At 62.8% G+C, this 53,483-nt stretch carries 46 protein-coding genes and 1 tRNA gene (1 of these 47 only partly in view); 22 read left to right on the top strand and 25 right to left on the bottom strand.

Going from position 1 to position 53,483, the window contains the following annotated elements:
• Positions 1 to 40: 40 nt before the first annotated feature.
• Positions 41 to 1,477, bottom strand: coding sequence for a glutamine synthetase family protein (locus FJ948_RS25530; protein WP_181173820.1), 1,437 nt, complete (start codon positions 1,475 to 1,477; stop codon positions 41 to 43).
• A 420-nt stretch (positions 1,478 to 1,897) separates the two neighbouring features.
• Here FJ948_RS25530 and FJ948_RS25520 point away from each other — a divergent pair, with 420 nt between their 5' ends.
• Positions 1,898 to 2,614, top strand: coding sequence for an HAD family hydrolase (locus FJ948_RS25520; protein ID WP_140709347.1), 717 nt, complete (start codon positions 1,898 to 1,900; stop codon positions 2,612 to 2,614).
• A 73-nt stretch (positions 2,615 to 2,687) separates the two neighbouring features.
• Here the strand turns inward: FJ948_RS25520 and FJ948_RS25515 are convergent, their stop codons facing one another.
• The 3 genes from FJ948_RS25515 to aceA form a co-directional block, all read right to left on the bottom strand.
• Entirely contained in the window at positions 2,688 to 3,101 is a 414-nt protein-coding gene (locus FJ948_RS25515) for a response regulator (protein WP_246677621.1), read from the bottom strand.
• A gap of 271 nt (positions 3,102 to 3,372) precedes the next feature.
• Complete coding sequence (locus FJ948_RS25510; protein ID WP_006202762.1) at positions 3,373 to 3,615, bottom strand: hypothetical protein; 243 nt, start codon at positions 3,613 to 3,615, stop codon at positions 3,373 to 3,375.
• A gap of 63 nt (positions 3,616 to 3,678) precedes the next feature.
• Positions 3,679 to 4,968, bottom strand: a complete 1,290-nt coding sequence (aceA, locus tag FJ948_RS25505) for an isocitrate lyase (protein ID WP_140709345.1) — start codon at positions 4,966 to 4,968, stop codon at positions 3,679 to 3,681.
• A 235-nt stretch (positions 4,969 to 5,203) separates the two neighbouring features.
• Here aceA and FJ948_RS25500 point away from each other — a divergent pair, with 235 nt between their 5' ends.
• The 6 genes from FJ948_RS25500 to FJ948_RS25475 all read left to right on the top strand — a co-directional run bounded on the left by FJ948_RS25500 (position 5,204) and on the right by FJ948_RS25475 (position 12,186).
• A complete protein-coding gene (locus FJ948_RS25500; protein ID WP_140709344.1) occupies positions 5,204 to 6,649 on the top strand; it encodes a short-chain fatty acyl-CoA regulator family protein in 1,446 nt (481 codons plus the stop codon).
• A gap of 152 nt (positions 6,650 to 6,801) precedes the next feature.
• Positions 6,802 to 7,755 (top strand): DMT family transporter, encoded by a 954-nt coding sequence (locus FJ948_RS25495; protein ID WP_140709342.1) that lies wholly within the window; start codon positions 6,802 to 6,804, stop codon positions 7,753 to 7,755.
• Positions 7,756 to 8,083: 328 nt separating this feature from the next.
• Entirely contained in the window at positions 8,084 to 9,181 is a 1,098-nt protein-coding gene (locus FJ948_RS25490; protein WP_140709340.1) for a polyamine ABC transporter substrate-binding protein, read from the top strand.
• Between the two features lie 75 nt (positions 9,182 to 9,256).
• Entirely contained in the window at positions 9,257 to 10,396 is a 1,140-nt protein-coding gene (locus FJ948_RS25485; protein ID WP_140709338.1) for an ABC transporter ATP-binding protein, read from the top strand.
• A gap of 9 nt (positions 10,397 to 10,405) precedes the next feature.
• Positions 10,406 to 11,374, top strand: a complete 969-nt coding sequence (locus FJ948_RS25480; protein ID WP_140709337.1) for an ABC transporter permease subunit — start codon at positions 10,406 to 10,408, stop codon at positions 11,372 to 11,374.
• Positions 11,371 to 12,186: an ABC transporter permease subunit gene (locus FJ948_RS25475; RefSeq protein WP_140709336.1), complete on the top strand. Its 816-nt coding sequence runs from the start codon at positions 11,371 to 11,373 to the stop codon at positions 12,184 to 12,186. Before FJ948_RS25480 ends, FJ948_RS25475 begins: the two co-directional genes overlap by 4 nt.
• Positions 12,187 to 12,316: 130 nt before the next feature.
• On the opposite strand, the gene FJ948_RS25470 is transcribed toward FJ948_RS25475, so the two are convergent.
• Positions 12,317 to 14,170: an AsmA family protein gene (locus tag FJ948_RS25470; RefSeq protein WP_140709335.1), complete on the bottom strand. Its 1,854-nt coding sequence runs from the start codon at positions 14,168 to 14,170 to the stop codon at positions 12,317 to 12,319.
• A gap of 243 nt (positions 14,171 to 14,413) precedes the next feature.
• On the opposite strand from FJ948_RS25470, the gene FJ948_RS25465 reads away from it, so the two are divergent.
• Positions 14,414 to 16,372 (top strand): acetoacetate--CoA ligase, encoded by a 1,959-nt coding sequence (locus FJ948_RS25465; protein ID WP_140709334.1) that lies wholly within the window; start codon positions 14,414 to 14,416, stop codon positions 16,370 to 16,372.
• 693 nt (positions 16,373 to 17,065) lie between these two features.
• Here the strand turns inward: FJ948_RS25465 and FJ948_RS25455 are convergent.
• From FJ948_RS25455 to FJ948_RS25445, 3 genes are all read right to left on the bottom strand, one after another.
• A complete protein-coding gene (locus FJ948_RS25455) occupies positions 17,066 to 17,668 on the bottom strand; it encodes a general stress protein (protein ID WP_140709333.1) in 603 nt (200 codons plus the stop codon).
• Positions 17,669 to 17,692: 24 nt separating this feature from the next.
• On the bottom strand, positions 17,693 to 18,448 hold the full coding sequence (locus FJ948_RS25450; protein ID WP_140709331.1) for a DUF4142 domain-containing protein: 756 nt from the start codon (positions 18,446 to 18,448) through the stop codon (positions 17,693 to 17,695).
• A gap of 164 nt (positions 18,449 to 18,612) precedes the next feature.
• Complete coding sequence (locus FJ948_RS25445) at positions 18,613 to 22,659, bottom strand: PAS domain S-box protein (RefSeq protein ID WP_140709330.1); 4,047 nt, start codon at positions 22,657 to 22,659, stop codon at positions 18,613 to 18,615.
• Positions 22,660 to 22,906: 247 nt separating this feature from the next.
• Between FJ948_RS25445 and FJ948_RS25440 the strand changes: the two genes are divergently transcribed.
• Together FJ948_RS25440 and FJ948_RS25435 are read left to right on the top strand one after the other, a co-directional pair.
• Positions 22,907 to 23,365 (top strand): phasin, encoded by a 459-nt coding sequence (locus FJ948_RS25440; protein WP_027144815.1) that lies wholly within the window; start codon positions 22,907 to 22,909, stop codon positions 23,363 to 23,365.
• Between the two features lie 350 nt (positions 23,366 to 23,715).
• Positions 23,716 to 23,792, top strand: a tRNA-His gene (locus tag FJ948_RS25435).
• 1,046 nt (positions 23,793 to 24,838) lie between these two features.
• Here FJ948_RS25435 and FJ948_RS25425 read toward each other — a convergent pair.
• The 3 genes from FJ948_RS25425 to FJ948_RS25415 form a co-directional block, all read right to left on the bottom strand.
• Entirely contained in the window at positions 24,839 to 25,321 is a 483-nt protein-coding gene (locus FJ948_RS25425) for a DUF2269 domain-containing protein (RefSeq protein WP_140709328.1), read from the bottom strand.
• Positions 25,321 to 26,607, bottom strand: a complete 1,287-nt coding sequence (locus FJ948_RS25420) for an SDR family oxidoreductase (protein ID WP_140709327.1) — start codon at positions 26,605 to 26,607, stop codon at positions 25,321 to 25,323. The genes FJ948_RS25425 and FJ948_RS25420 overlap by 1 nt, the downstream gene beginning before the upstream one ends.
• Before the next feature lie 174 nt (positions 26,608 to 26,781).
• Positions 26,782 to 27,807, bottom strand: a complete 1,026-nt coding sequence (locus FJ948_RS25415) for an NAD(P)/FAD-dependent oxidoreductase (RefSeq protein ID WP_246677620.1) — start codon at positions 27,805 to 27,807, stop codon at positions 26,782 to 26,784.
• A gap of 67 nt (positions 27,808 to 27,874) precedes the next feature.
• Between FJ948_RS25415 and FJ948_RS25410 the strand changes: the two genes are divergently transcribed.
• From FJ948_RS25410 to FJ948_RS25375, 8 genes are all read left to right on the top strand, one after another.
• On the top strand, positions 27,875 to 28,213 hold the full coding sequence (locus tag FJ948_RS25410; protein ID WP_140709326.1) for a hypothetical protein: 339 nt from the start codon (positions 27,875 to 27,877) through the stop codon (positions 28,211 to 28,213).
• Positions 28,214 to 28,475: 262 nt separating this feature from the next.
• Positions 28,476 to 29,414 (top strand): ABC transporter substrate-binding protein, encoded by a 939-nt coding sequence (locus tag FJ948_RS25405; RefSeq protein WP_246677619.1) that lies wholly within the window; start codon positions 28,476 to 28,478, stop codon positions 29,412 to 29,414.
• A gap of 10 nt (positions 29,415 to 29,424) precedes the next feature.
• Entirely contained in the window at positions 29,425 to 30,192 is a 768-nt protein-coding gene (locus FJ948_RS25400) for an ABC transporter permease subunit (protein ID WP_140709325.1), read from the top strand.
• The gene (locus FJ948_RS25395; protein ID WP_181173819.1) at positions 30,192 to 30,866 is read left to right on the top strand and encodes an ATP-binding cassette domain-containing protein; all 675 of its coding nucleotides are present in this window, start codon (positions 30,192 to 30,194) and stop codon (positions 30,864 to 30,866) included. The genes FJ948_RS25400 and FJ948_RS25395 overlap by 1 nt, the downstream gene beginning before the upstream one ends.
• Complete coding sequence (locus FJ948_RS25390; protein WP_140709322.1) at positions 30,863 to 32,038, top strand: ABC transporter substrate-binding protein; 1,176 nt, start codon at positions 30,863 to 30,865, stop codon at positions 32,036 to 32,038. The genes FJ948_RS25395 and FJ948_RS25390 overlap by 4 nt, the downstream gene beginning before the upstream one ends.
• Complete coding sequence (locus tag FJ948_RS25385; protein ID WP_140709321.1) at positions 32,026 to 32,988, top strand: PQQ-dependent catabolism-associated beta-propeller protein; 963 nt, start codon at positions 32,026 to 32,028, stop codon at positions 32,986 to 32,988. Before FJ948_RS25390 ends, FJ948_RS25385 begins: the two co-directional genes overlap by 13 nt.
• A complete protein-coding gene (locus FJ948_RS25380) occupies positions 32,964 to 33,710 on the top strand; it encodes an ABC transporter ATP-binding protein (RefSeq protein WP_348643032.1) in 747 nt (248 codons plus the stop codon). The genes FJ948_RS25385 and FJ948_RS25380 overlap by 25 nt, the downstream gene beginning before the upstream one ends.
• Positions 33,707 to 34,510, top strand: coding sequence for an ABC transporter permease (locus FJ948_RS25375; RefSeq protein ID WP_140709319.1), 804 nt, complete (start codon positions 33,707 to 33,709; stop codon positions 34,508 to 34,510). Before FJ948_RS25380 ends, FJ948_RS25375 begins: the two co-directional genes overlap by 4 nt.
• On the opposite strand, the gene FJ948_RS25370 is transcribed toward FJ948_RS25375, so the two are convergent.
• The 12 genes from FJ948_RS25370 to FJ948_RS25315 form a co-directional block, all read right to left on the bottom strand.
• The gene (locus FJ948_RS25370; protein WP_140709318.1) at positions 34,511 to 34,927 is read right to left on the bottom strand and encodes a c-type cytochrome; all 417 of its coding nucleotides are present in this window, start codon (positions 34,925 to 34,927) and stop codon (positions 34,511 to 34,513) included.
• Positions 34,908 to 35,786: a cytochrome c oxidase assembly protein gene (locus FJ948_RS25365; protein ID WP_140709316.1), complete on the bottom strand. Its 879-nt coding sequence runs from the start codon at positions 35,784 to 35,786 to the stop codon at positions 34,908 to 34,910. Before FJ948_RS25365 ends, FJ948_RS25370 begins: the two co-directional genes overlap by 20 nt.
• Positions 35,783 to 35,992, bottom strand: a complete 210-nt coding sequence (locus tag FJ948_RS30770) for a hypothetical protein (protein ID WP_246677618.1) — start codon at positions 35,990 to 35,992, stop codon at positions 35,783 to 35,785. Before FJ948_RS30770 ends, FJ948_RS25365 begins: the two co-directional genes overlap by 4 nt.
• A gap of 133 nt (positions 35,993 to 36,125) precedes the next feature.
• A complete protein-coding gene (locus FJ948_RS25355; RefSeq protein ID WP_140709314.1) occupies positions 36,126 to 36,731 on the bottom strand; it encodes a cytochrome c oxidase subunit 3 in 606 nt (201 codons plus the stop codon).
• Entirely contained in the window at positions 36,728 to 38,701 is a 1,974-nt protein-coding gene (gene ctaD, locus FJ948_RS25350) for a cytochrome c oxidase subunit I (protein ID WP_140709313.1), read from the bottom strand. Before ctaD ends, FJ948_RS25355 begins: the two co-directional genes overlap by 4 nt.
• Positions 38,698 to 39,693 (bottom strand): cytochrome c oxidase subunit II, encoded by a 996-nt coding sequence (coxB, locus tag FJ948_RS25345; protein WP_140709355.1) that lies wholly within the window; start codon positions 39,691 to 39,693, stop codon positions 38,698 to 38,700. Before coxB ends, ctaD begins: the two co-directional genes overlap by 4 nt.
• 14 nt (positions 39,694 to 39,707) lie before the next feature.
• Positions 39,708 to 40,241, bottom strand: coding sequence for a c-type cytochrome (locus tag FJ948_RS25340; protein ID WP_140709312.1), 534 nt, complete (start codon positions 40,239 to 40,241; stop codon positions 39,708 to 39,710).
• Positions 40,238 to 41,023, bottom strand: coding sequence for a substrate-binding domain-containing protein (locus FJ948_RS25335; RefSeq protein ID WP_224536677.1), 786 nt, complete (start codon positions 41,021 to 41,023; stop codon positions 40,238 to 40,240). The genes FJ948_RS25340 and FJ948_RS25335 overlap by 4 nt, the downstream gene beginning before the upstream one ends.
• A 61-nt stretch (positions 41,024 to 41,084) precedes the next feature.
• Complete coding sequence (locus FJ948_RS25330; protein ID WP_140709310.1) at positions 41,085 to 42,965, bottom strand: methanol/ethanol family PQQ-dependent dehydrogenase; 1,881 nt, start codon at positions 42,963 to 42,965, stop codon at positions 41,085 to 41,087.
• The gene (locus FJ948_RS25325; protein WP_140709308.1) at positions 42,962 to 43,666 is read right to left on the bottom strand and encodes a heme-binding protein; all 705 of its coding nucleotides are present in this window, start codon (positions 43,664 to 43,666) and stop codon (positions 42,962 to 42,964) included. Before FJ948_RS25325 ends, FJ948_RS25330 begins: the two co-directional genes overlap by 4 nt.
• A gap of 509 nt (positions 43,667 to 44,175) precedes the next feature.
• The gene (locus FJ948_RS30400) at positions 44,176 to 44,451 is read right to left on the bottom strand and encodes a hypothetical protein (protein ID WP_181173814.1); all 276 of its coding nucleotides are present in this window, start codon (positions 44,449 to 44,451) and stop codon (positions 44,176 to 44,178) included.
• A gap of 141 nt (positions 44,452 to 44,592) precedes the next feature.
• Complete coding sequence (locus FJ948_RS25315) at positions 44,593 to 45,561, bottom strand: manganese catalase family protein (RefSeq protein WP_140709307.1); 969 nt, start codon at positions 45,559 to 45,561, stop codon at positions 44,593 to 44,595.
• Between the two features lie 798 nt (positions 45,562 to 46,359).
• Here FJ948_RS25315 and FJ948_RS25310 point away from each other — a divergent pair.
• Complete coding sequence (locus FJ948_RS25310) at positions 46,360 to 46,521, top strand: hypothetical protein (RefSeq protein WP_246677617.1); 162 nt, start codon at positions 46,360 to 46,362, stop codon at positions 46,519 to 46,521.
• A 140-nt stretch (positions 46,522 to 46,661) separates the two neighbouring features.
• Here the strand turns inward: FJ948_RS25310 and FJ948_RS25305 are convergent, their stop codons facing one another.
• A complete protein-coding gene (locus FJ948_RS25305) occupies positions 46,662 to 47,849 on the bottom strand; it encodes an NADH-quinone oxidoreductase subunit D (protein ID WP_140709305.1) in 1,188 nt (395 codons plus the stop codon).
• Between the two features lie 706 nt (positions 47,850 to 48,555).
• Entirely contained in the window at positions 48,556 to 49,878 is a 1,323-nt protein-coding gene (locus FJ948_RS25300; RefSeq protein ID WP_140709304.1) for an MFS transporter, read from the bottom strand.
• 206 nt (positions 49,879 to 50,084) lie between these two features.
• Here FJ948_RS25300 and cyoA point away from each other — a divergent pair, with 206 nt between their 5' ends.
• The 3 genes in view from cyoA to cyoC are tightly spaced (at most 10 nt apart) and all read left to right on the top strand, a layout consistent with a single transcriptional unit that may run on beyond the window.
• The gene (cyoA, locus tag FJ948_RS25295; RefSeq protein ID WP_140709303.1) at positions 50,085 to 51,266 is read left to right on the top strand and encodes a ubiquinol oxidase subunit II; all 1,182 of its coding nucleotides are present in this window, start codon (positions 50,085 to 50,087) and stop codon (positions 51,264 to 51,266) included.
• A gap of 10 nt (positions 51,267 to 51,276) precedes the next feature.
• A complete protein-coding gene (gene cyoB / locus FJ948_RS25290; RefSeq protein WP_140709302.1) occupies positions 51,277 to 53,274 on the top strand; it encodes a cytochrome o ubiquinol oxidase subunit I in 1,998 nt (665 codons plus the stop codon).
• 3 nt (positions 53,275 to 53,277) lie between these two features.
• A protein-coding gene (gene cyoC, locus FJ948_RS25285; protein WP_210242288.1) for a cytochrome o ubiquinol oxidase subunit III crosses the window boundary here: on the top strand, positions 53,278 to 53,483 show its 5' end (the start). 427 nt of this gene lie beyond the right edge of the window; the window shows 206 of its 633 coding nt (coding positions 1-206); the start codon lies at positions 53,278 to 53,280; the stop codon falls past the right edge of the window.

Here is a 53,483-nt window from a genome sequence, read left to right as displayed (position 1 = left end):
CTACTCCCCTACTCCCCTAATCCCCTACTCCCTTACTCCCCTATACATTCAGCAACAAATATTCCCGCTCCCACGGACTGATCACTTCCATGAACGTTTCGAATTCCGCACGTTTGATCGCCGCATAGGTGGCGGCGAAGGACTTGCCCAGCAGCGCGCAGAGTTCCTCGTCGCCTTCGAACAGGTCGACGGCTTCGAGCAGGCCGCGCGGCAGGTCGATCTCGTCGGCGTTGGCGGTCGTCAGCACCGGCGGCTCGGCCTTGACCTTTTTGGTGATGCCGATCAGCCCGCAGGCGAGCGACGCCGCCACGGCCAGATAGGGATTGGCGTCGGAGGACGGGATACGGTTTTCGACGCGCCGCGCCGCGGGGTCGGAACGCGGCACCCGGAACGCCGTGGTGCGGTTGTCATAGCCCCATTTGTTGTTGACGGGGGCAGACGCCGCCTGCGTCAGCCGCCGGTAGGAGTTGACGTAGGGCGCGAACATCACCAGCGCGTTCGGCACGTGCTTTTGCATGCCGCCGATGAAATGGAAGAAATCCTCGGTCTCCGAACCGTCCTCGGCCGAGAAGATGTTCCTGCCCGTCTTCTTGTCGACGATCGACTGGTGGATATGCATGGCCGAACCCGGCTGGCCCTGGATCGGCTTGGCCATGAAGGTGGCGTAAATCTCATGCTTGAGCGCGGCTTCACGAATGGTGCGCTTGAACATGAACACCTGGTCGGCGAGCTCGATCGGGTCGCCATGGCGCAGATTGATCTCAAGCTGGCCGGCGCCTTCTTCGTGGATCAGCGTGTCGATCTCCAGCCCCTGGCTTTCGGAGAAATGGTAGATGTCGTCGATCAGTTCGTCGAACTCGTTGACGCCGGCGATCGAATAGCCGGCGCCGCCGCCGATGGCGCGCCCCGAGCGGCCGACGGGCGGGGTCAACGGATAGTCCGGATCCGGATTCTTGCGCACGAGGTAGAACTCGATCTCGGGCGCCACCACCGGTTTCAGCCCAAGCTTGTCGTAGGCGGCAACGACGCGCTTCAGCACATTGCGCGGCGTGAACTCGACCGAGCGGCCGTCCTGATGGACGAGGTCGCAGATGACGGCAGCCGTCGGGTCTTCTTCCCACGGCACCACCGTCAGCGTCGAAAGGTCCGGCATCAGCTTGAGGTCGCCATCGTCTTCGGGATAGTGGAAGCCGTTGCCGTCCTCGGGATAGCCGCCGGAGATCGTCGTCATGAAGACGGCCGAGGGCAGCGCCAGTGAGGTGTTGGAGGTGAATTTCTTCGACGGCATCATCTTGCCGCGCGCCACGCCGGCCTGATCAGGCGTGATGCATTCGATATCCTCGATGCCGCGCCATTCCAGCCAATCGCTGACTTCCTTCCAGTTCTTCACACCACGCAGGTTTTTCACGAAGGCAGGCGTGCGCGCCCGTCCTCCGCGGCTCGACGGACGGACTTCCTTTTTTGCAGGCGGCATCATTCACCAGATTGGGTTGCGGATTTCGGAGTATAGCCGCGCCGCGCGATGGAAGGGAAGGGGAGCCGCCGCCGGGTAGGGGGTCAGTTTGAAATCGGTGGCGGACCCGCCCCGTCTCGACCGGGGGCCTCCAGCACATATGACTGGCGCTCTTCCCCTGAGCTACGGGCCGCCAACCGGGGATATATCAGACTGTCCGCTTTTTGTAAGGCAGCGCACCAGAGGCTTTTCGGCTTCTTTCGCTCCGATCAGCGCAACGATGTCGCTGATCTCCCAAAGCTTGTCTGTCACGCCAGCGGCCATCGCCGGGGTCGGAATTTCAAACTGACCCGCTACCCGCCGCCGGCAATTGTCGGTGCAGGTTGAAAACCGCCTGCCGGTCAGCCTAGGTTTGGCGTCTTCCCCGCACTCGAGAAGCCGGCGATGCGAACCAGCAGCGAACTGACCACGATCGGCTTCGATGCCGACGACACACTTTGGCAGAACGAACAGTTCTTCCGCATGACGGAAAAGCGTTTTGCCGCCATGCTGGCCGATCATGGCGAGGAGGCGCAGATCTCGGCGCGACTGCTGGCGGCCGAACGGCGCAACCTTGCGATCTATGGCTTCGGCATCAAGGGGTTTACGCTCTCGATGATCGAAACCGCGATCGAGGTCACCGAAGGGCGCGTGCCGGCCTCGGTTATATCGCAGATTCTCGATGCCGGCCGCGAGATGCTGGGCCACCCGATCGAGCCCTTGCCGCAGGCGCGCGAGACGGTCGAGAAACTCGCCGGCACCTTCCGCCTCGTACTGATCACCAAGGGCGATCTGTTCGATCAGGAACGGAAGCTGGCCGGGTCCGGCCTGGGTGACCTGTTCGACGCGGTCGAGATTGTCAGCGACAAGACTGCCGCGACCTATGCGCGCCTCTTCAGCCGCCATGGCGATGGTCCGGCAAGCAGTATGATGGTCGGCAATTCGCTGAAGTCGGACGTGGTGCCTGCCATCGAGGCCGGCGGCTGGGGCGTCCATGTGCCGCACGAATTGACCTGGGTGCTCGAACATGTCGAGGCGCCGGTCGCCGAGCCGCGTTTTCGCCAGATACCGCATCTCGGCCAATTGCCTGACCTGATTGAGAGCATCGCGAAGCCGGGCTGATCGCGACTTCCATTATTTGCTTTCATGTATAATTTCGGAGAGAAAATCGTTGCACGACTTTCCCGGAATTGCCTCAGCGGCTGATCAGGCGGTCGATCACCGGTTGCAGTCGTTCGGGCGTGATCGGCTTGGCCACCACCGCATCGATGACATTGGACAAGCCAAGGCTCTCCGGCGTGCCGTTCTTGGTTGAAAGCAGGATCACGGGAGGAAGCGATTTGCCCGAAGCCCGGCGCAACGTTTCGATGCCGGGCATCAGATTGTCGCAGTCCTTGTTGTCGGGGCCGCCATCGAGCACAATCGCGCCAGGCACCAGCGTCCGCAAGGTTTTCGCCGCCATTTCAGGCGGTTCCGAGATTGGCCTGAGTCCGGACCGCTCGACAATCTTCGACACCACCACCCGGTTGACCGGCGATTTCCCGACAACCAGCACCCGCGAGGGATCGCGGATCGTCTCGATGCTTGAATCCCGGGTCCCCAGATTCACATGCTTTTCGGTCTCGCCCTCGCTCTTCACTGGGCACCCAAGTCGGCCAAGAAGTTCGCCCCTATTTCAATGCAGAGTTGAATCTGGCGGACAATTGGCGTGAGATCGAACCCCATGTCAAGGTGAAATAAAAGACGCCTGCGGGTGTCTTTCACAACAGTGGATTCAAGCAACAGTACTGTACTGCTCTGTCCACTGCTCCGTTGCGTAAAAATAAAATTCACCTGCGCATACATTGCGCAGGTGAAAGGACCGCGTGGACGATTTCCGGTCAGCCATGGCTCTGCTGGGTGACGATTACCGGGATCAGCAGATCGCCCCAATTGCCGTCACCGCCATGATGCCTTGCCGAGCGGACCAGTTCCACCGAGACGCCCGCCTCGACCGCCTTCATCACCGACTGGTTCAGCCTGTGCAGATCGTTGGCCAACATGCGGATCGTCGCCTGCTGGTCGACGCTCATCGTGGTCGATTGCTCTTCCGCCCGTTCCTTGACACGGCTTATCGATGCCATTGGTCTTCTCCTATGTCCTTGCCCTCAAGGGGCGTTCCTCTGTTGGTCGTCTTCTTTGCGGACTCACTCCGCTGCTGGCTTGAACTGCGCGTGCTCGGTCGATTCATGCATGGCGGTGGTCGACGATTTGCCGCCGGTGATCGCCATCGAGACGGCGTCGAAATAGCCGGTGCCGACCTCGCGCTGGTGCTTGGTCGCGGTATAGCCATTGGCTTCCGCCGCGAATTCCGCTTCCTGCAACTCGGAATAGGCCGCCATCTGCCGCGCCTTGTAGCCGCGGGCGAGTTCGAACATGCCGTAGTTGAGCTGGTGGAAGCCGGCCAGCGTGATGAACTGGAACTTGTAGCCCATGGCGCCCAGTTCCCGTTGGAACTTGGCGATCGTTGCGTCGTCGAGGTTCTTCTTCCAGTTGAACGACGGCGAGCAATTATAGGCGAGCAGCTTGCCCGGATGGTGCCGGCGCACCCCTTCGGCGAATTTCCTGGCCTGCGCCAGGTCGGGCTTGGATGTCTCGCACCAGATCAGGTCGGCGTGGGGCGCATAGGCAATGGCCCGCGCGATGCAGGGCTCGATGCCGTTCCTGACCTGGTAGAAGCCCTCCACCGTTCGCCCGGCATCGTAGTCGACGAAGGGCTGGTCGCGCTCATCGATGTCGGAGGTCAGCAGCTTTGCCGCTTCCGCGTCCGTGCGCGCCACGACCAGTGTGGGCGTGCCCATCACGTCGGCCGCCAGCCGCGCCGCGTTGAGGTTGCGGATATGTGCGGCGGTCGGGATCAGCACCTTGCCGCCGAGATGGCCGCACTTCTTCTCCGACGCCAACTGGTCCTCATAGTGGACGCCTGCGGCACCCGCCTCGATAAACGCCTTCATGATCTCGAAGGCATTGAGCGGACCACCGAAGCCGGCTTCGGCGTCGGCGACGATCGGCGCGAACCAGGTCTCGACCGAAAGCCCATTGCCTTCGGAGGTCTCGATCTGGTCGGCGCGCTGCAGCGTGCGGTTGATGCGCTTGACCAGTTCGGGCGCCGCATTGGCTGGATAGAGCGATTGGTCCGGATACATAGCCGAGGCGGTGTTGGCGTCGGCGGCAACCTGCCAGCCCGACAGGTAGATCGCCTTCAGCCCGGCACGCACCTGCTGCATCGCCTGGTTGCCGGACATGGCGCCCAATGCGTTGACGAAGTCCTCCTCGTGGATGAGTTTCCACAGCCGGTTGGCCCCCATTTCGGCAAGGCTCTGCCTGATGTGCACCGAACCGCGCAGCCGCTTCACGTCTTCCGGCGAATAGGGCCGTTCGATGCCGTCGAAGCGACCTTCAGGCGCCGAGGGGACGAGGTTGTAAAAATCAGTCATTTCTCACTCCGATGGGTTCTTTACGATGTCCGCACGCCAAATTGTCGGGCGCTTCTATGTGACGGAATTTACATTGCGGCGCGAAATGAACCAGAAAAATCAGGGAAAACGCGGAAAGATAAGGGAAAATCTGTGTTGTGTTTGACAGGCAGCGGCGGTAAATTTGTAATTGCTGTCAAAATCAGTGGTCGAAACGGGGGCGCTCGAAGCTGTAAAATCGTGTCAAGGAACACCGATGGCTGATCAGAAGATTTTCGCCGGGCCGCGTATTCGCCGCATCCGCAACGCCAAGGGCCTGACCCAGACGGCGATGGCCGAGGGGCTCGGCATCTCGCCGTCCTACCTCAACCTGATCGAGCGCAACCAGCGGCCGTTGACGGTGCAGCTGATCTTGAAACTGGCCTCCGTCTACAAGGTCGATCCGCATGAGCTTCAGGGCGAGGCAAGGGGTTCGGTCGCCGCCTTGAAGGAGGTGTTTACCGATCCGTTGCTGGTCGGCGAACTGCCGGGAGACCAGGAACTGATCGAGCTTGCCGAGGCAGCGCCCAATGCGTCGGCCGCCGTGATAAAACTGTTCCGCGCCTATCGCGAGCAGGCCGAGCGGCTGTCCGACCTCAACGAGCTTCTGGCGCGCGAGGGACGCGCCACCGCGCTTTCCGGCGCCCGCCTGCCGGTTGACGAGGTGCACGAGATTTTCGAGCGGCGGCCGAACCATTTTTCCTCGCTCGAGGAAGAGGCCGAGGCATTCACCTCGGTGCTCGATCCCGGCGATGACCTGCTCGGCGCCTTGAAAGCCTGGCTGAAGCGCGAATACGGCATCGTGGTCAAGGTTCTGCCGGTCGCCACCATGCCGAACTGGCGCCGGCGCTACGACCGCCACTCGCAGCGCCTGTTCCTGTCGGAGCGCCTGTCGCCGTTCGACCAGTTGCGCGAAGTGGCGATGGAAGCCTGCCTGATCCGCATGACGGTCGCGGTCGCTGGCGAGATCCAGGCGCTGCGGTTGGCCACGGACGAAGCGCGCCGCCTTGCCCGCTTCGAACTCGGCCGTTATGCCGCTCATGCGCTGATGATGCCCTATCAGCCCTTTCACGCGGCGGCCGTTCGCTCACGCTACGACATCGACGTCCTGCGCTCACGCTTTGGCGTGTCCTTCGAACAGGCGGCAAACCGGCTGACCATGCTGCAACGGCAAGGTGCCGCCGGCGTGCCCTTCTTCATGCTGGAGGTCGACAATGCCGGAAACCGCTTCCGCAAGGCCGGCAGCCAGGGCTTTCCGCAAAGCCGGTTTGGCGGCGGCTGCCCCAAGCTTCCCGTGCACGTCGCCTTCACCCAGCCCGGCCAGATCTTCGTCGAGGCCGTGGAAATGCCCGACGGCGCCGAGTTCCTGTGCATCGCCCGCACTCTGGAGGGGCCGCAGGGCGCATTCTCCGAGCGCCCGCGCCGCACCGCGCTGCTGCTTGGCTGCGACATCGGCTTTCGCGACGACATCGTCTACGGCGCGGCCCTGCCCGGCACGGCAATCGGCGCAAAGGCAGGGGCGGTCATCACGGCGACGCCAGTCGGCCCCGCATGCCGGCTTTGCGAGCGTGTCGGCTGCCTGGCGCGCGCCGAGCCGCCGGTGACGCGGCCCCTCGGCCTCGACGAGATGGTCACCGGCCTGAGCGCCTTCGACTTCCAATAACGCGGCGAACTTCAACGGGAGGCGGCAAGGTGCCACAATCGTCGTCGGGCTCTGGATCACGCCTGGCGCACGCGTTTACGTTACGCGAACGAAGCATATTTTTGTCGTCCCTTGCGCATCGTCCCGTCCACAAAAGCCCGACAGTCGCGCCCATGACAGACACAGCATCATCGCCCGGCCTTGCTACCTCGACAGCCTCGCCGCGCGAGGAACGCCTCGGCATGCTGCTGGTCTTCCTGTCGGCGCTGATGTGGAGTTTCGGCGGCACCATCGCCCGCTTCGTCAGCGTTGGTGACAGCTGGACGGTTATCTTCTGGCGTTCCATCTGGGCCGCCGCCTTCCTGCTCTGCTTCATGACCTGGCGCGACGGTTGGCGCGGCATGGTGAAGTCATTCCAGGACATGGGCCTGCCAGGCATCGCGGTAGGATCCTGTTTCGCCATTGCGTCGACCTCGTTCGTCGTGGCGCTTGCCTACACCACCGTCGCCAACATCCTCCTGATGCAGGCTGGCGTGCCGTTGCTGGCGGCCCTGTTTTCCTGGGCGCTGTTTCGCGAAAGAGTGACCGTCGCGACCTGGGTGGCGATCGCCGCCGTCATCGCCGGCGTCGCCATCATGGTGTCGGAATCGCTTGACGGCGCCGTCTCGCCCATAGGCGACGGACTGGCGCTGCTGATCGCGTTCATGTTCTCGATTGCCACCGTCATCACAAGGCGTTTCTCCAGCGTGCGTATGACGCCGGCGACCTGTCTGGGCACGATTTTGGCGGCGGGCTTCGCTGCCGCGCAGGTATCGACCTTCACGGTCTCGGCCGTCGACATGGGCTTTCTCTTCGTCTTCGGCGTCGTCAATCTCGGCCTTGGCCTTGCTTTCTTCGCCACCGGCGCGCGCCTGATCCCGGCGGCGATCGCCGCGCTGCTCGGCACGTTCGAGCCGATCCTGGGGCCGATATGGGTCTGGCTCATCCATTCCGAGGTGCCGTCCGGGCGCACCATCATCGGCGGCGCGGTGGTGGTCACGGCGCTGCTTGTCCATATTGGGCTCGAATTCAAGCGCCAGGCGCGGCCGCAGCGGGCTGGGGTCACCGGAGTGCCTTCGCCGAATTGATGACGGCGCCGAAGCTTTGCCCATTGACAACGTCGTTGCCGCCCGGGCAGGCTGGGAATACGGCAACAACAAGACAGGCGTATCTTGCCAAGTCTCCCCGGCGGCTCGATCGAGACCGGCCCACATTCTTGTATCTCTGTCCGCGCGGCGGCGAAAGCTTCTGACGGCACCGCAATTCCTTCCCGCCCGGGACGACTGGGTGGCCATGGGCGGCAGGCCGAATGGCGCTTGTCGGCCGCTGGGAAGCTCAATAGTCCGAAGCAAATGCCCGGCCGCGCGACGATGTCGCGACGCGCCGGCGATGGAACACTCACCAAAGGAGAATAGCATGATCCGCAAAGCGCTCTGGCTTTCGGCGACTTCGGTATTTCTGGCGCTTTTGACGCCCGCCGGTCACGCCGAGGACCGCGTCGTCAACGTCTTCAACTGGTCGGACTATATCGACAGTTCGATCATCGATGATTTCACCAAGAAGACCGGCATCAAGGTCGTCTACGATACCTTCGATTCCAACGAAATCCTGGAAACCAAACTGCTCGCCGGCGGCAGCGGCTACGACGTCGTCGTGCCGAGCGGCAATTTTCTCGCCCGCCAGATTCAGGCCGGTGTGTTCCAGAAGCTCGACAAGTCGAAACTGCCGAACCTCTCCAACATGTGGGATACGGTTACGGAGCGCACCGCCAAATACGACCCCGGCAATGAATACTCGGTCAACTACATGTGGGGCACGGTCGGCATCGGCTACAACGTCAAGAAGGTGCAGGCAGCGCTCGGCACCGACAAGATCGACAGCTGGGATACCTTCTTCAATCCCGACAGCCTGGCCAAGTTGAAGGATTGCGGCGTCTATGTGCTGGATTCTCCGTCCGACATCCTGCCGGCGACGCTGAAATATCTCGGTCTGGACCCGAACAGCACCTCGCCCGACGATATCGCCAAGGCCGAGGCAGCCCTTCTCAAGATCCGTCCCTACATCCGCAAGTTCCACTCATCCGAATACATCAACGCACTCGCCAATGGTGACATCTGCCTGGCGATCGGCTGGTCGGGTGACGTGTTCCAGGCGCGCAACCGCGCGGTCGAGGCCAAGCAAGGCGTGGAGATCGGCTATTCCGTGCCGAAGGAAGGCGCCCAGATGTGGTTCGATCAGATGGCGATCCCGGCCGACGCGCCGCATGTCGCCGAGGCACTCGAATTCATCAACTACATGATGACCCCGGAAGTGATCGCCAAATCGTCGAACTATGTGCTCTACGCCAACGGCAACAAGGCCTCGCAGCAATTCGTCGACAAGGCGCTGCTGGACGACCCGTCGGTCTATCCGGATGCCGCGACCTTGGCGAAGCTCTACACCGTCCAGCCGTACGATCCCAAGACCCAGCGCATCGTCACCCGCAGCTGGACCAAGATCGTCACCGGCCAATAGGCAATTCGATGCGGCCCCGGCAGCCAACTGCCGGGGTCGATTTCTTCTGGGGAATAAAAAACACGGAGTGGGGATATGAAATCGCTTGGCAGCATCCGCAGGGATTTCGCGCCATGGAACGACCCGAGCGCCAAGCCCTACATCCAGTTCGACAGCGTCACCAAGAAGTTCGGTGACTTCACCGCCGTCAACAATTTGTCGCTGACCATTTTCGAGCGCGAATTCTTCGCCCTGCTCGGCGCCTCGGGTTGTGGAAAGTCGACGCTGCTCAGGATGCTTGCCGGCTTCGAGGAACCGACCTCGGGCCGTATCCTGCTCGATGGCCAGGATCTGCGCGGCATTCCGCCCTATCGGCGGCCGGTCAACATGATGTTCCAGTCCTATGCCCTGTTCCCGCATATGACGGTCGAGAACAACATCGCCTTCGGCCTCAAGCAGGAAGGCATGCCGAAGTCCGATATCGAAAAGCGCGTCGCCGAGATGCTGAAGCTGGTCAAGCTCGAGCAGTTCGCCAAGCGCAAGCCGCACCAGCTATCCGGCGGCCAGCGCCAGCGCGTCGCGCTTGCCCGCTCCGTCGCCAAGCGGCCGAAGGTGCTGCTGCTCGACGAGCCGCTGGGCGCGCTGGACAAGAAACTGCGCGAGGAAACCCAGTTCGAACTGATGGATCTGCAGCAGGAACTCGGCCTGACCTTCGTCGTCGTCACCCACGACCAGGAAGAGGCCATGACCATGGCCGATCGCATCGCCATCATGGACAAGGGCGAGGTCATGCAGGTGGCGACGCCGGCGGAAGTCTATGAAGCGCCGGCGTCGCGCTTCGTCGCCCATTTCGTCGGCAACGTGAACATGTTCGAGGGCAAGGTCGCCGAGCGGGCGGCAAACACCACGCGCATCACCGGCGCGACAGGCGCCCAGATCGTTGTCGAAAACAGCACCGAGTCAAAGGCCGGTTCCGACATCGTCTTCGCGATAAGGCCGGAGAAGATCAAGGTGTCGTCCAAGAAGCCGACGGACGCCGTCAATGCGCTGGAGGGCGAAGTCTACGACGTCGCCTATCTCGGCGACATGACCGTCTACCACATCAGGCTGGACGACGGGCAGATCATCAGGGCAAGCGCGCTCAACGCGGCGCGCGTCACCGAGGATCCGCTGACCTGGAACGACCGCGCCTGGGTGTCTTTTCGGCCCGACGCCGGCGTCGTGCTGGCACGGTAGGGGGCTGGCATGTCCAACATCGCCGTCACCGATGCCGCCGCGCTACCGACCGTCGCCAAGCCGTTCCTGACGCGCCTGGGCACCGGCTTCTTCAACCGGCTCGTCATCATCGTCCCCTATCTCTGGCTGCTGTTCTTCTTCCTCATCCCCTTCGTCATCGTCTTCAAGATCTCGCTGTCGCAGACGGCCATCGCCATGCCGCCCTATACGCCGGTGCTCGATTTCAGGGACGGCGTTTCCGGCTTCTTCAGCGGCTTTCGCGACCTCAACTTCGACAATTATGTCTGGCTGACGCAGGACGCCCTCTATTTCAAGGCCTACATCACCAGCGTCGTCATTGCCGCCATTTCGACGGTGCTGACGCTGATCGTCGGCTACCCCATCGCCTATGGCATGGCGCGGGCACCGGCGACGATCCGCCCGACCTTGCTGATGCTCGTCATACTGCCGTTCTGGACGTCGTTCCTGATCCGCGTCTATGCCTGGATCGGCATCCTCAAGCCAGAGGGCCTGCTCAACCAGCTGCTTCTGTCATTGCACCTCATCAACCAGCCGCTGGTCATCCTCAACACCTATACGGCCATCTTCATCGGCATCGTCTATTCCTACCTGCCGTTCATGGTGCTGCCGCTCTATTCGTCGCTGGAAAAGATGGACTATTCCCTGATCGAGGCGGCCAAGGATCTCGGCTGCCCGCCGACATCAGCCTTCTGGAAGATCACTTTCCCGCTGTCGCTGCCGGGCGTCATCGCCGGCTGCCTGCTGGTGTTCATCCCCGCCGTCGGCGAGTTCGTCATTCCCGATTTGCTCGGCGGCTCGCAGACGCTGATGATCGGCAAGACCCTCTGGAACGAGTTCTTCGCCAATCGTGACTGGCCGGTGTCATCGGCCGTCGCCGTCATCCTGCTTCTGTTGCTGACCGTGCCGATCATGCTCTTCCAGCAAGCCCAGGCTAAGGCACAGGAGCAGGGCAAATGAACAGCTGGAGCCGCTTCAACGTCACCTCGATCGTGCTCGGTTTTGCCTTCCTCTATCTGCCGATCGTGCTGCTCATCGTCTTCTCCTTCAACGAGTCCAAGCTGGTCACCGTCTGGGGCGGCTTCTCGACCAAGTGGTACGTGTCGCTGTTCCACAATCAGGGTCTGATGGACGCCACCTGGGTCACGGCGCGCGTCGGTGTCATTTCGGCCACGGTGGCGACCGTGCTCGGCACGCTGGCGGCACTCACCCTGACACGCTACACGCGCTTCAGGGGCAGGGTGCTGTTTTCGGGCATGGTCTTCGCGCCGCTGGTCATGCCGGAAGTCATCACCGGCCTGTCGTTGCTGCTGCTCTTCGTTGCCGTCGGTCTCGACCGCGGTTTCCTTACCGTGACGCTCGCCCACATCACGCTCACAATGTGCTTCGTGGCGGTCGTCGTGCAGTCGCGCCTGGTGTCGTTCGATCGTTCGCTGGAGGAGGCGGCCATGGACCTCGGCGCAACGCCGGCCAAGACCTTTTTCCAGATCACCCTGCCGGTCATCCTGCCGGCGATCGTGTCCGGATGGATGCTGGCCTTCACTCTGTCGCTCGACGATCTGGTCATCGCCAGCTTCACCTCCGGCCCCGGTGCCACGACGCTGCCGATGAAAATCTACAGCCAGGTCCGTCTCGGCGTGACGCCGGAGATCAATGCCGCCTGCACCATCCTGATCGCGGTCGTCGCGGTCGGCGTCATCGTCGCGTCGATCGCCAACAAGCGCCGCGAGGTGCAGCGCCAACTCGACGAACGGGCAGCACAGCGCGGTTAAGGGGATGAAAGTCGAGGCGCAGGCATGTCACCCAGAGTGAGCCAGGCTTTGGGAGAACGAAAGGCGTCAGAACAGGACGGTTAGCCGGTTTTAAGGAAACGGTGAGCGAGCCGTATTCCTTGACCTGCTTCTATTCCCCCGAAACGCCACGGCTTATCGGTGAAATGAACGGCGTGCTCCACGTTCCGCCGACGAAAAACGACGACTGGTTGGGTCCTTGCTGGCCGCTCTTTTGTGCCGCTGCCTGATCCGGCTGGATGACGCCGCCCGACAGCGCCAGTCCGCGTCCAGCGTAGGAGGCGATCCCGGAAAGCCAGATCTTGTATTTCGCCGAATTGGCCTCGGCCTTGTCCAGCCGCGCCACGCCCCTCGAAATGGTTGCCTTGACCTCGGCGCCATCGATGGGCAGCGTCCCGTCCGAGACGTCGTCGAGCGCGAAGAAGCCGCCCTGTTCGGTATGCTTGAGAAAGGCCGGCAGGTTGAACTTGCTGAGCGCGCCAGGGCCGAAGGTCGCCGAGACGGAGCCGTCGGCGTTTTCAAAGATCGAATCCCAGGTTCTGCCCGGCCCCTTCAGGATGACCGAGACGGTGCTGGTGCCAACCGGCACCAGCCGGGTCATCCCCGCCGCCGTGGCGAACGCGCCGCCATCGACATCGGAAGCCAGCAGCCGGATCTCGACCTGGGTGCCCTCGGGCTTGCGGTCGAAACGGAGGCTGGTCTGGATGTTGCCGCCAAAGGCCGAGGCGTCGGAGATGTCGAAGACGGAGAGACCGTCCTTGACCTGCGCGGTGGCGGCAACGTCGGCAAGCTGAATGCTGCCCGCCGTGGCATGCGCCGCCGACAGCCTGAGATCGAGATTGACCCGGTCGGCGAAACTCGTGTCGACCTGACCTGGCTCGCCGCTGCTTGCCGGCCCCAGCGGCGTGAAGGCGGACAGGAACGACCTGAGGTCGAGCGTGTCGAAGGCAAGCGTGCCCGAGATCACCGGCTGCGTCTCGCCGAGCGACACGTCCAGCGCGCCCATGCCCGGATTGTTGTCCAGCGCCAGCGCGGTGTTTTCGAATTTGACACGGCCCGCGGATGCCGTGACCTTGCTCGAAATGCTGACCGAGCCGATCGCGGCACTCGGCGCGATGCCGGCCTGCAACCATTCCAGCACGCGGCGCAGCGAGGGGGCGGCGAACTTCACCTGGCCGTCGAAATAGCCGTTCTCGGACATGCTGGCCGTGCCGTCGAAGGAGAAGGTGGCGGGCGCGGCCTTGAAGGACAAAGTGAGCGGCGCCATGCCTCCGGCAAACAGCACTAGCGGTCTCTGCGAGGCGGCGTCCAGGGTCACGCTTTCCCCACGCCAGATCCCGGTCGCGGACAGCGTCGCATTGCTGTTCATCGCCGCCCATGTGGCCTGGCCGCTAAGGCTGCTCAGGATCTCCTCGTCCTTGCCGTTGACGGAAGCCACCATGCGGCCGTCCCTGAACTCCACGGTGCCGAAAGTGTCGGTCGGCAGCTTGTCGAGGTCGGGCTTGGCGGGGTCGGCTCTGACCACGCTGCGGGCCGTATCGATGGAGCGCGCGATGCGGCCGCCCGTCGGCGCGGTGGGCAGGAACAGGCCGTCCGCCGTGCGCTGGACCCGGATCGTCGGCCGCACCAGCCGTGCCGTGGAGAACACCACATCGCCCTGCAATGCCGCCATGGCCGAGAGATCGACCTCGACCCGTTCGGCCTCGACGACCGGCGGCGCGTCGGCGTCGGTCCACTTCGACAGCGTCACATCGGTCAGGATGGCGCGGAATTTCGGCCACACCTCAATGCGCGGCGACCCCTCGATGGCAACCCGAAAGCCGCTCCAGGCGCTCAACTCCCAGGCGATGCGGTCGCGCACGATCCGCGTCGAGGCGATCAGCGGCAGGGCCGCGACCACCAGAGCGATGACGATCACGGCAGCGCCGATCGCCCATACTCCGCGGCGGATCAAGGATGATGGCATATAGCCCCGTATGCTTCCATTCCGACAAAAAAGACCGTTCGGCGGGTTTTACCCCCTGTCGTCACTACGACTTCAGGTCGTCATTACGACTTCAGGTCGTCACTACGACTTAGGGCTGACGCATTTCAAGTCTTTATGGCCCGGCGATGGCATTTGCGCACACCTGGCCGCATCGGCCCAACAAAATCTTGCTCTGCTGCGCTGCGATATGCATAAGCGATGACGACCGTGGGAGGATCGATCATGGCTGGCGAAGTACCGCTCTGGACCCCGACACAAGACCAGATTGATGCATCGCCCCTGACCGCCTTCATGAAGGTCGCGGCAGCGAATACCGGCAGCCCGTTCTCATCCTATGCCGATCTTCACCGCTGGTCGGTCGAGAACCGGGAGGCGTTCTGGGATCAGGTCTGGGATTTCTGCGGCCTTGAAGGCGACAAGGGTGAACGCCTGCTGATCGATGGCGAGAAGATGCCGGGTGCCTCCTTCTTTCCCGATGCATCGTTGAATTTCGCCGAGAACCTTCTGAAAAAGACCGGCGCCGGCGAGGCAATCGTCTTTCGCGGCGAGGACAAGGTCGAAAGGCGGCTGTCGTGGAACGAACTGCATGGCCTGGTCTCGCGCCTGCAGCAGCTTTTCCTGTCGCTCAAGGTGAAGAAGGGCGACCGTATCGCGGCGATGATGCCCAACATGCCCGAAGCCGTCGCAGCCATGCTGGCCGCGGCCTCGATCGGCGCGGTGTGGTCGTCCTGCTCTCCCGATTTCGGCGAGCAGGGCGTGCTCGACCGGTTCGGCCAGATCGAACCTGTCATCTTCATCGCGCCGGACGGCTATTGGTACAATGGCAAGGCCATCGAGGTCGCCGACAAGATCAAGGCGGTCGCGGCCAAGCTCGGCAGTGTCCGCAAGGTGCTGCTCGTCGACTATCTCGGCACCTCCGCCGACGTCGCCGACACCATCGACAAGGCGGTGGCGCTGGAAGAGGCGCTGTCGCCCTTCGCCGTCAAACCAGTGACCTTCGAGCGGCTGCCATTTTCGCATCCGCTCTACATCCTGTTTTCGTCCGGAACCACCGGCATTCCCAAATGCATCGTCCATTCCGCCGGAGGCACGCTGATCCAGCATGTCAAGGAACACCGGCTGCATGCCGGCCTCGGCGATGGCGATCGCTTCTTCTACTTCACCACTTGCGGCTGGATGATGTGGAACTGGCTGGTATCGGGCCTGGCGTCGGGCGCCACGCTGCTGCTTTATGACGGCTCGCCCTTCTATCCCGACGGCAATGTGCTGTTCGATTTCGCCGATGCCGAGAAGATGACCTTCTTGGGCACCTCGGCCAAGTTCATCGATTCCGTGCGCAAGGCCGGCCTCAAGCCGATGCGCAGCCATGATCTGTCGACGGTGCGCGCCATCTCCTCCACCGGGTCGCCGCTTTCGCCCGAGGATTTCCGCTTCGTCTATGAGGGCATCAAGAAGGACGTCCACCTGGCCTCGGTATCCGGCGGCACCGACATCGTTTCCTGCTTCGTGCTCGGCGTGCCAACCCAGCCGGTCTGGACCGGCGAGATCCAGGGACCCGGCCTCGGCCTCGCCGTCGATGTCTGGGACGATGACGGCAAGCCGGTCAGGCAGGAGAAGGGCGAGCTGGTCTGCACCAAGGCCTTTCCGTCCATGCCGATCGGCTTCTGGAACGATGCCGACGGCAAGAAATACCAGGCGGCCTATTTCGAGCGTTTCGACAATGTCTGGTGCCATGGCGATTTCGCCGAATGGACCGGTCATGGCGGCATGGTCATCCACGGCCGCTCCGACGCAACGCTCAACCCGGGCGGCGTGCGCATCGGTACCGCCGAGATCTACAACCAGGTCGAGCAGATGCCCGAAGTCCTGGAGGCGCTGTGCATCGGCCAGGATTTCGACAATGACGTGCGTGTCGTCCTGTTCGTGCGGCTGGCGGCGGGTGTCAAGCTCGACGAGGACCTGGAGAAACGCATCCGCGCCAAGATCCGCACCGGCGCGAGCCCGCGCCACGTGCCAGCCAGGATTGTCGCCGTGTCCGACATCCCTCGCACCAAGTCGGGCAAGATCACCGAGCTCGCGGTGCGCGACGTCGTGCACGGCCGCGCCATCAAGAACAAGGAGGCGCTGGCCAACCCGGAAGCGCTGGAGCTGTTCCGCGACCTGCCGCAACTCGCGCAGTGACGCGGCCGGCATGGTTAACGAAATCTGTCGCGCGAATTTACCTAGATTTCACGAGTGGTACACATTCGTAAATTTTTTGGCGACCCGGTAAGGAGTTGTTAAGGCCCGGCGTCGATAGTCGCATGTAACTTGAGGGAGAAATCCCGTTCCTCGGCCCCGAGGATCTGAATTCAGCTCAAGCCCCCGTTGTGACAGCAATCCCATCTCCTAAGGCGTCCTTTGGACGCCTTTTCTTTTACCGGCGCGGGCGGCTTCATCGGTGATTTGGCTCGCGGAAGGAGCTGAGGCCGTTCAGTTTTGCGGCCATTTCCGCCCCCAGAGACGGCGTCGCGTTGCTGCAGAAAGCGGGCGTCGGCCCGAAGGTCAATGAAGGAATGATTGACCTGACTGATCCGAAAAAGGAAGGGACCGTGTAGGCGATGAACCTAGTGGGCGAATGCGTCGGCGACGAAGTCGCGCCGCTGCCTCGCCGTCAACCGCTGCGCTCCCTCTTCCGACAGGACGAGAGCGACGGCGTCGAACAGGACGGAGGACCGCCGTCGATCATATGCCGGGCCTCGATCCAGCTTAGATCATAGCCTCAACCGCCGACTTGGGAGCGATTACCTCCATGGTGGTGGCGGTGTTGCCGTCGCTGCGGCGTGGTGTGCGGCCAAGGATGAGCCCGCCGCTTTTCAGCGGCGGGCCAAGGGATCAAGGGCGATTGGCGTAGCGCCCGCGGTCGCTTTCGATCTCATCGGGCGTATAGGCCTTGGCGTCGCTGTCGAAACCGGTCCAGCCGTCGGCCTCGTATGCGCTGCGGCGGTCTTCCAGATTGACCGCGTTGGCCTGTCCGAGGATCCGCTGGGCCTGGCCGACGAGTTGATCGTCGACCCTGGCGGTCACCAGCGTGCCGCCGCGACGCACGCCCTCCGCATAGACATGGGCATCCTCTTCCGACACGCCGGACTCGGTCAGCGCACCGACGATACCGCCGGCAGCCCCACCGATGACGGCGCCTCCCACGGCACCGACGGCTGTGGCGGCCAGCCAGCCGGCGGCCACCACCGGCCCGACGCCGGGAATGGCCATGATGCCGAGCCCGGCCAGAAGGCCACCCGCTCCGCCTAGGACGGCACCCACACCGGCCCCGCCGGCGGCATCCTCGGCTGTGTTGGAACGATCGCCATCGTACCATTCGCTCGAATTGTTGGCGACGATGCTGATGTCGGCTTCTGGCACGCCGCTTGCCTCCAACTCACCGACCACATCGGAAGCGTCATCATAATTGTCGAAAAGTCCGGTCACGGTTTTCATGGTCGGTATCTCCAGATTCTCTGTTCAGTTGGTGCCGGCAACGACGTTGCCCTGGTAGTCGAGCGCGACGGCCGTCTTCTTGCCGTCCTTGGTCGCCTGGCCGCGCCAGATGCCCTGATCGTCCTTGTTCAATGCCGACACGTCCGAAAAGCCGGCATCCTGGATGCGGCTCTTGGCCTGATCCTCGGTGAAGCTGTTCGCGCCCGGCACGGGGGCGGACGGATTTGCGGTATCGGTCGTGGTGACGGTGGGGGTCGTCGAACTCGTCGCCGAAGACTTGTCGTCCATCGTGGCGGCGATCTTCTCGATCATGTCCTGATGCATCTTGAGCGTCGGCAAGGTCTCCTGCGCAAACGTCTTCAACTGCGCGTTGTCGCCGTCCTTGGCATAGCCGTCGAACAGCTTGACCGCATCGGCATGCGCATCGCGTTGCATCTGCACATAAGATGCGTCGACCGGATCCTTGGCGCTTTGCAGGGCGTCGAGATCGCTCTTGTGCTTGGCGTCCGTTGCCGTCGGGACCTTCAGCTTCTGCTCGCCGGCTATCGTCTCGAGTTTGGCATTGGCCGCGCCATGATCAGCGACCATCTTCTGGGCGAAGTCCTTGACGCCTTGATCCTGCGCCCTGCCTTCGGCGATCTTGCTCGATTCGACCTCGAACATCCCGCCGGCCGCCGCCTTGTCGACAAAGTCCTGCGCCGTGTCCGCGGCGAAGACGGGCATGGCAAAGGTGATGGCTGTGGCCGCGCCGAGCGCGGCCAATACCAGTCGATTTCTCATGAATAGATCCTCATTGGCACACAATGTGCTGCGAGGCTAACCAGCGCCTGAGAGCTTTGTTCCGGAGGCCGAACGATTTTGCCGGAGGGTCGGGGCTTCGGCGGGCAGCCAAAATCACCACGCGGAAACTGTCGGCTTGCGGCACGCTGCCGCTAAGGCTCACCCTACTCGGCGAGCACCCGCGTCGACGGGAAAGCGACTTCGACCAGCGTGCCTTCGCCGGGCGTCGAGTTGATGGTGAAGCGGGCGCGATTGGCTTCCACCATCGCCTTGGTCAGCGGCAGGCCAAGGCCGGTGCCGTCGCCGCGTCCGCGCTTCAGCGCATTGATCTGCTTGAACGGCTTCAGCGCCTGCTCGATCTCGGCCGGACTCATGCCGATGCCGGTGTCGCGCACCCGCATGACGACGTCGCCCGAGGTCTCATAGGCGGTCGAGACGATCACCTGGCCGCCGGCCTGGGTGTAGCGGACGGCGTTGGACAGGATGTTGAGCGCGATCTGGCGCACGCTGCGCAAATCCGCCACCACTTCCGGCAGCCGCGAGGCGAAGCTGGAGCGGATGATGACGCGTTCGCGGTTGGCCTGGGGTTGCATCATCGCCACGGTTTCGGCCAGCGTATCGTTGAGCGACACCGCCTCATAGGCCATTTCCTGCTGGCCGGCCTCGATCTTCGAGATGTCGAGCAGGTCGTTGACCAGGTCGAGCACATGGTTGCCCGAGCGGTTGATGTCGCGCAGATAGTCGCGGTAGCGGTCATTGGCCACCGGCCCGAACTTCTCGTCGACCATCAGTTCGGAAAAGCCGATGATGGCGTTGAGCGGCGTGCGGATTTCGTGGCTGATGCGGGCGAGGAAATCGGTTTTCTGCGAGGAAGCGCGTTCGGCCACCGCGCGCGCCTGGGTGAGATCCTCCTCGGCCCGCTTCCACTGCGTGATGTCACGCACCACGGCGCAGAAGCCGCTGTCATTGGGCAGCCGGCCGATGGTCATGAACAGCGGGATGAAGCGCCCCTGCGCCTCGCGGCCGATCACCTCGCGGCCATCATTCAGGACGCTCGCCACGCCAGGTTCCGACAGGCCGGTGAGATAGTCGCGCGCCGCGCGCTGGCTCTCTATGGCAAACAGCGAGGCGAACGGCTTGCCGGTCACCTCGTCGCTGTCGAAACCGAACAGGGCCTCGGCCGGGCGGCTGATCGAACGGATGGTGCCGTCGCTGCCGATCAGCACGACTCCGTCGGTGGCGGTGTCGATGATGGTGCGCATCTCGGCGATGCGGGCCTTGAGTTCGGAAATGTCGGGCTGCGTCGGCCCCTCGCCGACCGCATGAAGGGCCACTGGCGCGTCGTCCTCGCCGGAACGGCGGACGACCAGCATCAGCGCCTTGCCGTCGCGCCACGGCACGGAGCGCAGGATGGCGTCGATCGGGAATTCCTGTCCGTCGCGCGTCTTCAGTCGCAGCGTCCGGTCGCTTCCGTCGGAGGCGCCGTCATCGGCAAAAGGATCGGCAAACAACGCGCCGAGGCCGCCCGCGTCCTCCAGATCCTTCAGCGTCTCGTACCCCGTCAGGTCGAGGAACTCCTCATTGGCATAGTGCAGCTGGTCGCCCGAATGGATGATCAGCGGCACCGGCAGTTTGCCGAGTAGCGACGTATCGGGCGCCTTGCTCTCGTCACCCACGGAAAAGGCCGACGGCACGAAACCCCCGGTCTTGAGCGGCGGTACCTGCAGGCGCGGCTGGATGGGCGTCTCGGCCGTGTCACCCGCGCTGGCAGTCTCGTTGGAGGGCGCGGCGGCTTGCTCATCCGAGGCGGCAGAAGTCTCGGCAGGCGCGGCGATGCGGCCGTCGATCTCTGCCCTGTCCTCGCCGCCGGACCAGTCCTCATTGTCCTCGGCATCGCGGAAATCGGCCGCCGTCATGCTGTCATCGTCGTCGACGGCGTCATGCGCGGCGCCCGCGGCCGCCGGTTCCTCGCCGCCATCGGCGGGCGTGGCGGTTTCCGGTTTCGCCGCTGACGGCTCGGAAGCGGTCGGTTGATCATTGTCGGCGATGGAACCGGGTTCGCCGCTGTCGTCGGCGTAGTCGAGCAGCGAGCCCTTGACGGGCGGCAAGGCATCGGCCGGTTGGTCGCGAGCGACGTCGCCGGGATTAGCGCCGTCCAGCAGCGCCAGATCCGCTTCGTCCCCGGCATCGCTATCGGCAGCCTGCGCCGCCAGCGGGTCCTCGTCCGGCTTGGCCTGGGCTTCGCCAGTCTCTTGCGGCTCGTCGCGCTGGATGGCATCGGGCGTGGGCACGGCCTCGCCGGCCGGCTCCACGGGAGCCTCGGTCCTCCCGGTCGGAGCTTCGATGGCTGTTTGCGCCACCGGCTCAGTCGGTATCTCGATCGCCGGCCCTGTCGGGCTTTCAATGCCCGGCTTTTCCGCTTCCGGCTCGGCTGGGGAACTGTCCTTCTTCAGCCGCTCGCCAATCTCGCGGAACGCGCTGCGTTCCAGCGTCGACAGCCCCTTGTCGTTGGCCGGCTGCCGGTGTTCGGCCAGCCGGATCACCTTGTCGGCAAAGCGCCGCTCCGGTTTCGGGACGATGGTCAGCGCCGGCACTTCGCCCTTGAACGGATCCGATGCCTTAGGCTCTTCGGCCTTCGGCTCTTCCGGCGCCGTCTCCACGGCTTCCGGTTTCGGTGCCGCCGGCATCTCGCCATTGGGCACCAGTGCCATGCCGATCGCTTCCGGATCGACGACCGCGTCCCCGGTACGCGCGACGCCGAAGCCGCGAAAACCCTCGAAGGCACGGCTGCGGCCATAGACCGGCAGTGCCGCCAGGTCGACCGGGATCTTCAGGTCGGTGCCGACGACCGGCCACAGCACTGAGCGGCCGGACCAGGTATCGCGCCGCTCCAGCAGGCCGGCGATCTCGCCGGACGCATCAAGGCCGAAGGCCGCGGCGACATCCCTGAAGCGCCGTCCGATCACGTCGGCGGCCGGATGGCCGACAATATCGGCGAATTCCGGTGACAGCGCGCTGAACTTGCCCTCGGCGTCGGTCCGCCAGACAAAGCGCACCGGCGCCGCCGAGCGGTCTATCGTCCGGGTGGCCACGGTTGCGGCCGGGGCCGCGGGCGAGGTGGCCTGGTCCTGCTTGACGCCGTCCGCCGAAGCCGCTGTGCCGACCGCTTCGGCCTGGCTTGTCGGTTCCTGCGCAGTTGGCGCGTCGTCTTCTCCGGCGTTGAAATACCAATGATCGTGCTGGCCCGGCGTGCCCGCCGCCAGCTGATCATTGTCGGCGGCAACCGGTGTCGCCCCGCTCGGCTCCTCGATCTCCCGCATCGCCCGTTCGGGCGTATCGTCGGCCACGGGCTCGGAAGGGGCGGTCTCCTGTGCGGGCTCGGCCGCGGCAGGCAGCTGTTCGACCGCCTCTGTCCGCGCGACATTCGCCGTCGGCTGATTGTCCTGCGGAGACTCGGATTCCGCTGAGGCGGTTTCCACCGTCCGAACGCTCTCCTCGGCGGAGCTTTCCGTTGCCGCGGGCGAGTTGCCCGCCGGAGCCGCGTTGTCCTCGAGTTGATCCTCGTCGATCACCACCAGCAGATGCCGCTCCGGCGTCAGCCGGGCGAGGCCGGCCGGGTAGGAGGTCCTGCCGCCCGGAACGAGGCGCTTGACGATGCGCTCGCCCTCGGCCGCGACGTCGGCCACCAGGGCCGCCAGTGTCGCGGGCTGGATGCCGAGCGCCGGAAACCCATCCGATGCGGCTTCGACATTGCCCTTGGCGTCGATGAAGGCGATGAAATGGCCGTCTTCGGTAAAGCCGCTGATCGCCCGGCTGGCGATCTCGGCGGCACTGCGCGAGCCGGTCTGCCCCGCCGGCACCGCCAGCATGATGGCGTTCTCGCCATCGGGCAGGGTCACGGCACTGGCAAGGAAGCCGACGGCGCGGCTGGTCATGCCGGTCGCCAGGCGCACCAAGATCGAGCGATCGCCGCCGATCTGGGGAAAACCGCTGGTCGCCATGATCTGGCGGCGCGCGATCAGCGGCAGCCGCGCCGAGGCGCCGATGATCGCTTCGATATCGGGATAGCCGAACATGGCGGCGCCCGGTCCATTGGCCCAGATCACCTGCTCGAGGTCCACCGACAGGATCGCGATCGCGTCGCCGGCGGCGAAGCGCTGGCGCACCGCGTCGAGCACGGCGACGTCGAGGAAGGAATATTCGGACGGCATGCGCTTGGCGAACCCTCACGGAGCGGCGAAATTTGCAGTTAACGCTTTGTTAATAAAAGCCGCAGCCACGAAGGTCCACAAGCCAGAACGCTCAAAGGCTGAATTCTGGCCGTTTGGTTAACGGCCAAAAAGATTTTTGTGCAGTGCAACAAGGATATTGCAATGCACAAAATTTGCCTTTATATTGCCATCATACATGAACGAGACGGCTTTCTGTCAAAGCCGCTGCCGCTGAAAAGGATGGAAAATGTCCAGGACCAAGACCGCCGAGACGATCGAAAACGTTGAATTCCCGAGCTTCGACGCTTCCAAGGCCACCGACCAGATGCGCGCTTTCGCCGAAAAGGGCGTTGAGCAGTCGAAAGAGGCCTATGCCAAGCTCAAGACCGGCGCCGAGGAGACCCAGAAGGCTCTGGAGTCGACCTACGAAACCGCCAAGACTGTTTCCAGCGACCTGTCGCTCAAGACCATTGCCGCGCTGCGCGCCAATGCCGAGGCCGGCTTCTCGCATCTCGAAGCCCTGATCGGCGCCAAGTCGCTGTCGGAAGTCGTCGAGCTGCAGACCGCCTTCCTGCGCAAGCGCGTCGAACTGACCGTAGAGCAGGCCAAGGACTTCCAGGCTGTTGCCTCCAAGGCAGCCGAGGACGTCTCGAAGCCGATCAAGACCGCCTTCGAGAAGGCGATCAAGGAAATCAAGGCTGCCTAATATCTGCGCATCGCCGGCGGATGCAACAAAAGGTCGCATTTTGTCGGACAAATAGATGTGAGATAGTGTCGGTCAAGTGAATACCCGGCGGGTGGAACCTCCTCCCTCCACCTCCGGGGTGACCAGCCAGCACCTCCTCCCGCTGGCTCGTAACAGGAAAAGGCCGGCACCTCCTCCCGCCGGCCTTTTTCTTTGCCCGGCGAAAGGTGCCCCGTTGTGGGGAAGCGACCTTTGCCTCGCAAAACTCTTGAATTAGAATCCATAAGCCCGTAAGGACGCATCGCCGAACGACAGAGCGGATCGCGGAGAATGAACCTTCCACCTCGATCCCGCTACCAACGTTGAGACGTGCCGTTGTAGCTCAGATGGTTAGAGCGCCGGATTGTGGATCCGGAGGTCGCTGGTTCGATCCCAGCCAACGGTACCATTGGCTTTCCCCATAAGGCGTTGAATTTCTTATAGAATTTTCGGGCCAAGCCGATTGTGATACAAATGGTGTATCAGAGGCCTAGGAAGACGACGCGAAGAGCATGATCCTGACCGCTTCCTGCAACTGAGGGGGGATCATTTCCACTACTACCGCAGGGTGCCCAGAGAGATCAGGGATCTCGACGAGCGTAGCGTGTTCGTTCGCCGCGCCTCGACACCACTGACCGTATAAAGGCGCGCACCGCCAGAGATCTCCACGAGGCTGCTGACAATGCCTTGTGGGCGTCGTTGATGCTGGGGGAAATCGCACTGCGGCGAGGCGTTCTTCCTTCGCTCGGTGATCTTGCAGAGCGCGTTCCAAGTGCTCGTAGAGCGCGAGCCATGCCTCACCATCGTCGCCTCGTGCCACGATGATCTCCGCGACGCGGTCGAGCGCGCGTTCAATCCGCTGTGCCGTGATTGGTCGAGGCGTGAGCGAGTATCGCCTCACGGCTTCGCCGTTCTGCAAGGCCATGAATGCAACATGCCATATAAGTAGGGACTCTCCTGCTGCAGTGGAGGCCTGCGTTCAGCTCGGGCTGCAATCTGCGGCTGCGACCTGAAAATGGGAAACACTCTCTGCTCGTCGGGGGCTGGTAGCGGGAGACCGCTACATCGCAATACCCACTATTGGGGGAGCGTTCTTTTCCTATCGGCGGCATGCCGCGTGACAGCCACGGTGAGCAAGCCCCACGAGTCGAAAATTACGATATGTTGGAATGAATGAACAGCGTCATGGCCCAGGTAAACAAGGTAGCCGCTCCATGCCAGTCCAGGCTCTGTCGTTCAAGGATTAGCCAAAGGATTGCGTAGGCCAACAAGATCAGGAATGCCGCGGGGCGGGAGGTCCATGTGCCGATCGAGTTGAGCACGCCGGTGACGGGATGGTTGGCCATCCCAAAGAACTCGGTGAGCCTGGTTCCCCACTGCGGTACATTGCGCCGTAGGAGCCAGCCACGTGAGACAGACCAATTCGCGGCATGATGATTCGGCGATCCTGCGCAGCTACAACGCTGGCCACTCGATTGCCGGGCGCGCAACCATCAGCCAGAAAATGGCGAGGACCGCGCCGAAAGCCGGGAAGCCGAAGACAAACCAGCGTCTGAACAGCTGATTGTAGCGCTCGGGCGGGGCTTGGTTGGACAGGGCAGCCTGTGTCGCCAGATTTCGCATCTCGATCTGCATCCACACGACAGGCAGCCAGAAAACGCCGGTTACGATGTAAAGCGCAATCGAGAGAATGATCCAGCCTTCGGACAGCGAATACCCCGCAACCCAAGCAAGGCCTAGTCCGGTCAGGGGTTGTACGACAACGGCCGTAGCCGTGAACAGGAAATCAGCCAGGACGACAATGCGGGCGACGGCGGCGATCGTCGCGGCGTTTCCGGTCCGGTGTGCCATAAGCATGAAAAACGCAATGCCGGCGCCAGTCCCGAGCAGCACAGCCGCACCGATGACGTGAAGGTATTTGAGCACAAAGTACATCATCAGCGTTCCTCCAGAATGGCCAGCGCTGCAAAATGCAAAACGAGGGTCGGGAAGATCTTCAACAGCGGCCCGAGTGGCTCATACCAAAGATCCGGCCGCAAAATGCTCCCGGCGACCGCATAGAAAAGCGATACCGTGATTGCGCCGAAAAGACCTAGCCGGCTGGTTGGGCGCCAAGCGATAAGCGTCCCCACGACGATGTCAGCCAGTGCCCCGGCGACGACCGCTGGTTCGGCCAATGCGCCGGCAGCAGTGCCAATCAGCAAGTCAACTCCGCTGCGCCAGCCGACGGTGAGGGAAATGATACCGGTCAGAATCCAGAAGAGCGGCAAAACGACAAACAGCGCCGGCTTGACGAAGTAAAGACCGGCGAACCATCGCTCCTGCACCGTCGCAGGATTTAGACGTAGTGCAGCTGGGAGACTGGACGGTTGAATGCCGGTCGCCGTCATCCACGGCCGGGGATCACCGACAGCGCCACGCGTGATCTCTTTTGCAGCATTGGTGCGCATCGGCGGGCGCCAGCCTAGCTGAGCCGCGGCATCCCCCAGCCTGTACAAGATAGCTGCGGTCCAATTGGGCAAGATGAACTCGCGAGCATGGTTCCATCCGAACCAGCGGCGATAGCAACCGACGACCTCGCTCATCGAGAGCGCCACGGGCCCAGCAAGTTCCAGCGTGAGGCGCGATGGGCTGCCGGGTTTGAGGAAAAAGAGAACGGTGGAGATCACGTCATCGAGCTGAACGACCTGGAGACGGCCCGTGTCGGGCATCAACGGCAAGAGCGGCAAAGCCGCGAGGCCCCGAAAAAGCGCACTTGCGCCGAAAGCCGGCCTTCCCAGCACCACTGAAGGGCGCAGGATTACCCACTCAAGTCTACGCGCCATCAATGCTTCATCGCCGGCAAGCTTGCTGGCGGAAAAGGCGGACGGCTGCTGGCAATCGACCCCGATGGCGGAAAAGTGAATGACCTTGTTCACACCTGCCTGCTCACATGCGATGAAGAGAGCAGAGGCGCCGGTCATATGGACATGCCGGGTGTTTTCCCCGGCGCTATCCTGCAGAACCCCGGCACAGTTTACGACGGCGTCCACACCGGCCAGATAGGGCGTCCAATCTTTAGGTCGCAAGGCTCGCGCCATATCCAGTGAAATGGCTCGGGTCTCAGTATGGATGCCGGTATCTGGATGGTGAAGCACGCGAACCACCTCATGTCCCTCACCAGTCAGGAGCGCGCAAAGCGCCTTCCCAATCAGACCTGAGGCGCCGGTCACGAGAATTCTCATTCCTTGCTCCCACCGTTCGCCGGCGCGTGCGCCCTCATAAACCCTGCCACCGCGCCTGAGAGAACTTGATCGAAGCCGAAGCCAGCAGTGTGACGCCGGGTGGAACAAGCTCCAGGCGACAACGCAGCGAAGAGTTTTCCGGCGGTAGAATGCGTTCGCATCTGCAGGTCAACTTCATCGACATTTCGTCGCCGGCTCGGCGCAATCGCGCAGATCGTTGTGAATGTGAGTTGCAGCCGTGGCGGCATGTCCGAACGCAACGGCAATTTGATTGAGCCCCTCGGCCACGTCACCGATGGCATAGAGTCCTGGCGTTGAAGTCTCAAGGTGCCGGTTGACCATGACATAGCCCTCTTCGTCACAGACAGCTCCAAGCGCAACCGCGAGTTCGGAGCGTACGTCGCAGCCCATCGAAGGGTACACCACATCGATGTTGCGCATCGGGGTACCATCGGCCATGACGACATCGAAGCCAGTTCGTCTAGGGACCAAGTCATCGACAGCGTCCCAGATTTCTACTCCGCCTGCCAATGCGACATCGCGGGCAGCCTCGGAAACATCATCCGGGTAGTTGGCGAGCAAGGCAACTGGACTGCCATATTCCTTCAGGAACAGAGCCTCCCTGACGGCGAGATGCTCCGGGCCAACGACGCCGATGCGGCTACCCCTGGCCTCATACGCATCGCAAACCGGGCATAGTCTGACAATGCCATCCGCGATCGCCTGCTGCAGTCCTTTAATCGAAGGGGCCTTGTCCACAATGCCCGTTGCCAGAATTACGCGCCTTGCTTGGATCATCCCGCAGGCCGTCGTCAGAAGAAAATATCCCTCGCGTTTTTCGGCGTGAGCTACGTAATCGTCGGCGACGCTCGCCCCGTACAGGCGTGCTTGGGCTCGTAGCCGGCCGAGCAGTTCTTCCCCGTTGATGCCCTCGGGGAAGCCCGGACAGTTATGCGATTTTGGAATGAGCTTGGCGCGCGCATCCCCCGCGTCGAATGAGATCACCGAACGCAGAAACCTGGCTAAATACGTGGCCGCGGCGAGCCCTGCAGGGCCGCCGCCGACGATAGCAACGTCAAAAATTTGTGAGCCGGAAGAACGTGGCATAGCGCCCAACCCGCGCAAAACAACCTTGTTCCACGTGTCGAATGACACGCGATAAGAGCGAACCTCGATCCGAGACATAAAGAGAAAGGCCACTGCCAAGTCTCCGAAACGTCGTAGCTGCCACCCGTGAATACAGCGCCACAGGGAAAGTGAAACCATCATGGAACTTCGGATCACCGCCGGGCTTAATCTGGCGAAAGGGTCTGAGATGAGCGTGACGAGAGAGTTTTTTGAAAACTGGCTACAGGAGAATGTCGGCACACTTCCTGGCCGAGAGGAAGTCAGCGTTGCGGTGCTCGCCCAACAATTCGAAGAAGATGCCGAGGTGGCTGGTTACGGGCGCGACGTAAGGGAGGACGAACTCGGAAACATCGAGGATGCTATCGAGCAAGCGATCAAGAACGGCGGGCGCGGGGTGGCGAGCCAGAGATCCGAAGGGGACGATCTGGTGCCTGTAATGGACGCGCTGGAGGTCGATGATCCCAAGAGCGGACCGTAGGCCCCAACAACCGCCTTCCGTTCGCCTGACCAAGCCCGCGGGCAGTGGCATAGCGAGGCCCGTCTCGTAATGGGCGCCAGGTCAATTCCGAGTCAGTTCCATGCACCGTAGAGGAACATTCCTGCCGCCAAGACGTTAGGTGAGTTCCTTCACACCGGTGCGCTCCGTGCTAACTGCGAACCTCCCAGGCGAATGGCAGACCCGGCACGAACAGGGCCACATCTCGCGGCGGACGGCTCTTGCAGCTATTGGCTGTTGGCTGTTGGCTGTCTCCTCGGAAGCCGAGGCACAGCCGCAGCCGCGCGTGCGGTTTGGCGTGCTGGGATATGGCACCGCTGCTTGGGAAGTCGACGTCATGCGGCGGCACGCGTTGGACACCGCACACGGAGTATCAATCGAGGCGCAGCGGCTTGCTGGTGCCGAAGCGGGCAAGACCGCATTGCTGGCGGGCAGTGTCGACGTTATCGTTTCGGATTGGGTGTGGGTTATGCGCCAGCGGAGCGAAGGCGCCGATCTGGTCTTCTATCCCTATTCTCGTGCCGTCGGCGCACTGGAACTGCCACAAGGTTCGCCCATCCGAACTGTTGCGGACCTCAAGGGCAAAAGGCTTGGGATCGCGGGTGGTCCGCTGGACAAAAACTGGATTCTGTTGCGCGCGCTCGGCCTCCGTCAGGTGAAGCGCGATCTTGCTGAAGAGGTGCATCCGGTGTTCGGCGCGCCCCCTTTGTTGGAGCAGGAATTCCTGGCGCGGCGACTGGATGGCCTGCTGACATTCTGGAATTTCGCCGCCCGTCTCGAGTCAGGGGGAGCAAGGCCTCTGCTCAGCGTCGCGCAGATGCTGCAGGGGCTTGGCGTATCCGCCGAATTGCCGATGCTCGGCTACGTCTTCCATGAAAGCTGGGCCCGAGCCAACCCGATTGCCCTCACGCGATTCACGAACGCCACTGCGGCTGCAAAGTCGCTGCTCGCGTCCTCGGACGATGAATGGCGGGTACTAACGCCCCAGTTGGGCACGGCCGATCCTCACCTCCAGGCAGCACTGCGCGACGCTTATCGAGCCGGAATCCCTCGTCGCTTCGGCAAAGGCGAACGTGATGGCGCAGCCCGGTTGTTTGCAATCCTGGCCGAACTGGGCGGCGAGGATATGGTCGGCAAGGCAACGAGCTTGGATCCCGGTGTTTTCTGGGCCATACCGGCTTGAGCTGGCGATCATGACCGAGGTCTCAGCCATTACCACCAACATTCAGCGTTGGCAGTCCGCTGCGGCATTGCTTGCCATGGTGCTTACCTGGCAGATCGCGGCATCGATTGCCGCCGATAGGCTGTTTCCCGGTCCGGTCCAGGTTGTTTCGGTTCTCTTGCACGAAGCGGTTCGGGGCGAGCTGCTATACCACCTCGGCATCTCGCTCGCGCGCGTTGCCGCAAGCCTTGGGGCGGCAATCCTGATCGGCGCGGTCCTTGGCTACGCGGCAGGCCGCTCGCGCCGGGCCGACGTCTGGATGAGGCCTTGGATCGTGTTGCTCCTCAACATGCCGGCGCTGATCACCGTCATCCTGATCTATATCTGGCTGGGCCTTGCCGACACGGCGCTTGTCCTGGCCGTCGCGCTCAACAAGATCCCCAACGTTGTGGTGACTATCCGTGAAGGCGCCGGCCGGCTGGACAAGGACTTTGCCGAAATGGCCGAGCTCTATCGTTTCGGCCGCGCCGCGATGCTGCGGTATGTCGTGCTGCCCCAACTGGCGCCTTTCTTCCTGGTCTCCCTGCGCAACGGGCTGGCACTGACGTGGAAGATCGTGCTGCTCGCCGAACTGCTCGGCCGCTCCAACGGCGTCGGGTTCCAGCTGCAGGTCTATTTCCAGAACTTCGACGTCACCCATATCCTTGCCTACGCCATCAGTTTCGGTGTCGTGATGCTTGCCATAGAGTATGGGCTGCTTGTGCCGTTGGAGCGCCATCTGCTCACATGGCGACGCTGATGCTCAGGATCAGAATCGAGGAGAAGACTTTCCCGGGTGACGACGGCCAACGCCGGACGATCTTTTGTCCGCTGTCGCTCGATATAGCCGACGGGCAGGTCTGCGTCCTGACCGGGCCTTCCGGTGTCGGCAAGTCGACGCTGTTGTCGATCGTTTCTGGGGTCGACGACGAATTCTCGGGCAGCGTGAGCGGCCGTGCGCTTCCAGTAGGCATGCTTTTCCAGACGCCGAGGCTGCTGCCGTGGCTCACCGCCTTGCGCAATATCGAACTCGCCGTCCCCGGCCACGCGCCCGATGCCGCCCGGTGGCTCGCCGCCGTCGGCTTGAAAGGTCATGAGCAGGATTATCCGCAACGTCTCTCCGGCGGCATGGCGCGGCGCGTAGCGCTGGCCCGGGCGCTCGCCGTCGAGCCCGCGCTCCTGCTCCTCGACGAGCCGTTCGCGTCACTCGACCAGGCGACGGCGCAAGCCATGCGCCGCCTGCTGCAGGATAGTTTCGCCAAGCGGCGCCCCACCACGCTGCTGGTCACCCACGATCTCGCATCCGCCTCGTCGCTGGGCGACCGGGTCATCGTTCTGGAAGGATCGCCGGCGCGCATCGTGCGCGACGTCGAAATTTCACGTCGCGATGAAGCGGGATCGGCGCGCTTTAGGCTGGGAAATTCGACACAATGAGACTGATGCTGGCCCTTCTTTATCTTTTGTCGATCGCCGGCCTTGGCGCCGCCGAGGAACAAACGATGGTGATCGGCTATATCGGCCAACAGCGCAAACCCGCTCTGCCCCTGGGACCCCTTGACGAAGCCGTCGCCGATGACGGCCTGCAAGGCGCGAGGCTCGGTATTGCCGACGACGACAGCACCGGCCGGTTTCTTGGGCAGAAATTTCGGCTGGAGGAAAGGATCCTGGCACCCGCTGAAGCTCCGGCCGACGCTGTAAGGCAATTCGCCGATGCCGGCATCGCCTTTGTCATTGCCGATCTCGATGCCGGTCAGCTTCTGCAGGCCAGTGCCGCGCCCGGGGCTGAGCGGATGACGTTGCTCAACAGCCGAGCGCCGGACGATGCGCTGCGCCAGCAGAATTGCCGCAGGAATGTTCTGCACACGATCCCGAGCCGCGCCATGCTCGCCGACGGATTGGCGCAATATCTCGTCTGGAAACGCTGGCGGCGTTGGTTCCTGCTCGTGGGACCACATCCGCAGGATCAGGCCATGGCGGCGGCCTTTCGACGGGCGGCGGCTCGCTTCGGAGCCGAGATCACGACCGACCAGCCATGGACCTTCAGGCCAGCCAATGGACGCGCCGACACCGGGCATGTCACGCTGCAGACCGAAATACCGGCGGTCACGCAGGTCAGCGACTATGATGTTCTCGTGGTCGCCGATGAAGCGGATGAATTCGGCGCCTATCTGGAGGGGCGCACTGCTCTGCCGAGGATCGTCGCCGGTACCCAAGGGCTGGTCGCCACAGGCTGGAGCGCGGTCAGCGAGGAGTGGGGCGCCACGCAACTCCAGGATCGTTTCCACAGGCAGGCCGGGCGCTGGATGCTGCCCAGCGACTACGCCGCCTGGCTCGCTGTGCGCAGTATCGGCGAAGCGGCGACGCGTCTGCACAGTCTCGATACCGCGGCAATCGGCAAATATATACGCGGCGATGCGTTTCTTCTCGCTGGCTTCAAGGGGCAGGGGCTCACTTTCCGTGCCTGGGACGGACAGATGCGCCAGCCCATTTTGATCGCCGGGCCGCGCCTGCTGATCTCCAGCTCGCCGCAACCGGGCTTCCTGCATCAGCGCACGCCGCTCGACACGCTGGGCATCGACCTGGAGGAGAGCACATGCAAGTTCTAATGGCGTTGTTGCTGGCGGCGTTCGCTCTTGCTGTTCCCGCCGCCGCGGAGACCATTTACGTGTCCAATGAGCAGGACAACACCGTCGCGGTCGTCGATGGCGCGACGATGACTTTGCTGGCGACGATCGACGTCGGCCGACGTCCGCGCGGACTGGCGCTCTCGACCGACAACAAGATGCTGTTCGTCGCGGAAGGCGACGACAACCGCATCGACGTGGTCGACGTCACAAAGCGCCAGCTGGTCGGGCAGTTGCCGTCGGGAGCCGATCCGGAATTCTTCGCGGTCCATCCGGACGGCAAGCGGCTGTTCGTCGCCAACGAGAACGACAATCTGGTGTCGGTGGTGGACATCGCTGCCGCCAAGGTCATCGGCACGGTCGATGTCGGTGTCGAACCGGAAGGGATGGCGGCCAGCGCCGATGGCCGCTATGTCGCCTGCACGTCGGAGACCACCAGCATGGTCCACCTGATCGACGCAGGCACGCTCGAACTCGTAGACAACCTGCTGGTCGACACCAGACCGCGCGCGACTTTGTTCTCGCCGGACGGCAAGCAGTTGTGGGTCTCGTCGGAGATCCGGGGCACCGTGACCGTCTTCGACACGGCGACACACGCCCAAACCGGCAAGATCGAGTTCGCGGTGCCGGGTATCCGACGCGAGGGCGTGCAAGCGGTTGGCATGGAGATGTCCCGCGACGGCGCGACCGCCTATGTGGCGCTTGGACCGGCCAACAGGGTGGCTGAAGTCGATGTGAAAACACTGGCGGTCCGTCGGCTCTATCTTGTTGGCCAACGACCCTGGCACGTTGCGCTGTCCGCGGACCAAAGGCGTCTGGTGAGCGCCAACGGCAATTCCGGCGACATATCCTTTATCGATCTCGAGAACCAGGAGGTCGTGAAATCGCTGCCGGTAGGCCGCGGGCCATGGGGCGTTGTGATCGGCCCATGAACGCCTTGTCGGTCGAGCACCTCAGCCACAGCTTCGGAAGTCGACGGGTTCTGGATGACGTGTCATTTTCGGTGCCGGAGGGCGGAATGTGCATTCTGCTCGGCCGCAATGGCGCCGGCAAGACGACATTGTTCTCGCTTGTTACAGGTCTCTATCACGCCCGCGCCGGGTCAGTCCTTGTCTTCGGCCATGCGATGAAGTCTAGCCCATCAACCGCGCTTGCCGAGATGGGTGTCGTCTTCCAGCAGCCGACGCTTGATCTCGACCTGACAGCTGGCGAGAACCTGCGCTATCACGCCGCCCTGCATGGGCTCCCCAAAAGTTTGAGCAAGGAACGTTCCGGCGAGGAGCTCAGCCGGCTCGAAGTGGCCGACAGGATTGATGATCCTGTTCGCGCCCTGTCGGGCGGCCAGCGGAGGCGTGTCGAGATCGCACGGGCGTTGATGCACCGGCCGCGCCTCCTGTTGCTCGACGAGCCGACCACCGGCCTCGATGTGCCGGGCCGGCGCGCGCTTGAGCGGCATGTGCGCGACCTCTGCCGCGACGGTGGCATTGCCGTGCTTTGGGCCACGCACTTCCTCGAAGAAGTGGCCCCCACCGACAATGTCGTGGTTCTGCATGAGGGAAGTGTGCGTTGGGGCGGCCGCGCCGACCGCATGGCCGCCGCTGTCGGAGTGGCCGATACGGCCGAGGCGTTCGCGTCCTTGACGAGGTCGCCATGAAGATGCATCACGCCTGCCGGGCACTCACGGGCATCCTGCGACGGGAAATGCGGCGCACGCTCAGGCAGCGCGGCCGTCTGTTCTCGGCGATCGTGCGGCCGCTGGTCTGGCTGGCGATCTTCGCTGCCGGCTTCCGTTCCGTGCTGGGCCTGTCGATCACGCCGCCCTACCAGACCTACGTGCTTTACGAAGTCTATGTCGTGCCCGGCCTGGCGGCCATGATGCTGCTCTTCCACGCCATGGCGAGTTCGCTGGCCATGGTCTACGACCGTGAGATGGGCAGCATGCGCCTGTTGCTGACGGCGCCGTTGCCGCGCTGGTACCTGCTAGCCGCGCGACTGCTCGCCAGCGTCATTGTCGGCCTGCCGCTGGTCTATCTGTTCCTGGTTATCGCGCGCTATTGGGACGTGCGGCCGCCGGCTCTCGGTTATGTTGCGGTGTTTCCGGCGCTCTTGCTGTCGGGACTGATGCTTGGTGCCTTCGGATTGCTGGTATCGTCGGTCTCGACGCAGATGGAGAACTTCGCCGGCGTGATGAATTTCGTCATCTTCCCGATGTTCTTTGCCTCGACGGCGCTCTATCCGCTCTGGCGTCTCGCCGAGGCGGGGCCGGTCCTGGCAACGATCGCCGCCTGGAATCCTTTCAGCTCGGCGGTCGAGTTGATCCGCTTTGCGCTGTATCTGCGGTTCGATGCCGCCTCGGCCCTGGTCGTACTCATCTGTCTCCTAGCGTTCTTCCTGGCAGCCGTGGTCGGCTATGACCCCGGTCGCGGCCTGTGGTCACGACGCCCCGGAAGCTAATCACTTGAGGGCGTAGAGGTAGGCAGCGATATCGCGCGCCTGCTGCTCCGTAATCCCGGTCGATGGCATGGCCGTGCGCGGATTGATCTCCCTGGCCGATCGTATCCAGCGGACCAGGTTCTCCGGATTGTTGGCCAGGAAGCCGCCGATTATGACACGGTCGGCAAGGCTGGCGTCGAGGCGAGGGCCCACTTGCCCCTGCGCGCCCGGCACACCCGTTATCGTATGACAGCCGGAGCAGCCATTCGCGGTCATGATCGGCAGGGCGCGCGCTACCTCACCGCCCGTGGACGCCTCCGCCTCGTGCCGGATGCGCGCGGCCCGATCGGACCACCAGGTCAACCCGGCCACGACGGTGATGAGCAGCACCAGCGCGGCGCTGGCGGCGGCAAGCAGTTTAGACAGGCCCGAGCGCATGCGCCGCCACCCTCCTTCCGCTCGTCTTGATCCACAGCCCGGCCAGCAGCAATGCTGCCCCGCCGTAGATCAACCCGGCCGGCACCCACATCACCAGCCCGGCAAGTTGCTGATCTTCCAGCGGGCTCAAATTCCACAGCGCCGCACCGATGGCATTCTCCGGGTACCAGAGCCGTGGCGAAACCAACAGGAGAACGCCGAGCAGGCCGGTATGCAGCGAGGTGACGAAGAGATGCATAACCGCGCCGCCATAGTTCTGCTGACGGCCGGAGCGCGGCAAGATCACCCACCAGAACAGCAGGCCGGTTCCAAGAAAGCTCGCGTGCTGGGCATAGTGCAGCACGCCGCGCTCCAGTGCTGCCACGAACAGGGCCGGAATGTGCCACATCCATATGGCGATGCCATGCATAATGGTCGCGCTTAGCGGCCGGGTAGCGAAAGCCCAGGCCGCGTTCAACCATCCGGCGTGCCCGGCAATTCCCAGAACGCGGCGGAACCGGGCGGGGAGACCCCACATCAAGGCCGCGGCCGGGCAGGCAGCGACCAGCAGCGGCGCAGCCACGGCCATCAGCAATTCATGCTCGATCATGTGGGCCGCGAACACCTGCTCGCCGAGCGCATGAATGGGACTGACCAATGCGGCCGTCAACACGCCCCATCCGGCGGTGAACAGCAGCGCCTGACGCAGCCGCAATGTCCTGCCGCGGCCGCTGCGCCGCCAAAGCCGGCTCGCGCCCACGACATAGATGATACCGAGAACGGCAAGCGGCAGCGTGATGGGCAGCGCGAGCGTCCACCCGGCTTCTGGCGCGCCGGCACCATAGCAGATCGAGGTTGAGAACAGCGCGTCGAGGTTCATCGCAAGCACTTGTCCAGGATGAGCGCGGCGCTGCCTTGCATGACGACGACAAGTGCGAAGAGCAGCGCCGACAGCATGCCGAGATTGGCGACGAACCGCTCGGTGTCGCGCGTACGCTCCGGTTTGAAGGCCGCGCCTCCTTCACGCTTCGCCCGCCAGGACAGCGCCCCGCCTAGCAGCGAAAACAAGACGAGCAGCAGCGCCAAGGGGAGCACCACCGGCACCTGGTGGTTGCATTGCCAGGGAACCAGCGCATAGTTCAGCTGCGTCGAGAGTGCCCAAGCTAGCGGGCCTGACAGTAGGCCACCCCAAGACGTTCCAAAACGCAACGCACGCATCTCAGCCTAGCCTCGGCATCCAGTAGATGAGCAGATAGATCGGAATCCAGGTCAGGACCACGAAGTCCCAGTAGAAGACATTGTCGCCGACATCGCCGAAGCGCCGGCCGCTATAGCCGTGACGCGTGAACATCAGCACCGTCAGCACGATGGTGTCGCCGACATCGGTTATGAGATGCGTGGTGTGCAGCCCGAGCAGCACCCAGAGCATGGATCCATAGGCATTGGTGTCCCAATAGATGTTGAGAGCCGGGAATTCGAACCAGCGCACCACGAGCGGAGCGATGCCGAACAGCGACATGACGATCATGCCGATCCGCACCGGCAGCATGGCACACCGCTCGGCATAGCGATGGAGGATGTGGTTCGGCACAAGGCTGACGATGAGCAAGATGGTGACGATCGTTCCTGGCCAATGGTTGGGCTCCGGTGCGCTTAGACGCCAGCTGGGCCACAGGGTCGCGAGATAGAGATAAGCGCCGGCCGCCAGCGCGAAACCCGTGCCTTCCAGCGCCATGAAGCCGAGTGTGCCCCACCAGGTCGGGCTGCGCGCGCCATGTCCAAAGGTCGGCAGGTCGGAAATATCGGCGGCGGGGCGCTGCTTCATTCTTCGTCCTCCGGATCGCCCTTGGGCCAAAACCATCCGATCAGCGTGATGGCGATCGGAGCGGCGCCCCATACAACCGCCCATGGCGTGAAGATCGAATAGACAAATGTCGCGCCGACGGAGATCGCCGCCAGCAGCGGCCAGATGGAGGGTGCCGCCGATTTCTCGCGAATGTCTGGATGGGCTTCCGCCACGGTCGAGATGAGGAGCTCGCGCGCATCGACCCGCAGCCCCGTCGCCACGGGCAGCGCCTCGCGCTCAGCCCAGAGCGGCTCGACATGCGTGGCGATCGGAATACGCGCGAAATTATAGCTCGGCGGCGGCGAAGACGTCGCCCATTCCAAGGTTCCGGCATTCCAGGGATTGTTCCCGGCTGGTGCGCCTTTCAGCGCGCCATGCGCAAGATTGAAAATGAACAGGACGAAGCTCAGGAAGAAGAGCACAGCCCCGGCCGAGATGAAAAGGTTGATATTTCCCCAGCCAAGCTCGGCCGGATAGGTGTAGACCCTTCGCGGCATGCCCCACAACCCGACGAGATGCATCGGGAAAAACGTGGCGTTGAATCCGATGAAAGCCAGCCAGAAGTGCCAGCGTCCGAGACGCTCGCTCATCATCCGGCCGCTGATCTTGGGGAACCAGAAATAGGCCGCGCCCAGGAGCGGGAAGACAGAGCCGCCGATCAGCACGTAATGGAAATGGGCGACGACGAAATAGGTGTCGTGTACCTGGAGGTCGAGGGGTACCGAGGCGAGCATGACGCCGGTGAGGCCGCCGATGACGAAGATGAAGAAGAAGCCGAACACGAACAGCAGCGGCGTTCGGACCACTGGTCTGCCGTCCCACAGGGTCGCCAGCCAGCAGAAGATCTGCACGCCGTTGGGAATGGCGATCATCATGCTGGACGCTGTGAAGAAGCTGGCGCCAAGCTTCGGCAATCCCGTGGCGAACATGTGGTGGACCCACAGCCCGAACGACAGGAAGCCGACCGCGACCAGCGACAGGACAAGCCCGAGATGACCGAATGTCGGTCGCCTGGCAAAAACGGGAATGATCGAGGACACCATGCCCGTAGCGGGCAGGAAGATGATGTAGACTTCCGGGTGGCCGAAGAACCAGAAGAGATGTTGGAACAGCAGAACATCCCCACCTTCCGCCGGGTTGAAGATGTGCGTGCCGACCAGCCGGTCGAGGATCAGGAAGGTGGAAGTGATCATCACCGCCGGCATTGCGAAGACGACGACGAAGGAGGTAACCAGCATTGCCCAGACATAGAGCGGGATCTTGTCCAGCGACATGCCAGGGGCTCGCTGCTTGAACACCGTGACGATCGTCGCCACCGCGACGGCCAGCGAGGATACTTCAGTATAAGTGATCATCTGCGCCCAGACGTCGGCCCGCTTGCCCGGCGCGAATTCGGGGCCGGACAGCGGCACGTAAGCAAACCAGCCGACATCGGGCGCCATGTTGAGCGCGAAAGATACCCAGGCGAAAACGCCACCTGAAACGTAGATCCAGTACCCGAACGCGTTCAGGCGAGGGAACGCGATATTGCGGGTGCCGACCATCAGCGGCACGAGATAGATTCCTGTTGCTTGGACGATGGGCACCGCGAACAGAAACATCATAGTAACGCCGTGCATCGTGAACAGTTGGTTGTAGAGGTCCGGCCCGATCAGGCCGCGCTGTGGACCTGAGAGCTGGATACGCATGGCGATGGCATTGAGCCCGCCCAGGCACAGAAATACGAAGGCCGTGATCAGATAGCGCCGTGCGATCACCTTGTGATCGACGCTGGACAGCGCTCCGACGATGCCGGGGGGCGTGCGCCAGGTGCGTTCCAGCCAGCGATGCAGGCGGGCATCGTCCATCCCCGTATCGCGCGGTCCGTCGCGTTCTGGAGCAATGTCGCCCTTGGACGCTGTATCCGGTTTCGAGATATCGCGGTCGCCTGTGATATCGGCGCTGCTCATTTCAGGCCCTCGAGATAGGCGACGATGGCGTTGAGCTCGTCGCCGTCAAGATCGACCACCGGCATATGGGATCCGGGCTTGACGCCTTGCGGGTCGGCTATCCAGGCGGCGAGATTGCCGCGGCTCATCGTCAGTGTTCCGGCCGCCAGCGTCTTCCTGCTGGCTATATGGGTGAGATCGGGGGCGACCGTTCCTCCCGCGGGCGTGCCGCCTATTCTGTGGCACATCACGCAGGGGCGCCTCAGAAACAGATCTTCGCCGGCTTTGGCCTCGTCACCTGCCGGGGCCACGGCCGGCTGCAACTGGTCGTTCCACCAGGCATCGAACTTTGCACGCGGCTCGGCGATGATGAAGGTGCCCATATTCGCATGCTGCGCGCCGCAGAACTCGGCGCATTGACCCCGGTAGACGCCGGGCTTGTCGGCTTTGATGTCGAGCACGTTAATGTGGCCGGGGATGAGGTCGAGCTTGCCGGAAAGGCTCGGGATCCAGAACGAATGGATGACGTCGGTCGAGGTCAAAAGAAGCCGGACCGGCTCGCCGGCAGGGATATGGATCTCGTTTGCCGTGGTCAAGATGCGGCTTGGCGTTGCATCCTCGTAGCGCACCTCCCACCACCATTGATGGCCCGTGACCCGAATGGTCAGCGAGGCATCCGAGCCGATCGCGGCAAGCGTCCTGTTGGCGAAGAAGCTCAGCAAGGTCAATCCGATCAGAATGGCGGCGGTCACCGCGACGGCGGTCAGAACCACGCGCAGCTTCCGTCCTTCGGCGCCGGCGTCGATCGCGAGCGGTTCCGCCTGCGCGCGCGACCGCATCATCAGCGGCGCGGCGAGGGCGATCATCACCAGCACCCACACCACCGCGCAGAGGCCGGTGAAGAACCAAATCAGCCATGCCTGCTCGCTCGCCGCGGGACCTTTCGGGTCGAGGACCGATTGCCAGCCCGCGCACCCCTGGAGCAACAGAGCACCAGCGGTGGCGAACGCCATCGACACGGGGCGCTTCACGGCGACTTCCCCAGCGTGGCGGCATCTGGCATGCGGTTTTCCGACGGATGCACCATCATGTCGTCATTGCGTTGCGGCGCGGCGGAAGACGGCGCGTTGCCGCTGAGCGAGCGAACGTAAGCCGCAAGCTCCCAGATCTGGTCGTCGGGGATCTTGTCGCGGAAACTCGGCATCCCATTCGGCCGACCGTCGCGGATCGTAGCATGGATGCTTTCCATCGAGCTGCCATAGATCCACTTCTCGTCCATCAGCGCCGGCCCCATGCCACCCCCACCGTTGGCATGGCAGCCCGAGCAGTTGAACCAGCTGAACAGGCGCTTGCCCTCGCTCATATGGAAGGCGTTGGCCTCGAAACTCGCCGCCTTGTTGTCGGTGTGAAAGGGTCTTTCGCCGCCGGGCTCGAGCGTGGTCACAGGCGTCGGCTGCTCGCCGGATCCAAGCGCCGATTGCGGCCGCGTGTCTCGCTCCTCGCGCTGGCAGGCAGCCAGGACCAGCGTCGCCGAAACCAGCACGGCAACCCGGCGTATCATCGTGCCTTGCTCCCGGAAGCGTCGAGGCGGGGAACGCTATATTGCGCCAGCACGGCGTCGATCTCGGCCCTGTGCCTGGCCAGCGCTGCGTTCACCTCGCCGCGCAAGGCTTCGTCCTCGCGCCGTACGCCCATGGAGATATCGTAGACCATCGGCAGCAACGGCCCGTCTATGGCTGGCCTGACCGGCGTAATGCGGAGCGGCACCTTCTGCCTGGCGGCAAAATAGCCGGCAAGCGGTCCCCAAACGACCGCGAGGTCGATCTGACCTGCGGCCACCGCTTCGACGATGCGCGCCGGGGGATTGGGTGCGGAATAGTCGCCATAGACCGGATAGCCGACGAGACGGCCGACGACGCCGCGGCGACCAAGCGCCTGGACGGGCGGGGAATTGGCGCCGTCATCGCCGATAAGCTGCACGCCGATCCGCATGCCGCGCAGGCGCGGATCGTTGAAAGAACTGATGTCCGGACCGTCCTGTCGCGTGACGAAAACGTATGACGACCTGTAGTAGGGTGTGGTGGTGCGCAGCATTTCGAGATTGGCCGGGGTGCCGGGAACAAGATCGCACAATCCCGCCTTCAGGGTGTTGCGCACGAAGCCGCGACGCTGGGCCCACCACGTGTAGGACAACTTTGCGCCGAGCTCGCCCGCCACGATTTGCGCGATTTTGTTCTCGAACCCCTGACCGGCCGCGTTGGAAAACGGCATGTTGTTGGGATCAGCGCATACCCTGAGCTCGCGTCCGTCGGCTGCTCTCGCCGCATCCAGCGAACCCAGCATGCCGATGCCGATCGCAAGCAGCACGAGGACCCTGCGTCCCAGCCTCACGACCGTCGCAAATCTATCGAGGCAGCCGAAACACATAGAGCGTGCCTCCCGCCGTTGTCGCGTTTTTCAGATCCTTCATCGCGTTGACGAAGCCCAGTGCCGCCGTTGCATCGCGGGGGTCTAGGTCGCCCGAGACGATCGCGCCGGCCCAGCCGCCCACGCCCGAGAGGATGGCGACATATTGGTGCCCGTCGGGTCCGCGATAGGTGATGGGCTGGCCGATGATCCCCGACGAGGTCTTGAACTGCCACAGCAGATCGCCGGTCCTGGCGCTCACCGCCTTGAACCAGCCTTCCATCGTGCCATAGAAGACGACGTCGCCGGCGGTCACCACCGCGCCGCTCCACACCGGGAAATTCTCCTTGAGGCTCCAGGCGGGTTTCTCCGCCGCGACATCCCAGGCGGTGAAGGCGCCGCGATTGCCGCCGGGCCCGGGGATCATGCGGACGTTCATCCCCACATAGGGCGTGCCGGCTATGTAGTTCACCTCGACGCCTTCTTCATCCATGCAAAGATTGTTGTGCGGGATGTAGAGCAGGCCGGTCTTCGGCGAGAACGCGGATGGCTGCCAGTCCTTGAGGCCTGATGCCGTCGGACAGATATCGCGAACGACCTTGCCGGTTCCGGTCTTCTTGTCAGGGTTTTCGATCAGTCGGCCCGTCTTGAGATCAACACCTTTGCTGGAGTTGACGGGGCCGAAGGGTTTTGCCGACAGGACTTCGCCTGTGGTCCGGTCGAGGATGTACAGATAGCCATTGCGCTCCGGCCGGACCAGCACCTTGCGCGGCTTGCCCTGCCAGGTCATGTCGAGCAGGATCTGCTCGTTGATGCCGTCATAGTCGTGGAGGTCATGCGGGCTCCACTGATAAAACCATTTCGCCGCCCCGGTGTCGGGATCGCGTGCGAAAATGCCAGACGTCCATTTGTTGTCGCCCGGCCGCAAATCCGGGTTCCATGGTCCGGGATTGCCGGTGCCGTGGAAGATCAAGTTCAGATCGGGATCATAGGAAATCCAGCCCCACATGTTGCCGCCGCCGATCTTCCAGGCTTCCGGCGGCCACGTGGTGACGCCAAGATCCTTGCCCTTGTCCATGTCGTAATGCGGCTTGAAAGTCGGCCCTATCAGCACGTCCTTGTCCGGCCCGGTGCCGTAGGCGGTCCAGACGACATGACCGTCGCCGGCGTCAAGCGCCTTGACCCAGCCGCGAACGCCCATCTCGCCGCCGGAATTGCCGACCAGCACTTTGCCCTTCACCACAAGCGGCGCCATGGTGATGGTCTCGCCTATATTGATGTTGCCGATATGCGTGTTCCAGATCGGCTTGCCCGTGTTCGCATCGAGGGCAATCGTGTGGCCGTCCAGCGTGTTGAAGAAAACGCGTCCATCGGCGAAGGCCGCCCCTCGGTTAACGACGTCGCAGCAGGCCACCCCCTGTGCCGCCGGCTCGGGATTGGGTTCGTACTTCCACTTCATCGGGGCGCCTGGCCTGGAGAGATCGAGCGCATATACGATGTTGGGGAAGGGCGTTACGATATACATGGTGTTGCCGACGACCAGCGGCGCCGCTTCTTGCCCCTTGTTCACACCTGTCGAGAACGTGAACGCGACCTGCAGGTTCTTGACGTTGCCGTCATTGATCTCGGAGAGTTCGCTGAAGCGCGTCGACGCGTAGTTCTTGGCCGGCATCGTCCATTGGCCGTCATCGGGTGGCGAGGCTGCGGCGGGCGGTACGATCGCGCCTGTCTGAGGGGGCTCCGAGGCAGCGCCCAGAAGCGGCAGGCAGGCGAGCAGCGTCACCAAAAGGATAACGCCAAAGGAATTCCCGGCTGTCCATTTGCGGGTATGTCGTTGTGCGTCAACGCGCGTTAATGCCAACTGCGGCAAAGCTTTCATTTTTTGATCGAGCCTCCCACGCCGGCACCGAGTTCGGCCGCGATGTCGGCTTCTGTTCCGGCACAAAGCGGATGGCCCCAGCCCGAAGCGCTTTTGCCGCCGGGGTCCAGATCGTAGACAATCGCGTCCTTGCGATTTGGATTGACGCCTGCCGGGACCTTGTCGAAGCCGAGCGCCGCGCGGATACGCCAGGCGACATTGTGATCGGCGCATGAGGAATCGCCTGAAACGCCGAGGCCGCCGACGATGCTATTGCCGTCGTAGAGGGCGAGCCCGCCCCCAAACACCACGACACCTCCGACCGGCTTGCCGACCAGCGGATCGCTCGCGCTGCCGAAAGTTTTGGGATCGCCCGCATAGGCCGCAGCCTGGTTGACCGGATTGGTCGCCTGCAGGCCGAATAGTGGCCCGCCCGGCTGCGCCCCCGCATAGAGATTGGCCGTCGACAGGGCCATCTGAGCCAGGCTGAGACCGTTGGCCGTGTTGGCTTTCTCCGCTGCGATGAGGCGGCTCCCAGGCCATTGCGAGTCGGCCGTGGGCCCACTGAACGCAACCGCGCAGACGGTGCCGTCACGAGCAACGATGGCTGCCCATTCGTTAGTTTCAAAGCCGCCATTGGCTGGGCCGCCGCTTGCCTTCACGTTGGCCTTGAGTACACCAAGCAGCCTGTCGTGATCGGCCGGGCAGGGCTGCTGCGCCATGGCCTTATCCTGGTGGAAGAGGCCACCGATCAGCAACAGCAGAGCAAAGACAGGTACGAAAAGCTGAGAGCGGTACATTGTCCCGGGCATCCGTTCACATGACAAGAAGACCCCCGCCAGATGGAGAGTGCGAGGATATGTCGTATGCGTTGGTGTCTAACTCGCGTAATGCTTCTATGTTCCTGCTTTGAAAAATTCGTGCAGCTGGAGTTGAAGCCTGGGGTTCCATAACGGCTGGACCCATGTCCCTGCGCCACGGTCGCGACGAGTACTTGATGCTTGAAAACGCGACCGGGATCGCGCAAACGCACTCGCCTCTCCCTGAGAGCGCTGTTGCCGTTGTCACAGCGTTCGGCGATGGATGATCTCTTCAATAAGTTTGGCGTCGGCTTCGTATTCCGCGGCCGGCTGGCCATTTGGCTGGCTAGTCTATGTCTTTCCCGAGCGGCTTCGCGTTTCGCCGTCCGTTTCGCCAACTCGGCCCGCTGCTGGTGCGCTCTTAGAAGGCTTCAAAGAGCCTGTTCCGCATCGTCCGCCTGGGCCTGCATCAAAACGTCTGCTTCGAACGCATGTCCGGTGTGACAACGGTAACGGGCAATCGGCCCGTCTTCGAGGAGAGCCGCCGGAATGTCCGGCGAAATTTCCCGGACAAGTCTCTTCAGCGCGTCGACGCCCCCCGCCGAGGCTCCGATTGCGACAATGCACCGGTTCTCGCAACCGTGAGCACGGACCTTCTCCGGCTGTCCCGCATGTTCCGACAGCGGTAGCGGTGCGGCGGTGGCCATGTGCTTCACCCACGTTCAGCAAAGATTTTTTTGCGAGCACTCCGGCCAGGCCGCCGCTGCCGGTCGGATGCCCTGCTTTCGTCATCAGCTTCCTGACCCGTCGCCGAACCTAGGTGTCCGGCAACGACGTTCTACTCCGAACTAACGCTTACGTGCGCGTTTGACGGCAGCCTCTGCCATGGCCGGGGCCTCCTCAATGCTTGCCGCGCCGCCAAAATCCGCGTTCTTGGTTCGGCCAGCTCCCGGACCCGCACCTAGATCAGCGCCTGTGGTCGGATCGGAACTCGGATCGGAAAGAGTACGGTCGGCCATCTTGGCCACCACCTTCATGTCTTTGGCCCCCAGCTTGACCGTTGCCAAGCCGTCTCCGCCGTCGACGGGCATCACCTTTTCAAGGTCATCGATGCGGTCCCACTCTTCGCCGGAATTCCAGGGGCCAGTGACATCGCCGTCGCCCTGGGAGGTGTTGACGTACATGCTGGCGTACTTCTCTACGCCTGGCAGCTTGCCTGACGGGAAATTGTTTTCGATCGCGTAGAGTGCTTTCTCAAACGACTTCTGGTGAGCGATCTCGCGCGTCATCAGGAAGCCGAGCGCGTCCTTGATGCCCGGGTCGTCGGTGATGTTGATGAGGCGTTCGTAAACGATCTTGGCGCGCGCTTCGGCTGCGATATTCGATCGCAGATCCACCGTAGGTTCGCCGCGCGAGTCGACATAGGCCGCGGTCCAGGGAACGCCGGCCGAATCGCACAGCGCGGGAGCGCCGCCGAACAGAATCGATTCCTTGGCTGTCGTACCGCTGGCGCCGATCATCAGGTAGAGCTCCGCCTCTTTCATTTGACCCTCGGCAAGTTGTGCCTTGAGCCCCTTGTTCAGCATGGTGACTATCGATCCCACCACTTCGAGGTGGCTGAGTTCTTCGGTCGCGATGTCAAGCAGCATGTCGCGACGGCCGAGATCGTCTTCGCCAAGGCCTTGGGTGAAATATCGCATCGCCGCGGCAAGCTCACCATCGGCGCCGCCGAACTGTTCCATGATCATACAGGCGAGGCGGGGATTCGGCTCCGAGACGCGAACGGTGTATTGCAGGCGTTTGTTGTGCATGAACATGGACATTTCTCCGGTTAGACCGCCCGAACCTCACCGCAATATGATTGTTCCATCCGGCGGCCGAGCCTCGCGCCTTTCTTTAGTGATGATGGATCCCGGCCAACGGTGTCATCGACCCTCCCACAGCCGTAAGCCGATGTAGGCTATATCGCCATTGCCCATCATTCCCCGATAGGAACATATTCCCCGTGCGGCGATTACTTCATTTTCTGAGGCCGAACCATGTCCAGGACTATTGCCGATGCCATTTGCGATCGTACAGGCCCGACGAGATCGGCCGCGGTCCTACTGATCTGTTTGACGTTTGAGATCGGCGTCTTTCAAGCCGCTGCCGCGACATTCGGGGCATCTGATCGTTGACCCCTTGCAGCCCCCTCCGTGCACTCCATGTGGGCAACAAGTCCCGTTTGTGGACAACCATCTACTGCAATCGAATACCTTGCCGGCGCCGAGACACCGCCGGCACTGAACTTTCGGAACCCTACCAAACGCCACCTGCCGAACTATCGGAAAGGCAAGAACGCAGGTAGTCAGAATTAGTTTCAGCCAATCCATTGGGACCAGGCACTAGCCTGCTAAAGGAATCGTTCTCCGTCGCCCCTGTGCTCACAACAAAACCAATGCGAGTCTTGGCGGTGCCGGGCAAATCCGAAGCCAGCATGCTTCGCGCACCCGGTGTGCTCGCATACGTGGCCGAGCGCTTTCGCGCGCACGCTGGAACAAGCGACCCGGCACAACATGCTTGTGAAGGTGGAGTGCAGTTGCGGCAACGTCTGCTACTGCAGATCGGCCGATCTTATGAAGGTGTACGGCGGCGGCATTGATCCGTTGAGGCTGAAATTCGACTGCAACCGGTGCAGGCCTTCGATCAAGGTTACCCTTCTGGAGGTGCATGCCGAGCACCTGGCTAAGCGGCTGATGATCCACAAGCCGATGAGGGTGGACGGCGAGATCGTCTAGTACACGGAGAGGTTTAGGGGATGAAAATCGAGCGATCGAAGGAGACGCCGTCGGGGAAGCCCAAGTGAAAGCTCCGAACCGCATCAGTTCACGGCGTGGAGTGGCCGAGGGCGCGCCTGCAAACTGCTGACCAGCGACGACTAGCGATCCACATCACCCAAGACGATGTCCAACGATCCGAGGACCGCGGTGACGTCGGCCAGCATATGGCCGCGGCAAAGGTGGTCCATCGCCTGGAGATGAGCGAAGCTCGGAGGCCGCAGCTTGCATCGGTAGGGCTTGTTCGTTCCATCCGACACCAAATAGACGCCAAACTCTCCTTTCGGGGCTTCCACCGCGGCGTAAACCTCGCCGGCGGGTACCCGAAAACCCTCGGTGTACAGTTTGAAGTGGTGGATCAACGCTTCCATGGACCGCTTCATGGCCGCACGTTTGGGAGGAACGACCTTGCCGTCGAGATTGGAAACAGGTCCAGTCCCCTCCTTTGCTAGCAGGTCGACGCACTGGCGCATGATCTTAGCAGACTGCCGCATCTCCTCCATGCGCAACAGATAGCGGTCGTAGCAATCGCCATTCTTGCCGACCGGGATGTCGAAATCCATCTCTGCATAGCACTCGTATGGCTGGGACTTGCGCAAGTCCCATGCAGCACCTGATCCACGCACCATCACGCCGGAAAAGCCCCAGGCCCAGGCTTCATTCTGGGAGATCCGCCCGATGTCGACATTGCGCAGTTTGAAGATGCGGTTATCGGTGAGCAACCTGTCCAGGTCATCCACGGTCTTAAGAAACGGGTCGATCCAATTTCCAATGTCGACGATCAAATCTGGCGGAAGGTCCTGGTGCACGCCGCCTGGCCGGAAATATGCTGCATGCATGCGCGATCCACTCGCCCGCTCGTAGAAGACCATCAGCTTCTCGCGTTCAACAAAGCCCCATAAGGGCGGCGTCAGCGCGCCCACGTCCATGGCCTGAGTTGTCACATTCAGCAGATGAGACATGATCCGCGAGATTTCACTATAGAGAACCCTGATCAACTGCCCACGCCGCGGCACGGTCAGGCCCATCAGTTTTTCGATCGCGAGGCACCAGGCATGCTCCTGAGACATCGGTGCCACGTAGTCGAGGCGGTCGAAGTAAGGCAGGGCCTGAAGGTAAGTTTTGGCTTCGATCAATTTCTCCGTCCCGCGATGCAGCAGGCCTATATGGGGGTCAACACGGTCGACCACCTCCCCATCGAGCTCGAGTACCAGACGAAGCACGCCATGTGCGGCAGGATGTTGGGGGCCGAAATTGATGTTGAAGTTTCGGACGGAATTCTCTGCCATGCGGGCACTCCTCGGGAGCCCGCCTAACCTCTCGTCTAAGCCGTTGTTCCGCTAAGCGGAGTTATTTCACGACCGACGATGCACGCCTTGCATCAGGTCCGCTAAACCGGCTTCAGGATCATCACCTGCTGCGCCAACGAGCACCGAAATGCCCCACACCAAAACTGCCAAACCGTGATCTCGCAGACCGGTCCCTCAAAACGATGCGCCCGGGTTCGCTTGCCACCACTATCTCACCTGCCTGCCGCAACGATGGACCGCTCGAGGGCCCCGTACGACAAACGTGTTAAGCGTGCGATATTTGGACCGTGGCCTGGACTTTGAAAGATGGGCTCTCAGCTGCTCGGCGGCATACCGGTTGCTGCCGAGCAGCATGCCGGTCGCTTGGCGTCGGGTTGTTAAGGGCCGGGACTCCGGGCATTGAGTCTCGCGCACAACGCGGACCAAAGCCTCGCCCCGCATGATTGCACGATAAGACCCGTATTCATGCTCTGACCGCCGGCCGGGTTGTGAGTGGCATTGTCACCCCATCACCTGGGCAACCTATGCCGTCCCCTGCCTCGTCTCCGCGCTGGACGAACCCCGATATCGGCGGCGTATTGCCGTTTCGGCGAGAAGTCGCGGCGCTGGCGGAATAGATCGTGCAGCGAATGCTTGGAGGTACGGCGCGCGGCGTGTGACCTGCGCGCGCCAGGTCACGCCGTGTTCAGTCGGGCGGACGGTCCGCGACCGAACGCCGTCCATCGATCCACAAGGCAAGCAAGGTGCAGGCCGCGCCCGAGAGCAGGTAGGCGCCCGCCGCGATGAGGCCGAAATTGCCGGCCAAAAGCAGGGCCGCGAGCGGCGCGAAGCCGGCGCCGAACATCCAGGCTAGATCCGAGGTTATCGCCGAGCCGGTATAGCGATGCTGTCGCGAAAAGCTCGATGCGACGACGCCCGACGACTGCCCGAAGCTCAGCCCCAGCAGGATGAAGCCCAGCACCATGAACAGGGCCTCGCCGACCGTGCCGCCATCCAGAAGCTGCGGGGCAAAGCCGCTGAACGTCGCGATGGCGATCGCCGAACCGATGAGCAGTGCGCGGCGTCCGATGCGATCGGCTAGCGGACCCGACGCGACGATGGCCGCGATGCCGAACAGCGCGCTCACCGCCTCGATCGCGAGGAAGCGTGCCGGGCCTTCATTGGTGAACAGGAACACCCAGGAGAGCGGAAACACCGTCACCATATGGAACAGGGCGAAACTCGCCAGCGGCGCGAAGGCGCCGATGACGACGTTGCGGCCTTCGGCCCTGAGCGTGTCCCTGATGCGCGTCGGCTGCAGGTCGCCGCTCTCGTATAGTTTCGAGAATTCGGGCGTCACCACGATGCGCAGCCTGGCGAACAAGGCCACGACATTGATGGCGAAGGCGACGAAGAAGGGATAGCGCCAGCCCCAGGAAAAGAAGTCGTCGGCCGAAAGATTGGCGACGAAGAAGGCGAAGAGCGAACTCGCGACGATAAGGCCGATCGGGGCGCCCAGCTGCGGGATCATGGCGTAGAAGCCGCGCCGGTTCCGCGGCGCGTTCAGCGCCAGCAGCGAGGGCAGGCCGTCCCATGTTCCGCCAAGCGCCAGCCCCTGTCCGATGCGGGCCAGCGCCAGCAGCCAGATCGCGATGGCACCGATCTCGCCATAGGCGGGAAGGAACGCGATGGCGACGGTCGAGGTGCCGAGCAGGAACAGCGCGATCGTCAGTTTCGCGCCGCGGCCATAGGCGCGATCGACGGCCATGAACAGGACGGAGCCAAACGGACGGGCGATGAAGGCCAGCGCGAAGATGGCGAAGGAGTAGAGCGTTCCCACGAGCGGATCATGCGTCGGAAACACCAGCTTGGGGAACACGATGACGGACGCGATCGCGTAGACGAAGAAGTCGAAGAATTCCGACGTCCTGCCCACGATCACGCCGACCGCTATGTCGCCCGCGCTGACCTGGCCATGATGCGAGCCGATCAGCTCGCTGTTCGTTTCGGCTGTCGAAGTCTGAGCCATCTTGTCCGTCGCCACCGCGTCGTATGAAATACCCGGGACGCATTTGTAGCAATCCCATTGTGCGCTGCACACTGCGCCAGACCCGGCCCGGCTGGGCATTGGACAAATTGTCCAATGTCACCGCGCCGTCGCCGGCAGTAGCCCTTTGTCGATACCGCACTGCAACATCGCAACGCGTTGTGGCGGTCCATCGAGGGCAGCGTCTGATGAAACGATTTGGAGCCTTGCTTCTGCTTCCTCTGGCCGGGCTGTTGAGCGGCTGCGATATGGTCGTTCTCGCGCCGGCGGGCGATGTCGCGGCCCAGCAGCGCGATCTGCTCGTGGTCTCGACCCTGCTGATGCTCCTCATCATCGTGCCGGTCATGGCGCTGACCATTTTCTTTGCCTGGCGCTACCGGCAATCCAACGCTTCGGCGACCTACGCGCCGGACTGGGATCATTCGACGAAACTGGAACTGGTGATCTGGGCGGCGCCGCTGCTCATCATCATATGCCTCGGCGCGCTGACCTGGCTCGGCACGCATTTGCTCGACCCATACCGCCGCATCGATCGCATCGAACCCGGCCAGCCCGTCACTCAGGACCACAAGCCGCTCCGGGTCGAGGTCGTGGCGCTCGACTGGAAATGGCTCTTCATCTACCCGGACTATGGCATCGCCTCGGTCAACGAACTGGCGGCGCCGGTCAACCAGCCGATCGACTTCCGCATCACCTCGTCGGCGGTGATGAATTCCTTCTACATTCCAGCCCTTGCCGGCCAGATCTATGCCATGCCCGCGATGGAGACGAAGCTCCATGCCGTCATCAACCGGGAGGGCACCTATAGCGGCTTCTCCGCCAATTACAGCGGCGCCGGCTTTTCGGGCATGCGCTTCGCCTTCCACGGCCTGTCCGGCCAGGCTTTCGACGGATGGGTGGCGCAGACCAGGACCGCGTCGGCGAAACTTGACCGCGACAGCTATCTCGAACTCGAAAAGCCGAGCGAGAACGAACCGGTCCGCCACTATGCCTCCGTCGATCCCGATCTCTATGGAGCCATCCTCAATCTGTGCGTCGAGCGCGGCAAGATGTGCATGAACGAAATGATGTCGATCGACGCCAAGGGCGGTCTCGGCCTTGCGGGTGTCCGCAACACCCTGCCGCTGCAATACGACAAGCTTGCCCGGCGTGGCGCGGTGTTCGGAAACGATCCCTCCTATGTCGCCAGCATCTGCACGGCGGAAGAGGCTGCTGCCGTCTCGCGTGCGGCCCGCGATGCCTGGCCGAGCTATTGGCCTGCGAAGAACCTGTCGCCGCTGCGCGGGGCGGGGCTGCTCCGGCCAGGGACAGACAGCCGCAGTGCCGAAGCGGATACGCCGCCGCTTGGCCTGTTGCGGCGTGAATTGTGAGAGACAGCCGATGCCCGACACGCTGACCAGATTCATTTTCGGCCGCCTCACCTTGGAGTCGCTGCCGCTGCACGAGCCGATCGTGGTGGCCACCTTCATCGCGGTGGCGCTCGGCGGCATCGCGCTTCTTGGCGTCATCACCTATTTCAAGCTCTGGACCTATCTGTGGCGCGAGTGGTTCACCAGCGTCGACCACAAGAAGATCGGCATCATGTATATGGTGCTCGGCCTCGTCATGCTTTTGCGCGGCTTTTCGGACGCCATCATGATGCGCCTGCAGCAGGCCATCGCCTTCAACGGCTCCGAAGGCTACCTGAACTCACATCACTACGACCAGATCTTCACCGCGCATGGCGTGATCATGATCTTCTTCGTGGCGATGCCTTTCGTCACCGGGCTGATGAATTTCGTGGTGCCGCTGCAGATCGGCGCCCGCGACGTGTCCTTCCCGTTCCTCAACAATTTCTCGTTCTGGATGACGGTCGGCGGCGCCATCCTGGTCATGGCCTCGCTGTTCGTCGGCGAATTCGCCCGCACCGGCTGGCTCGCCTATCCGCCGCTCTCCGGCATCGGCTACAGTCCCGACGTCGGCGTCGATTATTACATATGGGCGCTGCAGGTGGCGGGTGTCGGCACGACGCTGTCGGGCATCAACCTGATCTGCACCATCATCAAGATGCGTGCGCCCGGCATGACGATGATGCGCATGCCGGTCTTCACCTGGACGTCGCTGTGCACCAACGTGCTTATCGTCGCGTCCTTTCCGGTCTTGACGGCGGTGCTCGCCATGCTGTCGCTCGACCGCTATGTCGGCACCAACTTCTTCACCAACGATTTCGGCGGCAATCCGATGATGTATGTGAACCTCATCTGGATATGGGGTCACCCTGAGGTCTACATCCTCATCCTGCCGCTATTCGGGGTCTTTTCCGAGGTCACCTCGACCTTTTCCGGCAAGCGCCTGTTCGGCTACACCTCGATGGTCTACGCCACGGTCGTCATCACCATCCTGTCGTATCTCGTCTGGCTGCACCACTTCTTCACCATGGGCTCCGGCGCCAGCGTCAACTCCTTCTTCGGCATCACCACGATGATCATCTCGATCCCGACGGGGGCCAAGATATTCAACTGGCTGTTCACGATGTATCGGGGCCGCATCCGTTTCGAGCTGCCGATGATGTGGACGGTGGCCTTCATGCTGACCTTCACCGTCGGCGGCATGACCGGCGTGCTGCTTGCCGTGCCGCCGGCGGACTTTGTGCTGCACAACAGCCTGTTCCTGATCGCGCACTTCCACAACGTCATCATCGGCGGCGTGCTTTTCGGCCTGTTCGCCGGCATCGCCTACTGGTGGCCGAAGGCCTTCGGCTTCAAGCTCGATCCGTTCTGGGGCAAGGTCTCGTTCTGGTGCTGGGTGGTCGGCTTCTGGTTCGCCTTCATGCCGCTCTACGTCCTCGGCCTGATGGGTGTCACGCGCCGCATGCGGGTTTTCGACGACCCCTCGCTGCAGATATGGTTCGTCATCGCCGCCTTCGGCGCGGTGCTGATCGCCTTCGGCATAGCGGCTTTCCTGATCCAGATATTCGTCTCGATCCGCAGGCGCGAGGCGCTCGCCGATCCGACCGGCGACCCCTGGGACGGACGCACGCTCGAATGGTCGACGTCCTCGCCGCCGCCCGCCTACAACTTCGCATTCATGCCGGTCATTCGAGACAACGACGCCTGGTTCGATATGAAGCAGGCCGGCTACGTCAGGCCGCTTGCCGGCTTCAAACCGATCCATATGCCCAGAAACACCGGTACCGGCATGATCCTCGCCGCCTTCAGCGTCGCGCTCGGCTTCGGCATGATCTGGTACATCTGGTGGCTGGCGGCGTTGAGCTTCGTGTGCCTCATCGCCACCGCGATCGGTCACACCTTCAATTATAACAGAGACTTCCACATTTCGGCGGCCGAGGTCACGCGGACGGAGGAGGCGAGGACGACCCTCCTCGCCGTCCGGGGTTAGGGTTTGAGCATGGCATCGACAGCAATCACGGCCGGCACCGAACCGGTCTTTCACCTGGAAGAAGAGCATGCGCACGCCGAAGGCGGCTCCACCATGCTCGGTTTCTGGCTCTATTTGATGAGCGACTGCCTGATCTTCGCCATGCTGTTCGCGGCCTATGGCGTGCTCGGGGGCAACTATGCGGCCGGGCCGGCGCCCAAGGATCTGTT

This window comes from Mesorhizobium sp. B2-3-12, assembly GCF_006442205.1.
Taxonomy (GTDB): Bacteria; Pseudomonadota; Alphaproteobacteria; order Rhizobiales; family Rhizobiaceae; genus Mesorhizobium.
The sequence above is the reverse complement of the archived record's forward strand: the minus strand, read 5'-3'. Positions and strand labels throughout refer to the sequence as shown.

Bases quoted from the DNA above. Each gene is read 5' to 3' on its own strand.
- FJ948_RS25530 (WP_181173820.1), bottom strand. From the start codon at position 1,477: ATGATGCCGCCTGCAAAAAAGGAAGTCCGTCCGTCGAGCCGCGGAGGA.
- FJ948_RS25520 (WP_140709347.1), top strand. From the start codon at position 1,898: ATGCGAACCAGCAGCGAACTGACCACGATCGGCTTCGATGCCGACGAC.
- FJ948_RS25510 (WP_006202762.1), bottom strand. From the start codon at position 3,615: ATGGCATCGATAAGCCGTGTCAAGGAACGGGCGGAAGAGCAATCGACC.
- aceA (WP_140709345.1), bottom strand. From the start codon at position 4,968: ATGACTGATTTTTACAACCTCGTCCCCTCGGCGCCTGAAGGTCGCTTC.
- FJ948_RS25500 (WP_140709344.1), top strand. From the start codon at position 5,204: ATGGCTGATCAGAAGATTTTCGCCGGGCCGCGTATTCGCCGCATCCGC.
- FJ948_RS25495 (WP_140709342.1), top strand. From the start codon at position 6,802: ATGACAGACACAGCATCATCGCCCGGCCTTGCTACCTCGACAGCCTCG.
- FJ948_RS25490 (WP_140709340.1), top strand. From the start codon at position 8,084: ATGATCCGCAAAGCGCTCTGGCTTTCGGCGACTTCGGTATTTCTGGCG.
- FJ948_RS25485 (WP_140709338.1), top strand. From the start codon at position 9,257: ATGAAATCGCTTGGCAGCATCCGCAGGGATTTCGCGCCATGGAACGAC.
- FJ948_RS25480 (WP_140709337.1), top strand. From the start codon at position 10,406: ATGTCCAACATCGCCGTCACCGATGCCGCCGCGCTACCGACCGTCGCC.
- FJ948_RS25475 (WP_140709336.1), top strand. From the start codon at position 11,371: ATGAACAGCTGGAGCCGCTTCAACGTCACCTCGATCGTGCTCGGTTTT.
- FJ948_RS25470 (WP_140709335.1), bottom strand. From the start codon at position 14,170: ATGCCATCATCCTTGATCCGCCGCGGAGTATGGGCGATCGGCGCTGCC.
- FJ948_RS25465 (WP_140709334.1), top strand. From the start codon at position 14,414: ATGGCTGGCGAAGTACCGCTCTGGACCCCGACACAAGACCAGATTGAT.
- FJ948_RS25455 (WP_140709333.1), bottom strand. From the start codon at position 17,668: ATGAAAACCGTGACCGGACTTTTCGACAATTATGATGACGCTTCCGAT.
- FJ948_RS25450 (WP_140709331.1), bottom strand. From the start codon at position 18,448: ATGAGAAATCGACTGGTATTGGCCGCGCTCGGCGCGGCCACAGCCATC.
- FJ948_RS25445 (WP_140709330.1), bottom strand. From the start codon at position 22,659: ATGCCGTCCGAATATTCCTTCCTCGACGTCGCCGTGCTCGACGCGGTG.
- FJ948_RS25440 (WP_027144815.1), top strand. From the start codon at position 22,907: ATGTCCAGGACCAAGACCGCCGAGACGATCGAAAACGTTGAATTCCCG.
- FJ948_RS25425 (WP_140709328.1), bottom strand. From the start codon at position 25,321: ATGATGTACTTTGTGCTCAAATACCTTCACGTCATCGGTGCGGCTGTG.
- FJ948_RS25420 (WP_140709327.1), bottom strand. From the start codon at position 26,607: ATGAGAATTCTCGTGACCGGCGCCTCAGGTCTGATTGGGAAGGCGCTT.
- FJ948_RS25410 (WP_140709326.1), top strand. From the start codon at position 27,875: ATGGAACTTCGGATCACCGCCGGGCTTAATCTGGCGAAAGGGTCTGAG.
- FJ948_RS25400 (WP_140709325.1), top strand. From the start codon at position 29,425: ATGACCGAGGTCTCAGCCATTACCACCAACATTCAGCGTTGGCAGTCC.
- FJ948_RS25395 (WP_181173819.1), top strand. From the start codon at position 30,192: ATGCTCAGGATCAGAATCGAGGAGAAGACTTTCCCGGGTGACGACGGC.
- FJ948_RS25390 (WP_140709322.1), top strand. From the start codon at position 30,863: ATGAGACTGATGCTGGCCCTTCTTTATCTTTTGTCGATCGCCGGCCTT.
- FJ948_RS25385 (WP_140709321.1), top strand. From the start codon at position 32,026: ATGCAAGTTCTAATGGCGTTGTTGCTGGCGGCGTTCGCTCTTGCTGTT.
- FJ948_RS25380 (WP_348643032.1), top strand. From the start codon at position 32,964: ATGGGGCGTTGTGATCGGCCCATGAACGCCTTGTCGGTCGAGCACCTC.
- FJ948_RS25375 (WP_140709319.1), top strand. From the start codon at position 33,707: ATGAAGATGCATCACGCCTGCCGGGCACTCACGGGCATCCTGCGACGG.
- FJ948_RS25370 (WP_140709318.1), bottom strand. From the start codon at position 34,927: ATGCGCTCGGGCCTGTCTAAACTGCTTGCCGCCGCCAGCGCCGCGCTG.
- FJ948_RS25365 (WP_140709316.1), bottom strand. From the start codon at position 35,786: ATGAACCTCGACGCGCTGTTCTCAACCTCGATCTGCTATGGTGCCGGC.
- FJ948_RS25355 (WP_140709314.1), bottom strand. From the start codon at position 36,731: ATGAAGCAGCGCCCCGCCGCCGATATTTCCGACCTGCCGACCTTTGGA.
- ctaD (WP_140709313.1), bottom strand. From the start codon at position 38,701: ATGAGCAGCGCCGATATCACAGGCGACCGCGATATCTCGAAACCGGAT.
- coxB (WP_140709355.1), bottom strand. From the start codon at position 39,693: ATGGCGTTCGCCACCGCTGGTGCTCTGTTGCTCCAGGGGTGCGCGGGC.
- FJ948_RS25340 (WP_140709312.1), bottom strand. From the start codon at position 40,241: ATGATACGCCGGGTTGCCGTGCTGGTTTCGGCGACGCTGGTCCTGGCT.
- FJ948_RS25335 (WP_224536677.1), bottom strand. From the start codon at position 41,023: ATGCTGGGTTCGCTGGATGCGGCGAGAGCAGCCGACGGACGCGAGCTC.
- FJ948_RS25330 (WP_140709310.1), bottom strand. From the start codon at position 42,965: ATGAAAGCTTTGCCGCAGTTGGCATTAACGCGCGTTGACGCACAACGA.
- FJ948_RS25325 (WP_140709308.1), bottom strand. From the start codon at position 43,666: ATGGCGCAGCAGCCCTGCCCGGCCGATCACGACAGGCTGCTTGGTGTA.
- FJ948_RS30400 (WP_181173814.1), bottom strand. From the start codon at position 44,451: ATGGCCACCGCCGCACCGCTACCGCTGTCGGAACATGCGGGACAGCCG.
- FJ948_RS25315 (WP_140709307.1), bottom strand. From the start codon at position 45,561: ATGTTCATGCACAACAAACGCCTGCAATACACCGTTCGCGTCTCGGAG.
- FJ948_RS25310 (WP_246677617.1), top strand. From the start codon at position 46,360: ATGAAGGTGTACGGCGGCGGCATTGATCCGTTGAGGCTGAAATTCGAC.
- FJ948_RS25305 (WP_140709305.1), bottom strand. From the start codon at position 47,849: ATGGCAGAGAATTCCGTCCGAAACTTCAACATCAATTTCGGCCCCCAA.
- FJ948_RS25300 (WP_140709304.1), bottom strand. From the start codon at position 49,878: ATGGCTCAGACTTCGACAGCCGAAACGAACAGCGAGCTGATCGGCTCG.
- cyoA (WP_140709303.1), top strand. From the start codon at position 50,085: ATGAAACGATTTGGAGCCTTGCTTCTGCTTCCTCTGGCCGGGCTGTTG.
- cyoB (WP_140709302.1), top strand. From the start codon at position 51,277: ATGCCCGACACGCTGACCAGATTCATTTTCGGCCGCCTCACCTTGGAG.